This is a genomic window from Paenibacillus sp. 2KB_20, assembly GCF_052115765.1.
Lineage (GTDB): Bacteria > Bacillota > Bacilli > Paenibacillales > Paenibacillaceae > Paenibacillus_AQ.
This window is the reverse complement of the sequence record NZ_JBFRHH010000011.1, coordinates 115344-173014: the sequence shown is the minus strand read 5'-3', so window position 1 is coordinate 173014 and position 57671 is coordinate 115344. Positions and strand designations below refer to the sequence as shown.

Below are 57671 nucleotides of genomic sequence, written 5' to 3'. Positions count from 1 at the left end.
CGGACATCGTACCGATCACAACAGCGACGAGCAGTTGAACATCCAGGTACCCGATGGAGAAGTACCCGGCTCCTCCGGCCAGTGCGATTGGCATAATGACCAGCATGGTCGTGCCGGCGGCAAAACGCATCGACATGCCGAGGATCAGCATAAGCCCTAACTGGATGAAAGGGGTGGAGCCGATTCCGAACAGCCCCGATAAGGCGCCGGTGATGAGTCCGATGAGCAGCGCCTGCAGCCAGTATCGGAAGTCATGGACGACGGATGGCATCGAGTTCCCGGAAGCCTTCGACCGACGTGAGACGTACAGCATCCTGAACCATAAGGCTAGTCCAGAGGCGAACAGCATACCGGATGTCATGAAGCCCAGCTTATCCTCGGGAATAAGCGAGGACCAGCCCGAGCTGACCCATGCCCCTGCCGCACCGGCCAAGCCGACGACGGCCCCCGTCTTCAGTACCATGTTCCCTTCCCGGTAATGGCTGACAGAACCGGAAAGCGACGAGAAGAACATCGCCGCCAGTGCGGTACCCAGCGCGGTATGAATGGGATAACCGAATACGACGGTTAGGATGGAGATAATGAAACCTGAGCCGCCTGCACCTACGAAACCGAGAAGGAGTCCGAGCAGCACCATAACGAGGGCAATATCGACTAACTGCATCAGACCATCCTCCAAACCTGATGGGATACGCCGATCCCAGCCGGAACCGGCAGGTCTTCGCGAACGCAGCAAGTCTTGTCCAAAACCATGGTGGCGTGCCCGCTTCCATAGACGGGCCAAGCCGGCAGCGCATGGATATTCGGATCTCCGCTTTGTATAAATGCAACCCATGCTTCCCGCATGGCGCCGGCCAGTGCATAACTCTCAGCTGTTACAACATATGGATCCTCATTGGTGGGCAATGTGGGCATAGGATTGTGGGGTAACGCCGCATGGATGAGACTGCCTTCATAACCGTGTATCGGGCCAAGTGTGCCGCCGCATTGAAGCCGATACATCCACACCGATGTTCCGGACGATGCCACGGCTTGTGCGAACTGCATCGCTCCAATCGTATATAGGTGCTCGGTTAACGCTTTGTTCCATGCATCAATCGATGACATCGATTGGTTATAACGACCATAAGCATCCCACACGACAGTGGCATTCGCTCCGAAGAATCGTTCGAGTGTCTCGAAGTCCGGTGATTGAAGCACGGGATCATCATGAATGAAGATGGCCGCTTCATCCTCGTTCGTGCCGATCAGCAGCGGCGGCAGACCGATGCTGCCAGTTAGGCTCGCCAGGGGATCTACGGGGATAACATGGCCATCGGATACCGGACCGAACATGTGCAGGCTGCGCGAGGTATCGGAACCGATCACCGACTGCGCTTCGACTATTTTCTCCGCAGGGAGTTCAAGCAGCTGATGCGCCTGGACTGGAGATAATCCCAGCTCTTCTAGCAGCCGAAGACTCGTTACATTAGCGGTTTGACAATCTCGTATCGACTGCGTCGCGCCGCTCTGGGCAATAGCCCGGTGGAAAAGGCCTCGTGTCATCTTCATCACATAAAGTGCGGCCGTGCATTTGGCCCCGGCAGAATTGCCGATGACGGTTACTCGCGACGGGTCGCCGCCGAAAGCAGCAATATTAAGCTGGACCCATTGGAGGGCAGCAGCGATATCCAGCATTCCATTGTTACCGGAGGTTTCATACTTTTTGCCCAGCACTCCTCCCAAATATAAGAAACCTAGCGCACCAAGCCGATAATTGATCGATACGTAGACGATTCCATTCTCTGCCGCATATCGAGATCCGTCGCACTCCGTCCCCATACCCGACACGAATCCGCCTCCATGAATATAGACCATGACAGGCTTTAATTTTTCACTTGCGCCTGATGTCCATACATTTAAGTTTAGGCAATCTTCGGACTGCACAAGCTCCGGCATGCAGCCTTGCGGATTATGCTTCTGCGGTGCGATAGGTCCGAATTGATTGCACTGCCTCACGCCCAGCCAGGAGAGCGGAGGTGCCGGAGGCTTATATCTTCGATTACCGATTGGCGGGGCTGCATAAGGGATGCCCCGGAATACATACGAGTCTTTTAATTTCATGCCTTCAACTTTTCCTGATAATGTCTGTACGATCAAGTTGATCGTCTCCTATCCTTACGATTTGAGACTATTATATCTTGTATATTTTATGAACCCTAATATATATTGATTTATATTAATTATAACTTCTAGGTTATGTATTGTAGAAAGTGGGGATCGGAATGGAACTGTTGCAATTAAAGTATTTTCAGACTGCCGCCCGAATGCAGCACATGACGAAAGCAGCCCATAGCCTACATATCTCTCAGCCGGCACTAAGCAAAATGATCGCGTCGCTTGAAGCTGAGCTTGGAACCAAGCTGTTCAAACGGGAGCGTAAAACGATACGGCTGAACGAGCACGGCAAGCTGTTTCTCCATCAAGTGGATATCGCGCTGCAAGCGCTGGAGGATGGAAAGCTGCAACTGCAGGATGCTAATGGCAGCGCCCCCACCGCCATCACGCTTGATGTTCGCGTCTCCTCGCATTTACTGCCGGATCTATTGGCTGATTTCCGCAAAGAATGGCCGAATGCAGAGTTTCAATTACAGCAGCATGTTTCGTCATTCGAAGGTATGCCGAGCTTCGATTTGTGCCTATCCGATGGCGCAACACCACCAAAGGGAACAGCGTCGGTCTGCTTGCTCGAAGAGGATATCGTGGTTGCCGTTCCCGCCGAGCACCCGCTCGCGGATCGGAACCATGTCAGCTTGCAGGAGCTCAAGGAAGAGAGCTTCATTACCCTGCCTCCGGGTAAATCGTTGCGTGAAACAACCGATGCCTTTTGCCGCCTTGCCGGATTTACCCCCCGTATCCGATTTGAGAGCGACGATCCCGCCACCGTCCGAGGATTAATTCGAGCCGGTCAGGGAGTTGCCTTCCTGCCAGCCGTTACGTGGAGCGGATCAACCGGACCTGATGTCGTCCAACTGCGGCTCGAAGAAAGCTGGTGCAAACGCTCAATCTCCTTGTCTTGGCCCGAGGACCGATACCTCACGCATACTGCGGTACTGTTCCGGGATTTCATCATTCGATACTTCGCAAGACTGGCCGAATCGCACCGGCAGGACATCGCTCGAAGAGGATTCTAGCCTGTTTTTCTTATCCGTGTTGGAATTATTGTGAAATCAAAAGCGAAAGGAGCGTTTTAAGTGGAAACCAAGCAGCCCCCCAGGCTAACCAATGAAGATTACCGATTGCAGCCCCACGCGCCTGTTCAGGTGTTTCACGGCATTCATCCGGGGACAATTCCACTGCATTGGCATGAATTTTACGAGCTGAGTTATGTGGTTTCCGGAAAAGGCGAACACAGGCTCAACGGTTCGTCGTATCCGCTGTCTTCTGGAACCATCTTCTTGCTGACGCCAGCCGATTTTCATGAGCTGGCTTCCTTGGAAGAGGAACCACTTGAAATTTATAATGTCATTTTCACCGAAGCCATGATGGATGATAGCGTCTACCATTGGTTATTCGGCGGGAAACGTCTGCTGCAAGCACAGCTTGAGGAGAAGCAGCTCCCGGGGGTATTCGCCGACTATGAACGGATGAGGGAGGAGAACGGAACCTGGCGGGAAGGCAGCGAGATCGTGATCCGGGCTACGCTTCAGCGGCTGTTGGTGGATCTGTATCGTGGCAGCGCCGCAAATCGCATTCAGCCCACGAACGGGACGAGAGATCGGCAGCTCAACTTAAACCTGCAAAAGGCTCTGATCTACATTCATCATCATTTCCGTGAGGATTTGAGATTGGAGGATGCAGCTGGCCAGGCCCAATACTCGGCTACTTATTTCAGCGAGTGTTTCTCGAAATCCGTGGGGCAATCTTTTCAACGTTATCTGCAAAATGTCAGAATGCAATTCGCCGAATCGCTGCTTCAGGCATCCTCGCTGCCCGTTACCGAAATTTGTTATGTCTCCGGCTTTAATACATTGGGGCATTTTGAAAGGGTATTTCGTCAGCGAAAAGGAATGTCCCCCCGACAGTACCGCAACAAGGCAGAGATAACCGAAGATATGCAGCATTTATCCTAACGAATGCGCAGTATGGCTCTGACCGTCCGGGATATAATGACCACAGTTAACGAAATCCCTACTTGACTGGAGGTTATGATGATGACAACGCAAGCACTTTCGAAGCAAGAAGTTGAGTTTTATAAGGAAAATGGGTACTACTTGTACAAGAAGCCGCTCTTTAGTGCCGAAAAAATGCAGGTTCTGACATCGATCTTTGAAGAGCAGCTGGAGGAGAAGGGCAGCAAATTATCCGACGAGCTGGATACGCCGCATTTCCGTGACGAAAGGCTGCTCGATTTTCTGTTATCCGATGAGGTACTGGATCTGGTTGAACCGATCATTGGTTCGAATATCGGGTTGTGGTCCAGCCACTTTATCTGTAAAGATCCGCATGTCGGACGTGCTACGCCATGGCATGAGGATTCGGCTTACTGGAACGGCAGATTAAGCAGCTTCGATAAAATTATCACCGTATGGTTGGCGATCGACCGCAGTTGGAAGGAAAACGGATGCATGCGGGTCATTCCAGGTACGCACCGCAACGGTTTCTCGGACTATGAGGAAGTGGACCGGGCGAGCAATTTATTCGACACCCAAATTAAGAGCGGTTCCGTCGATGAGTCTCAAGCGGTTTACTTCGAGTTGGAAGCGGGAGAATGCTCGCTTCACGATTCGCGCATCATTCATGGCGCAGCCCCGAATACTAGCCCGTACCGTCGCTGCGGCTACACCATGCGGTATTTCTCGACGGAAGCGCTTGTCTATCCGGATAAGAACCCCGGCTTTAAAGTGTGGCTGGCCCGCGGAAAGAACATAGCCGGAACGAAATTCGTCAACGAATAACCTGAAGGGGAAAAGGAGACTTCGCGAATTGAATATTCAGCTGTATAAAGCCCTATGGGGCATGGAAGGAAGCTACAGGGACCAATTGACGCGGGCTGCACAAGCCGGTTACGCGGGGATTGAAGCCCCGCTGCCTCCTCGGGATCTGGAACGCGAATTCAAAGACCTGCTTGCCGAACTGCAGCTTTACTATATTGCCCAGGTGGTCACTTCCGTTCCCCATCAAGAAACCTTCGCCGAGCAGGTACGCCGGGCTGCCGATTTCGATCCGAAACTGATCGTGTCCCATAGTGCTCGGGATGGCATGAAGATAGAGGACCAGTTGGGTTTTTTCGAAGCCGCGTTGAAGATTGAGCAAGAGGTCGGCATTACCATCGGCCATGAAACCCACCGATCGCGGGCGATGTTCACGCCATGGACAACGCGCCGCTTGCTGGAGGAATTCCCTGAGCTGAGCATTACGGCTGATTTCAGCCATTGGTGTTGTGTGACGGAGACCATGCTGGAGGATTATGCGGAAGACATGGAGGTCGCTATTCGCCGTGCCGTCCATATACACGCGCGCGTAGGTTACGCTCAGGGGCCGCAGGTTCCCCATCCCGGAGCGCCCGAATATAGCCGGGAACTGGCCGCATTTGAAACGTGGTGGAAACGAATTATCCAATACCGGAGCGAGCAAGGGTTCAGCTATACCAGCATGACGCCTGAATTCGGGCCTGCCAATTCCGGTTACATGCATACGCTTCCCTTCACAGGAGCTCCTGTTACTGATCTATGGGAAGTAAACGAGTGGATGGCCAAGAGGATTTCGGAACGGATGACACCATAAAAAAAGAAACTAAAACAAGCCGGACCATGAAGGTTCCGGCTTGTTATTCGTGCGTTTGGAAAGGCGACCTTGTCCAATCCTTCACGTACGGCCGACAGCCATCCAACTTATTAGAATAAAACAATACCGGCAGCGCCGGCCATGAGAAGTATCAACAACGGGTGAAGTTTATACTTCAGCAAGAGAAATAAACAGGCTCCGCAAATCAGCAGCGTAGGAATGAGGCCCTGAATGAGCCCTTCACCCTCATCGTGATACCCAAAATGAATAGCTGCATATATAATGAGTCCTGTCGTTACGGGACGCAGGCCATATAAAGAAGATTGTACATATGGATTGCCCCGCATGCGATAGAAGAGGGCGGACAGCAGCACGATGACGACCAGCGACGGCAGGATGATGCCCGCGGTTGAGACGGCGGCTCCGATATAGCCGGCGGACTGATAGCCAATCAGCGTAGCGGCATTGGTGGCGATCGAACCGGGCGCCATGCCGGCCAGCGCCACGGTCTGCTGGAATTCCGCAGCAGTCAGCAGTCCTTTTTCCGCTACCTCCTTCTGAATGACCGGGATTACCGCATAACCGCCGCCAAAGGACACGAGGCCTACACTTATGAACATCATGAACAAGTCCCAATACATGTTTCAATCGCCCCGATTCGTTTCGCTCAAATGTAATATTCCAGTTCCGGGCAGCTGTTGATCCCTGCCTTCTTCTCTGTATTCGCTTGAAGGCCCAGCCGTTTTTTTATCTGAATGACAGCCATTCCGCATAGTAAGCTTAGCGCAATAAGATAGAGGGGGTGCACTCCTGTAAACAGCATCACGGATACGGTGGCTAGGGCGGATATCGTTGTCGTTGCATCAAAGACGGCATGTTTGGCCATCCGGTAAGCCGCGACAGCGATCAACGCAATAACGGCGCCATGCATCCCCCTTAAGGCAGCTTCAACCTTGGGTTGATCCCGAAAATACACGGCACCTACGCTGATCAGGATCACGATCAAAAACGTGGGGCATGTCACGCCAAGCACGGCCGAAACAGCCCCGGCAATGCCGGCTTGCCGGTGGCCGATCATCGCGGCCGCATTTACGCCGACTCCTCCAGGAGCGGAACCGGCAAGCGAGATAAGCTCACCGATTTCCTCCTCGTTTACCCACTTTTTCTTGCTTACCACTTCGCGCTCAATAATGGGCAGCATCGCATATCCGCCTCCGAAGGTGGAAGGCCCGATGCGAAAGAAGGTCCAAAATAGCCGGGCCAGCAGCGTTAACCGTTCTTTCAGCCTGCTAAAGTATGCGTTTTTCCTTTCCATTAGGCGTGATGAATTCTCGGCATCGGCATCGGCTCCTTGCCAAGCTCGGCCCAGATGTATTTGAGCAGAAGCTCTGCCTTCAGCGGCTCGTACCCCGGTTCGTCCCATAAATTGCGCAGCTCGCCGGGATCCGCTTCAAGGTCAAAAAGCTCGCCGTAGGTTTGATTGTAATAAACGGTGATTTTATAGCGCTGCTCGATGTACGTTTTTTGATGAATTGTCGAAGGCTCGTGCCGGAATTCGCAGATAGCGTGCTGCCGCGCGGCGTCCGCGTTACCGAGCCACACTTCCTTTTGGTCGATGCCCGTCATCGCTGGCGGGATCGGTATATTGCAGAAGGAGAGGAAGGTAGGGGCCAGGTCGACCAGGGACTGCATTGCAGTTGTCCTTTTTCCGGCAGGCACCCACCCTGGATATCGTGCAATGAATGGAAGCTTGATCAAATCCTCGTAATGGAACCCGCCCTTGGCTTGAAGGCCGTGCTGGCCGAAGAAATGTCCATGATCAGTGGTGAAGACAACGATCGTATCCTCGGTCAGTCCCAGTTCATCCAGTTTATCGAGAATGCTGCCGATATATTTATCCATCATGCTGATCATGCCGTAATACACAGCGACCAGCTTCTTCTTGTCGTACTCCGTTAACCTGGATTTCGAACCGTATTCGTAATAGTGATGGGAACGGTAGCCGTGAATGCCGAACCCGGTTTCAGCGAGATGTGAAAAATCCGGATCTTCTTCCTGCGTCAAGCGGAAGTGCGGCGGATTGCGGTCATGCTCACCTGGGGTCAGGGATGGGATCGTGAGTTTATCCGGATCGTACATCGAAGCCCATGGTTCCGGTACCAGGTATTCCGGGTGCGGGTCGAAGAAACTCGCCCACATAAAGAAGGGGTCATCCGCTTTCTTATATTCTTCCAAAAGAGAGTTGGTTCGCTCGGCGATCCAGGTGTTGTAGTGGTATTTTTCCGGGATGGGCCAGGTGTACGTTTGGGAAGGATCCATGGTTCCCGTAGGCGGTAGGAAGTACTCCCGCCAATTGGCGCATCCTTGCTCCTCGAGCCATAAGGCATAATGTTGTCCGACATGTGCCTCATTCGTATGGTTGCGGGCCAGCTCGACGTGATCGAATCCGTAAAATGGCCCGTTAAAATTCCTCCAATACTCCAAATCTTGAAGAATCGGGTAGGCCTCCACGGATGGGTATTCTTCCGTTGATTTCAACGGCTGAAAATGCGCTTTTCCCACCATTGCGGTCCGGTAGCCTGCGTCTTGGAAGCTTTCCCCCACAGTATGGCGGTCTTCCAGCAGCTTCGTCCCCAAGGTCCATGCTCCATGCTGGCTCGGGTACTGCCCCGTAATGATGGAGGCTCGACTCGGCGTGCAGGTGGGATTGGGGCAATACGCCCGATCGAACGTCGTCCCTTGACGCGCAAGGCGATCCAGGTTGGGCGTAGAGATTTCAGGCTGAAAGGCTCCGATTGTATTCCAATGCTGCTGATCGCTTGTGATTAGCAAAATGTTAGGTCTTCTCGACAAGTGTAATCGCCTCCTAGTATGATGATATTGAAAATAACGGGTTATAAAAATAGCGAGGTGTTATATTTTTGTTGTCATTTTGTTATTCTTGATGGAAAAATGAAGGAAGAGGAGGGAGCCATGATGCAGGAATACGAATATGAATATGCGGAATTCATCTATTATACGCCGGGATATTTGGATAAAGAGGAACAGATCTGGCCTGTCCGGGCTGGGCGAAGCATTGCCAAACCCAATTACAGAGTCGGACCGAAGCGAATCGAGTGTTATAGCCTGCATTTTGTACATGAAGGCATGGTACGGCTAGAGTTCGATGACAAGCGAGTGGATCTGCAGAAGAATGATCTGTTCTGCCTGTTCCCGGGCCGGACCTATTATTATCACATGCTTCCCGCGGATACACCGCTTCAGATGAGCTGGTTGGCAGTGGACGGGAACAGGGTCAAGCCATTGTTGGAGCTGGCCGGCTTATTTCCAGAAAGCCCGTTCGGCAAACAGATGATATCCTCTAAGGTCAAAGAATCCTCCGAACGCGTGATTGATGCCCTGGCCGGTGTCGAGCGCTGGAAACCGGCGGTATCGCTGGAGCTGCACGGCTTGATTTATGGACTGCTCGCCGGCATGGTCCCGGATATGGCTTCCGCACAGCCGACGGAGCTAGCGGGATGGATTCACGAGTGTTTGGATTATATGGAGCTGCATGCTACCGAGGGGATTTCCGTACAACAGGTTGCCGAATTCGCGGGGGTGCATCGGTCGTACTTCTCCAATATGTTCACCCATCAGGTAGGAATGCCGCCGTTAAAATACCTTCAGCGCATACGAATGGAAAAGGCAAAACGGTTGTTACAAGAAACGGACGCAACGATTACCGAGATTGCCTTGTCTCTCGGCTATCCGAATTTGTATTCGTTCACCAGGGCTTTCAAGATCTATTATAAGGTGCCTCCCATAACGATGCGCGGAGCTCAATGCTGACCGTACGGACGGCAACACGCTTTTGTAAACGTTTACTATCGATTTCTTCTGATCTGGAAAAAGGAGACACGCGCCATGAAACTCTCTACGATTCAAAGGTGGATATCACCCAGACGAAGTATTCAGGGGAAAATTTTCATTGCGTTCAGTGCGGTTACGCTCGTGTCCATCGTCTCCATTACGGTCATCGTGTATATGAGCATGCGCGAGACGATCATGCAAAATGCGATCACCTCGGTTTCGGACAGCATCAGGCAGGCGGATGAATCACTGAATATGATGCTGGAAGAGATCGACCGGCTGAACACCGTCGTGGTGACCAACAAAAATACGGTGATCGACACCTTACTGAGCCCTCATGAAGAAATTAGCTATGAATGGTTTCAAGAGCAGAAACGGATCGATGAGTTTCTATCCGTGCTGATCGATTACAAGCCTTATATTTCACGGATTGCCGTGGTCGGTTTGAACGGCAAGGTGTTTTTCTCGGGTGGTCCGTGGCTGGACAAGACGGTCTTGGGGACCGGAATGATGGATTACATGCTCCAGAATGGATCGCGTCATGCGTATTTCAAGCAGACCGGGGTGTCGGATGCCATCACGATCGGGCGGGAGATCCGATATAACCGGGAACCGATCGGGGTTGTCATGGTGGATTTGAATTATGATTTCATCCAAAAAACATACGGCGTGAAGCCGACCACCGATAGCATGATCTACGTGCTGGACAAGCAGGGTGGGTTTGTCTATGAGGCCGAATCGGCGCCGTCCTTTGCCCCTTCGTTCGAGAAGATCCTCAGCATCCACGGAGAACTCGCAGGGAATGGGGATGCCATCAAGCAAGCCATTGACGGCAGAGACTACATCGTTGTCAGCCGCCAATCCGGTTATACGGGATGGACTACCCTGGCTTTGATACCGATGGATTCGCTGCTTAGCGAATCGACAAAGCTCCGTAAACTGTTGGCGGAGGTATCGGTTATCGTCTTCATCGTTGTCCTGATCGGTTCGCTGCAGGTATCTTCCCGAATCACCCTTAATATACGGAGGTTGAAGTCATTAATGATGTTTGTGAAGGAAGGGAATCTGACGTTTCCGAGAAAAGAGATAACAAGCGAAGACGAGACCGGGCAGCTGTACCGCGTCTTTATCAGCATGGTGGAGGAATTGAAGCGACTGCTGGAAGGGATCCGGGTCAGCGAGAAGGAGAAGCGGGAGGCTGAGTTAACGGCGCTTCAGGCGCAAATTCATCCCCATTTTTTATACAACTCGCTGAACACGATCAAGTATTTGGCCAAGATGAATGGCGTGCCGAATATCGAAGAGGTGTCCGGATCGCTGATTGAGCTCATGCGCGGCGTTCTGGGCAATTCGAGTGAATTTCTGACGGTGAGGGAGGAGCTGGATTATGTTGAACGCTATATCTCGATCGTGAAGTACAGGTATATGGAGCCGATCCGAATGGTTACCCAGATTGAGGACGACATTTTGCTGGAATGCCGGGTGCTGAAGCTGATGCTGCAGCCCCTTGTGGAGAATGCCATCATTCATGGAATCGGAGCGATGGAGCAGGAAGGGCTCGTGCTGATACGCGTATGCGATGAGGGCAGCGATCTGAGGATTGAAGTGATCGACAATGGCAAGGGCATGACGGAAGGGCAAAGGGCACACCTGCTGGGTGAGACGGGCAAGAAGGGGGAAACCTCCCGTTTTAGCGGTATGGGCGTGCGCAATGTGCATGAGCGGATCGTTCACATGTACGGCGATTCGTACGGTGTCAAGCTGTACAGTGAGCCGGGTTTATATACAAAGGCCGAGATCCGGCTGCCGAAAAAAATGGAGAGTTCGGACAAATCCCGACAAGAGGTGATATAAAGCTATGTTTCAAGTGCTGCTCGTTGATGATGAGCCGCTCGTGCGGCATGATCTGCGAACGTTATTGGACTGGAATGAGCATGGATTCGAATTATGCGGCCAAGCGCATAACGGATTGATGGCCTTGGCCATGATTGAGCAGTCTCCCCCGCATATTGCGATCATTGACGTGAATATGCCCGAAATGAACGGCGTAGAGCTCAACCGGGCGATTAAAGAACGGTTTCCATTCATTCAGACGATTATGCTCAGTAGCTTTGATGATTATGACTACGTGCGGGATTGCCTGAAGAACGGCTCCATCGATTATCTGTTGAAGCATCGGCTGGACGGTGCAGCGCTAGTCACCTTATTAAACAAAGCGGTCCTGGAATTGCGGCAGGAAGATCGGTTGCTGGAAGTACGCATGACTCACGAGGTCAAGACCGAAAGGCCGAGTCCCGTGCTGCTCCGTGATTATATCGTGTATCTCGTTAGCGGGAGGAAGGATGTAACCACGGAGGTGGAAGCTTTTTCACAAAAAAAGCGCCTGTACCCCCACGCCTTAAGCTATGCGGCTGCGGCTGTGCAGATTGTTCCGTTTCTGCTGCTGACGGAGTCATACAGCGACGTGCAAACGAACCGGCTGGTTCAGCAGGTGGTCGATATGATGCAGCAGAGCTTGGGTGATATTCAGGAGCGGACGGCGGCTTACGTGGAGGATGGGCGGTTTATTGTCGTGTTTGCGTTCAAGGAGCGGAGCGAACATGCCATCAAGAATGAGATAGCCGGACGGATGAGGAAGCTTCAGCATGCGCTCGAGCTATTCCTTAATCTAAAATGCGTGGTCTCCGTCGGACATGTATGCACCAGCTTGTCACAACTTGGCTCAAGTTATAGCTCCGCCGAGCGGATGCTCGACGCTTCCACCATGGAGCCGTCCGGAAGCCATGCGGCACCAAGGATGCCGGGCCGGGCGGGGGGACTTGCAGGTGGCAACCATCAGCGCGTATCTTTGACGATCGAGGAACACAAACAGCTGCTGCTTTCGATTGAACGACTGGACATCGAAGGCGTGCACGGTTTAATCGCCTCTGTTTTTGCTTCGATCCGTCATCTTCCGGTCCATTCGCATACGATCCAGATGATCGTCAGTGAGCTCATGCAAACCGGGGATAAGGCGTGGAAGACATGGATGCCATCTGTTGGAGCCGCGAAGGAGAAGCTTCCTTCAAGAAGCGAGCTCGGAAGAATCGGCAGTGTCGGGGAGCTGGTGCAATGGCTGCAATCCTACTATGCGGACTTGCTTGCCCTGCTGAAGCAGCATCGTGCGGCGGGGCCGTATTCCCGCCATGTCACGCAGGCTGTTCATTTTATTCTGGAGAGGTATCCGGGTTATGTCACGCTGGAGCTTGCCGCGGGTGCCATCGGCCTGAACTCTTCTTATTTAAGCCGAATCTTCAAGGAAGAAACGCAGCGAACGTTCTCGGAGTATCTGAATCGGGTTCGGATCGACGCAGGGCGGAAGCTGCTGGAAAGCGGCAAATACTCGATCAAGGAAATCAGCAATCAAGTGGGTTTTACGACCCATAACTATTTTTTCAAAGTATTCAAGGAAATAACGGGGGTGACCCCACAGGAGTATTTGAACCGCTTGGGAAGAGGATAGGACCAAAACCAAGTATTCAGATCGGCAGAAGAGCCGTGCGGGGAGGTCGCCGCTCACAAACCGTAAAATATGTGGAGTAAATGGTCATATTTTTGTAATGGGCCGTCTTGAAGGTTGAATTATAATAATCACACACCAATAGTAAACGCTTACAAATGGCGCTTGGTGAATGAAGGGATATGGGGGTCGCTTATTTATGCGTAAACGCTGGGGAAGAAACGCGGTCATCACAATGATCGCTTCCAGCTTGATGCTGGCTGGATGCAGTTCCGATGGAGGTTCGAAGAAAGAGGCAACACCCGAAGGTACAGAAAATGTGGTTCATGCTACAGGGTTTCCGATTGTAGAGCAGCCCGTGGAGCTTAAGATGTTCACCCGGATTGCACCCGTGAACGGTCCGTTCAAAGAGATGCCGGTATTTCAGGATTACGAGAAATTGAGCAATGTGAAGGTTGAATTCATTGAAGCGCCGACGGATGGCTTCCAGGAGAAGAAAAATTTGTTATTCGCCTCCAACGAGCTGCCTGATGCCTTGTTCCGTTCCGGCCTATCCCCGCTCGAGGCCGTTCGCTACGGATCGGCAGGGCAATTGATTCCGCTGGAAGGCCTAATCGATGAATATGCGCCGAATCTGAAAAAATTGATGGAGCAATATCCCGAAATTCGCTCGGGCATCACGACGCCGGAGGGGCATATCTATGCGATTCCGGGCATTGTAACACTGGGCGCGGCACGGACGGATAAGAAATGGATCAACCAGATGTGGCTGGAGAAGCTGAATCTGGAGGTGCCGGAGACGACGGAAGAATTGTATGAAGTGCTGCTGGCCTTCCGTGACGGGGACCCGAACGGCAACGGTAAACAGGACGAAATCCCGATGACGGCTCGGCTCGGATTGCCGGTTGTGGCCGCAATGAGCGGATCATTCGGACTGGATTCCCAGCTCGGCTATAACGTCAATATCGAGAATGACAAAGTCAGCATCTGGATGGGCAGCGACAAGAATAAAGAGATGCTCATGTACTTAAACAAGCTTTACAAGGAGAAGCTTCTGGATCCTGAGATATTCTCACACACCGAAGCGCAATATTTGGCCAAGCAGGGGTCGGGCAATGCGGGATTCTTCTTCGACCAGACCAACAATAATTTCTTGTCGATCCAGGACCAGTATACCGGAATCGCGCCTCCGGCTGGCCCGAACGGAGATCGGATGCAAAGCCAGGCCTTGCCGATTGCGCGGGATTTTGGAGCCTTTGCCATCACGTCCATTAATAAGTACCCGGAAGTAACGATGCGCTGGATCGACTATTTCTATAGTGACGAAGGATCGACGCTTCTGAGGTTCGGCAGGGAAGGAGAGCATTATGAGCTCAAGGACGGGATTCCGTTCTATACCGAGGATTTCCTGAAGGATATTACCAATCAGGCCAAAATCACGCCTTACGCCGGGGGAGGGGCACCTCATCTCATCAGCGAGCAGGTTTCTTCTTTCATCAATCCGCCGCAGGTACAGGAGGCGCAGCAGAAGCTGGATCCGTTCATGCCGGAGGTTCGTTATGCGGCTCCGATGTTTGATGAGCAAACCGCACAGCAGGTCAACATCCTGCGAAACGATATCGATAAATATTACGAAGAGCAAAGCACGAAATTCATTGTTGGCGCGCTTAGCTTCGACAAGTGGGGAGAATTCCAATCCACGCTCAAGAAGATGAAAGTAGACGAGCTGGAGAAATTGTATCAGGATGCCTATGACAAGATGCAGAAATAATGCTGCTACATCATGGATAAGGAGTGGATGCCCTTGAAGCGTGTCAAAGCCGATACATCAATGGCTCTGCCTCGAAGCGATTCGAGGCGGGGTTCCCGTCTTTTAAGGCAAATGGCCAAGCGATATGACCTGTATCTCATGCTGCTTCTGCCAGTCATCTGGTATCTGGTCTTTCATTATGGTCCGTTGTACGGGCTGCAAATCGCGTTTAAAAATTTTAATCCGGCAAAAGGGATCCTCGGCAGCAGTTGGGAGGGCTTCGGGCATTTCGAACGTTTCTTTGATTCGTATTATTTTTGGCGGCTGCTGTGGAATACGCTTTCCATCAATTTGTTTTCCTTGTTGATCGCCTTCCCGATTCCGATCTTGCTGGCGTTGATCATCAATGAAATACGCAACAAGACTTTCAGCAAATGGCTGCAGAACATTACGTACATTCCGCATTTTATTTCGGTGGTTGTGATTGTTGGCATTCTGAACGTGTTCCTCTCGCCCAATAGCGGTCCGATCAATCTGTTGATTGAGGCCGTCGGCGGTACGCCGATTCGTTTTCTTGAGGAAGCCGGCTGGTTCAAGACCATTTTTATCGGTTCTAACATCTGGCAGAACATGGGGTGGCAGTCCATCATCTATATTGCGGCACTGAGCGGGGTGAACCCGCAGCTCTACGAGGCGGCCAAGATGGACGGGGCGTCAAGGCTGCGGCGCATTTGGCACATCTCTTTGCCGGGAATCGCGCCTGTCGTTATCATTTTGCTTATTTTGGATATCGGCCATTTCATGAACATTGGCTTTGAAAAAATATTGTTGATGCAGAACAACTTGAATCTGGAATCGAGCGACGTCATTTCCACGTTTGTCTACACGACAGGCATTTTAAAGGGAGAATACAGTTACACGGCAGCGATCGGGCTGTTTAATTCGGTCATTAATCTGATCCTGCTGCTGTTCGTAAACCGGATTGCGCGCAAGACGTCAGAGACAAGCTTATGGTAAAAGGGGGAACGCGCCATGTCCAAGCCGTCGACAGTAAAAGAAGCCGCGAATGAGCGGGTATTCGATGTCATTATATACGCGATCGCTGTGATCATTATCGTCATTGTGCTGTACCCGTTGATTTTTATTGTCAGCGCTTCGTTCAGTGATCCGACAAGGGTATTGAACGGCGAAGTTTGGCTGCTGCCGAAAAGCGTCACGCTGGATGCCTATGCGAATATTTTGCAAAACGAAAAGATTTGGATAGGATATCGCAACACGATCTTATATACGATCGTCGGTACAGTGATCAATATTATCATGACGATCTTGGCGGCCTACCCGCTATCGAGGCCTGACCTTCCGGGGCGCAATGCCATCATGGTGTTTATCACGCTGACCATGTTCTTCAGCGGAGGGTTGATTCCAACGTATCTGCTGGTCAAGGATTTGGGAATGGTCGATACGATGTGGGCGCTGATTGTTCCCGGCGCAATCGCCACTTACAATCTGATCGTGATGAGGACCTATTTCCAATCGAGCATACCCTGGGAGCTGCAGGAGGCCGCCCATATCGACGGCTGCTCCAACTGGAGGCTGCTTTTCAGTATCATTCTGCCTCTGTCCAAGCCGATCCTGGCAGTCATGGTTTTGTTTTATGCGGTAGGTCACTGGAATTCATTCTTTAATGCACTCATCTATATTCGCAACGAGAATTTGCACCCGCTTCAGCTGGTGCTGCGCGAAATTTTGCTGATTAGCCAATCTGCTTCCGTGGACGGCAGCGTTGGACTGGAGGATAAAATTTTACTTGCCGAGAGCATCAAATACGCTGTGATTATCGTCTCAAGTTTACCAGTACTGCTGATGTATCCGTTCGTGCAACGGCATTTCGTTAAAGGAGTCATGATTGGATCGATTAAAGGTTGATTTCCGATACCGATCGTACGGGCCAGCCTAAAATTCCTTAGGGAGGTTTTATGTTGAAAACGAACGCAACGATTACCATTGATTGGAGCCGCAAGAGCGAGCATGAGATTAATCCGTATCTGTTCGGTCATTTTGTGGAGGATATCCGGGACCATATGGAGGCGATGCTCGCGTTTCCGCTGAAGGACATGGATTTTGAAAGCGAGGCGGAGACCAAGACGCCAGTATCGGGAAGCTGGCACCCCTATACCAACGGGCGAAACACCGGGTACGCGATGGAAGCCCCGGCACCCCGGCATTCGGGACGCGCCCAGCGCATCCGGATCCTGAGCGATGACGAAGCCTACGCCGGCATCGCGCAGAAAGCGGCATTAAAGGGTCCGATGAAGTATACGGTCCGGCTTGTTGCCCGCGCTTCCATTGAGCTTCAATACGTGAGGGTCGAAGCCGTGGATCGGCGCACGGAAGAGTCGCTTGGTCAGCTTCGCGTGGAGCTGGGCAGCCACAACTGGCTGGAATACGAGGGAGAGCTGTCCATAACGCGCGCTTGCAGCGATGCCGAGATCCGGGTGTATGTTCCGGCCGAGCATCCAAGGTGGATCGATCACGTATCCACCGGCATGCTCTGGATCGATCACGTGTCCCTGCTGCCGATCGATAGCATCGCCATGGTGAAGCGTGAAGTGATCGAGATGACGAGAGGACTGAATGCGGGCATGATGAGGCTCGCGGGCAATTACATCAGCGCATACCATTGGGAGCACGGCATCGGCCCGGTTCTGGAGCGACCGGTCATGTACAACGAGGCTTGGGGAGGATGGACCAGCAAATATTTCGGCACCGACGAATTCATCCGCTTTTGCCGCGAGCTGCAGGTGGAGCCTTTGATATGCGTGAACGATGGATCGGGTACCCCTGAAGAAGCTGCGCAGTGGATCGAATACTGCAATGGGAGCGTTGATACGCCGATGGGAGCTCTGCGAGCCCGAAACGGTTTCCCTGAGCCGTATAACGTCAAGTATTGGGAAATCGGTAACGAAGTATGGGGCCAATGGCAGGTCGGCACTTGTACGGCAGACCGGTTTGGCGAGCGGACGATCTCGTTTGCCAAGGCCATGAAGGAGGCGGACGCTTCCATTGTGCTGCTGGCCTGCGGTCATTACGACCAGGAATGGAACCGAACCGTGTTGGACCTGGCAGGCGAGTATATGGATTATTTGACGCTGCATTTGTATCACGGCTACGGACCTTTCGGCATGAACCGCGAAACGCCGGCGGAGGAACGCTATAAGGCGATTGCCTCTTATCCCGAGTGGACCCGGCACCATATCCGTCAGACGACGGAGTTGATCCGATCCCAGTCGAAGCACAGCCACGTGAAGCTGGCGATCACCGAATATAACACGATGTACTATCCGAATACGGTGCGAAAAGGGCTGCCGAACGAACATACGCTGGGAGCCGCAGTGGCCAATGCCGCCAACCTGAACGAAATGATTCGCTGCAGCGACATGGTGCATATCGGCAGCTTCTCCGATCTTGTTAATGGCTGGCTCGGAGGATGCATACGGGTCGGGGACTACTATGCGGATCAGTATTGCGGCAAGGAGCCCGGATGGAGCGGGCTTCCGCTCACGATATACGGGACGCCGACCTATGAAGTGTTAAAGCTTTACGCGAATCGGGACGTCCGGCGTATTCTCCCCGTCCAAGCGGAATGCGGAACTTTCTCCGTGGCATCAAGCAAGAAGACGCCTGTGGAGCTTGACGCGCTTTTGGACCTGGACATTGTGGCCGGGACGAATGACGACGGCAGCAAAGTAACCGTATTTATCGTTAACCGAAGTCTGGAGGAGGTAAGGGCCGTACTTGATTTGCAGGCCTTCGAGGCTTCCGGGGAAACGATTCTGTATGAAATCACCGGCAATTCTTACGATGATATTAACTCCGTATTCCAGCCGGATCATATTGTGTGCAAGGAAAGCAGGGTGCCGGTAGAAGCATGGCGCCAAGGTTACAATTTGCGGCCTTCATCCGTTTACGCGCTTGAATTCAAAGCGAGTGTATAGTGGCGGAAGGTACAGAGGAATGATGTAAGCTCCATAACAAATCGTTGCACCAAAAAAGTCGGACTGCGCTGGCAGTTTCCGGCTTTTTGTGGTGCAGGTGGATGGTTTAGGCTCCGCCTGGATCATGATAGATGACCCTGCAAAGGAAAACGGAATTATAAAGGATTCATCGTTTAACTTATTTTGGGGAAGTGTAAATACAGACTAAACACAAGGATGGGGTGATTGAGATGTCAAACGAAACCGTAGTGAACCAGGAAGCGGTCGAGACCGTGAAGGATATTATCAAGGATATCGAAACGGCGATGTTCTCCACGATATCGGAGGGAGGGATCAATTCCAGACCGATGCAAACGCAGGATATCGAATTCGACGGCGATTTGTGGTTCTTAACGAAGAGGGATACCAGCAAATATCAAGAAATTATGGCTAATCCCAACGTCAATGTCGCTTATGTCGGCAACTCCTATGTATCGATTCGGGGAACGGCCGAAGTCGTGGATGACCTTGAGCGGAAAAAGGCGCTTTGGAATGCGGCATATGAGAAGTTTCTGCAAACGTCCTACGACGATCCCAACATTATTCTGATCAAGGTGGATACAGATACTGCGGAGTATTGGGAAACCGGAAACAAAACGAAAACGGTCAAAGCCTCCTTCAAGAAAATGGTGGGCCAAGAGCCGAAGGGTGACTCGGATATAAACAAAACCGTAGATCTCCATGGATAACGAAATACGTAACAACATGATGGAAAAACCGCAGGATCCAGCCACGATCCTGCGGTTTTTTCCTGTAAGTTGAACCAGCCTGCACGGATCCCTCTAGACGAATGCCATTATGGTTATGAATGGATGAACAATAGATGAAGCGTACATTTTAATACATAACAGGGCATATTTAGTACCACGAAGGAATATACCTCATCAAACAAGTGAGAATTATGTGAATTCGTGCTGAAACCCGCACTCAAACCATAATGTGCAACTGGATGGTTTGAGCGCTGCCATGATATAATTTTTTCATAAATATGAAAAATAGATTCCAGGAGAGGAGGTAGTACATTGGGAAGGCGTTATTGCAAATGGATCAAACTGCGGAATTAGGCTGTAATATTCTCATCTGCGAACTACCTCTTTTTCATGGAAATATCGTATATAGACATGACCTGTTCTGATGCACAACATATGGCCTTTAATTCAATCTGGAGGTGAATCCCTCTGAAGAGGGAAATCATTGGACATTATTACCATCACTAATTTAATCATACTTGCCATACTGATTGCGTTGACCGCTTTTTTCGTAGCGTCCGAGTTTGCTATCGTTAAAATCCGCATGTCGCGGATCGATCAATTGATAACGGAAGGAAACAAAAAGGCGGTTGTTGCCAAAAAGGTAGCCGGGGATCTCGATTACTATCTCTCGGCCTGCCAGCTCGGCATTACGGTTACAGCGCTGGGGCTCGGGGCCATCGGCAAGCCGGCCGTTGAACGTTTCATGTACCCGGTATTCGATTGGTTTGACGTATCGGCTTCAACGGCCTCGATTGCCTCTTACGCCATTGCGTTTATTCTCGTGACATTTTTGCATGTCGTGGTGGGGGAGATGGCGCCCAAGACCTTGGCTATTCAATTCTCGGAAAAGACGACACTGCTCCTTGCAGCCCCGCTGTATTGGTTCGGAAAGCTGATGTATCCGTTCATTTGGGCGTTAAATGGAGCCTCGCGCGTGCTGCTTCGTTTGTTCGGCGTGAAACCTACGCCCCATGAGCAGGCCTACTCGGAAGAGGAACTGCGCATCGTCATGGCGCAGAGTTTTCAGGGTGGCGAGATCAATGAGACCAAGCTGGCTTACATGGAAAACGTGTTTTCGTTTGATGAGCGGGTGGCTAAAGACATTATGGTACCGAGAACGGATCTGATCACACTTGATAAAGGCATGAAACACCCGGACATCGTCCGCATTCTGGATGAGCACAACTATACGCGGTACCCTGTCATCGAGGACGGCAGCAAGGATCGGGTGGTTGGCGTCGTCAACGTCAAAAGGATGCTGCCCCACATCGTGGCCGGACGAGACCGCAAGCTGGAAGAATTCGTTCGGGATCTCCCGGTCGTCCTTGAATTTACGCCGATCCAGGATGCCATGCTGAAGATGCAGCAGGAGCAGATGCATATGGCTTTGGTGATTGATGAATACGGCGGTACGGCGGGGATTCTGACTCTGGAGGATATCTTGGAAGAGATCGTAGGGGAAATTCGCGACGAATTCGATGAAGATGAAGTAGCGGATATCCGCAAGATCGGTGAACGGGAATACCTGATAAACGGACGGGTTCTCTTGGAGGAGCTTGAGAAGCGCTTCGGCTTGGTATTCGAGGATAACGAGGAGATGGATACGATCGGCGGCTGGATACAGTATCAGAAAGGCACGACGGCTCAAGACGGCGATGAGATCCAGCATGGCGAGCATGTATGGGCCGTAGCCGAAACGGATAATTTCCAGATCAAACACGTCATTCTCAGACACGGGTGATCAAGGGCATAGCGTGATCCTGTGTACATTCAGACCATATCTTTTTTGGAGGTGAATCCCTCGCAAGAGGGAAATCATTGGACGGAATAATCGTGTTAAATTTATTTTTGGTAGCTGTGTTTATAGGACTGACTGCATTTTTCGTGGGTGCCGAATTCGCCATCTTGAAGGTGCGGCTGTCCCGAATCGATCAATTGATCGCAGAGGGGAATAAACGGGCGGTCACGGCCAGGAAGGTAGCCCATGAGCTGGATTACTACTTGTCCGCTTGCCAGCTTGGAATCACCATTACGGCCCTCGTGCTCGGCGCGCTGGGCGAACCGACCGTCGAAAGAATGCTGCATCCGCTGTTTGATCGATTCGACGTGCCGGCGGCGGTGGCAACGGTACTCTCTTATGCCATTGCGCTTGGGATCATTACGTTCCTGCACGTCGTCATCGGGGAGCTGGCACCTAAAACATTAGCGATCCAATTTGCCGAGAAAATGACGTTACTGCTGGCATCTCCCTTGTATTGGTTCGGGAAGATCATGTATCCGTTTATCTATGCACTGAATGGAGCTTCGCGTCTTCTGCTTCGATTATTCGGCGTAAAGCCGGCAGGGCATGAAACGGTCCATTCCGAAGAGGAATTGAAGTGGATCGTGGATCAGAGTTACGAGAGCGGCGAAATTAACCAAACCGAAATGGGTTATTTGACCAATATATTTGCTTTTGAGGAGCGCACCTTGCGGGAAATCATGGTCCCAAGAGATCGCATCGTAACATTAGAACGAGGGTGGCCCCTTGCCAATATCCTTGAAGTTCTCGGCGAGTACGACTATACCCGTTACCCGGTGACGGAAGCGGGACGCGCAGAGGATTTCATCGGGTTTATCAATACGAAGGAGATGCTGACGGGCATAGCGGCCGGAAGAAACTGCAGCGTGAATGACTTTATTCATAACATGCCGCGTTTTCCGGAATCGTCTTCGATCAAGGACGTCCTGATCAAGATGCAGCAAATCCGCGTTCATATGGCCGTCGTCGCGAACGAATCCGGCGCGGCAATTGGGCTGGTGACGATGGAGGATATCCTGGAGGAAATCGTGGGCGACATTCGGGACGAATCGAATCGTCACGAGCTGCAGGGTGCACAGGCCTAAGCGATGGCGAATTAGCATCGGGCACGATCTAAGAATATGAAAATGCCATTTGCACCGTTCGGTGGTGAGAGGGCATGATCTTGAATCATGGAAAGAGCAGCTTCTAATCTTAGAAGCTGCTCTTTGTATTTGTTTTATAGAGGGGTTTTAGCGTGCTGCTCCCATCGTAAAGCTGAAGCTATACGTTCGGTTGGAGGGCAGCGTGAACGCTTCATGGATTGGCGCTCCCCAGCTGTCGTCGCCGCCTACGCCCATTTGCTTGTAGTTGATGCGCAGGACGGTTTTATCGCTTGGCGGGAGCTTGTACACATGGTCGCTCCCCTCCAGTTCATCCGGCGTCCACGGCAGGGCGCACACCTCCATAAAGGAGGAGCTTTCGAATCGTAGACCTTCCCCGCTGCTTCCTTCGGTAAGGCTCGCGAAGCGGACATCCGTTTTGTTCCCGCATTCTTGAGGTCTCAGATAAGGAACGAACTGATCGGCTGCTTTTCCCGTGTATCGACCGATTTTGGCCCCCGTCTTCCGGTCCCAATAATTATCATGAGGTCCCCGGCCGTACCAGCTGAGCATATCGAGACCTTCATCCAGCAAGAACAGCATGCCAATTTCCGGAATGTCAGGCAAGCCGCTGCCTGGGACAAAGGTTTCTTGCACGCGGATGGTTCCATCCGGGAAGATTCGATACTCCAAGGTCAGTCTGGATATAGGAGCGGTCTCGATCTGATAGTGACTGGAGACCACGACGGCAGGACCTTCCGTGTGCCAGCGCAGAGCCAGCAGCTTCCGCTGATCATGGGCCGTTTTCCATACGCCGCAGCGTTCGGGGAGCCGGTTGCCCAGATCGTTATCGGTTACGGCCCGCCAGAAATTCGGTCTGGCCGGTGCGAGCAGGTATTCCTTGCCGGATCGCGCGTAAGATGCCAGATCACCGGTGCCAAGGTGGAAGCGTAACGAAACGGCAGGACCCATGATGAGAAGCTCTTCATCCGACTCGGTAACTTCTAGGATCTCCGCGTTTGAAAGAGAGTCTGTTTCCGATTGGCTCGCTATATAAGGCGTTAGCGCGAACTGCTCCCAAGCCTCTTCATGTCCTGCGGGTGCCCACTTGGCGCTCTCCTTCCGAACCAGGGAGACGGTGAGAATCGTTTCTTTTCCATCGTTCTTTATAGGAGAATAAGGAACCTTGATTTCGGTATGGTCACCGGGCTGGAGTGAGAGCTGGAGCGTGCCGGATTGGCTTTCTTCTCCGTTCAGTTGGATCTCCCATTTTACAAGATACTGATCGAGATTAGTGAACAAGAAACGGTTGCTGACCCGAATCCGGCCTGCGGCAGGGTCCAAACATTCGAACTTGACGTTCTGGTAGCATTTTTTCACTTCGTCTAGCTTGGGGGTTTTGCTGCGGTCGGCGAAGATCAGGCCGTTTCCGCTGAAATTGCCGTCATGCGGCGTTTCGTTAAAGTCCCCACCATACGCTAAATATTCGATACCATCGGCCGTTTGGGTGCGGATCGCTTGATCGATCCAGTCCCATATAAAAGCTCCCTGTAAAATGTCATACTTCTCAAACAGCTCCCAATACAGGTGAAGCCCGCCGCAGGAATTGCCCATCGCGTGACTGTATTCGCAAATGATATAAGGCTTGCTCGGGTTGCTGATTGCATACTTCTCCACTTCCTGAGGTTTTGCATACATGGTGGACTCCATATCGCTAGCCGCCTCGGACGCCCTGTAATGAAAGATCCCTTCATAGTGAACGAGCCGCGACGGATCGGCCTCCTTCAGGAAATCGTGCATCGCAATGAAGTTGTCGCCTCCGAAGGATTCGTTGCCAAGCGACCAGATGATGACGGAGGGGTGATTCTTGTCTCGTTGAAACATCGAATTGCAGCGGTCCAAAACGTTGTCCCGCCACTCGAGCTTGCTGCCGGGGACCGTTTCTTTCAGTTCCTGCTGCCCATACTCCCACGTTCCGTGCGTCTCTAGATTCGTCTCATCGATCACATATAATCCATATTCATCGCAGAGGTCATACCATACAGATTGATTCGGGTAATGGGAAGTCCGTACCGCATTGATGTTATGCGTCTTCATCAGCTCAATATCGGTGATCATGTCTTCGCGGCTAAGCGCCCGTCCGGTATCCGGGGAGAATTCATGCCGGTTCACGCCTTTGAACAGAATGCGCTGACCATTAATCCGCATCAATCCGTCCTTCAGCTCGAAGCGGCGGAAGCCGGTGCGGCAGCTTACGGCCCCAAGGCAAACTCCGTCCGTGTCCTTTAATGCCAGAACGACGGTATACAGATAAGGCGATTCCGCGCTCCATTTTTTAGGTTCGGGTACGTTCATGCTAAGGGTGAAGGTGCTCTCCTCCATAATGTAATCCGCTATGGTGAACGTTTGTTTCCGAACCAGCTGACGGTCCTGGTCGTATAGAAGCGCCTCAAGCTGAAGCTTGTCCTTATCAATGGTTTCATGAAAGTAATTCGTAACGGCTGCATCGATCTCCAGCTCGGCATCTCGGTATTCGTCATCCAGAACCGGCCGGACGAAGAAATCGGAGATATGGACGGCAGGGACGGTATAGAGGTAGACCTCGCGGAAGATCCCGCTAAGCCTCCAGAAATCCTGATCCTCGAGCCAACTCGCATCACACCAGCGATACACTTCAACAGCCAATTTATTCTCGCCTTCAATCAGATAGGGGGTAATGTCGAACTCGGCCGGCGTAAATGTATCTTCGCTGTATCCGACCATCTCGCCGTTCACCCATATATAGAAAGCGGATTCAACACCTTGGAAGCTAATATAAACGGGCTGCTCCTTCCATGTGTCCGGTACCGTGAATTCACGGATGTAGGAGCCCACGGGATTGTATCGTGTTGGCGCGAAGGGGGCTTTCAATTCAGGCTCCGATTCGGACCAGGGGTATCTAACATTCGTATATTGAGGATAGTCATAGCCTTGAAGCTGCCAATGGGAAGGGACGGGCATATCGGCCCAGCTGCTGGAATCATAATCGGTCTCGTAGAAATGTTGGATGCGCTTGTCAGGGGTTTCGGCAAATGCAAACTTCCACATCCCGTTCAATGACTGATACCAGGGAGACATGGAGTGGGCATGGCTCAGCGCCTCAGACTCCGACGGGAACGTCATCATGTAAGCATGGGCTTTGTGGCGGTTTAGCTGAAAAATATTCGGATTATTGTTCCATTCGGGATAACCGTTTGCAGGTGACTGGTAAATGAATTTGGTACGCAATGTGCTCAGCTCCTCCTAAATTATGGTTTCCTTCTACTGCCAGTATAGAGGTTAACTCGGTCCAAGAGTATAAGGAAGTTGCATTTTTCTCTTAAAAACGACAGCCGGATTACACACCAGAGCGGTCAGCAGAGGTGAACAGAGCCTTTTTGCAGGAGTCAGGCTGTATCTTGATGTGCGTGATCGCCTCTAGGCTGTTTACATTTGAGAAGGTTCATGAAACAATGGTTAGTAAATGATCATTCACTAACTGTAGGGAGGCAATCACGCATGGTAAGACCTCGCGAATTTCAAGATGAGGCTATCTTCTACGGTGTCTACCAGGCACTGTCCAAAAAAGGATACGGTCAAGCAGCATTAACCGACATCACGCATGAAGTGAATATTTCGCCGGCAGCCTTAATGAAGCGATTCGGTTCGAAGAAGAATTTGTTCCTGGCCTATAGCGATTATGTTATTGAACTAACCAGGCATGCCTTCCAGGAGGCCAGCCTATCCGATCAATCCAGACTTGATGCACTAAAGGCCGTGTTTAAGCATGCGGTTTTACATATGAAAGATCCTGTTGAATTGGCTAACCATACTTCCTTCTATCTGGAAGGGACGAATGATCCGGATTTGTTGGAGAAGACCCGGTACCGACTGCAGCTGATCGATGAGTTTACCCGGCAGATGCTCAGCCAGGCGATTACGAACAAAGAAATCGCTGAATGCGACGTGGTTATGGTTAGCAGGGTACTGCAAGCCTCCATCAGCGGGGCTATGATGATCTGGATTAAAGAATCAAACCGAACGTTGGATGAACTGTTTGATGAGTGCTTTCAGGTGATATTTGCTCCGTTATGGAATGTCGGTACGCAATCATTTCAAATATAGCAAGGAGGATGGTTATATGCCGATTTTCAAAGGAAGGGAAGTCGATCTGTACTATGAAGTAAAGGGAGAAGGAAAACCGCTTGTTTTTACGCATGGGGCCTCATGGAATCATGAACAATGGCAGCCGCAAGTCGATTATTTCTCTCGTCAGTACCAAACCGTGGTGTGGGATGTTCGGGGGCATGGTTCGTCTTCCTTGCCGGACGGCAAGGTGGACTCGGAGGATTTTAGCAGGGATTTGGCGGATCTGCTAAGTCATCTGGGCATCGAGAAAGCGATCCTTTGCGGGTTATCCCTGGGTGGGCATATTTCGCTGCAGACTGCCGTTCGCTATCCTGGCAAGGTTGCAGCCCTGGTACTGATCGGCACTCCGTTCACGAATGCGTTCAATTGGTATGAGCGAATGTTCGTGCCGCTAAATCGCTGGTCAAGTTACTTGATGCCGATGTCCTTATCGGGAAAAATGCAAGGGAAAATGCTATCCAAGTACAATAAGAGCAATCAAGCTTATATAGAGAAAGCCTTTCGTTCCATCCCGCATTCCAACTGGGTTCTGATATGGGATGCGGTGACCCAGATGGAGAGCACGCAGGATCTGCATAAGATCCATTGTCCAACCTTGCTTCTTCAAGGAGAGAGCGACACGATGATCCGAAGGCAGCAGGAATACATGCAGGAGAGAATTGCGAATTCGCGATTAAGAATCATCCGGAACGCTCACCATGCAACGAATTTGGATAACCCGGATGAAGTCAATGAAGCCATCTCTTCATTTCTGACAGAGAACGCGATGTAGACTATCCTATTTGCGTCTTGGATCCGCGTAGTTTCTGCAGCGCGGATTTTTTTGCGAGAAAAACTTCATCTAAACGCGGTCTGTCTTCTATGATTCGGAATTCATACACTGGATATATCCGAACTAAAGGGGGGGGCGGCGATCGGTGAGCCCCCTCATTGACACCCCAAAATAGGGTTGCTACAATTTTATGTATATATCTATCGGAATACAAGGGTTAGCAAGGAGGGGACGAACTTGAATCGATCCGGTTCCACAGATCCATTCATACGTAATGAACGCGAAGCCATGATCGCAGCTCGGGCCGATAGGCTTGGAGCGAAATTCGCGGAAAGAGCTCCACGGCACGACTTGGAGGGATCGTTTCCGTTCGAGAATTTTGATGACTTGAAGGAGTCGGGCTATCTGAAGCTGACCGTCCCGGCATCCTTTGGAGGAGAAGAAGCCTCCGTATACGAGATGGTGCTTGCCCAGGAACGACTCGCCAGAGGTGACGGCTCTACGGCGCTGGCGGTCGGTTGGCATATCGGGCAAATACTCCAGCTGCGCCTATCCGAGGCTTGGCCGGAGCCTTTATTTGAGAGACTGTGCAAAGACGTTGTAGCTGAAGGCGTGGTTATTAATGAGCTGGCGAGTGAACCTGCGACAGGGAGTCCCAGCCGGGGCGGAAGGCCGGAGACCACGGCGCGGCGGGTGTTGGGCGGCTGGCGCATTAACGGACGCAAAACCTTCAGCACGTTAAGCCCGATCTTGAAGCAATTTGTGGTTACGGCAGGTATCGAGCATAGCGAGAAGGTCGGTGCGTTCCTCGTGCGCAGCGGGCCCGGGGTTAAGGTCGAGGAAACCTGGAATACGATGGGCATGCGGGCAACGGGAAGCCATGACATGATTCTGGAGGACGTGTTCGTGCCGGAGACGGAAGTGATTCGGGGACTCGATTATGAGAAACCTGAGTTTCCCGTATCGACGGAAGGCATTCTGCTTCACATCCCGGCATGTTATATGGGGATTGCTTATGCCGCACGCAATTTTGCCATCGATTTTGCCCGTCATCATAAACCGAATTCCTTGACGGTCCCCATTGCCGAATTGCCGAATATCCAAAGACATATCGCCCAAATCGAAGTGGATCTGCTTACGGCCCGCAGTTATTTGTATCAAACTGCCGACCGCTGGGACAAGGAAGTGGAGAACCGCGCTGCGCTCAAGCCTGAGCTGGGTCTTGCCAAATATGTCGTGACCAATGCAGCGGTCCGGATTGTCGATCACGCCATGCGGATCGTTGGAGGATTGAGTCTCTCCCGGCAGCTCCCGTTGGAACGAATGTACAGGGATGTCCGGGCGGGTCTTCATAATCCGCCGATGGACGATGTCGTGCTGACGAATCTCGCCCGTCGAGCCATTTCGGAAGTGGAGGAGTAGGGGAACTAAAGCTCGATATGATGGGATGAGGCCATTTCGAGAATAGTTGCTTATTGAATCGTGAAGGAATAACAGACAGGAACCGCTGAAGAGGCTGCCTCCGGCGGTTTTTTTTCGTTGTCTTTTTGATTGGGAATAGCTATAAACCGCGTCCGCGATCCTGGTGAACACGGTATGTTGTGTCTAGCATTCAGCAAACCTTCAGCTTAGCCTAAGCCTGGCATAACGTTCCCCTAAGTTTACTTTCAGATTCCCTCTCTATACTTCAAATTGTAAGACAAACCATAACCCTAAAAGGAGAGATGAAGATGAATCCGATAAGTAAAAAAGTGTTAGTAAGCAGCATGGCAGCAGCGATTGTGCTGGGGGGAGCCGGGTACCTTCAGAACAAGGTTTTTGCAGCGGCGAGCACGGATGCTTCCACCTCGGTATCCGAGGATGGACAGACGGGGACAGACTCATCGGCTGCGGATGCAGTGAAGAACCGAACTGGAAAGTGGATGGATCGTAAAGGTGGACCTCGCTGTGGAAACATCGTCAAAGAGTCGGCCGAGGTCCTTGGGCTCACGGAGGCAGAGATCCGGACGGCGCTTGAAGCGGGCAGCACGTTTGCTGAAATTGCCGAAGGCAAAGGAATGACCCAATCCGTGTTCGTGCAGAGGCTGACCGAGCTGGAAACCTCCAAGATCGATGAGCGCCTGAGTGAAGGCAGTATAACGGAAACTGAAGCAGCCGAATGGAAAGAGGGGCTGAGTGCCCGCCTTACGCAAATGGTAGAGAGCAGCGAAGCCGGTTTTGGAAAAGGTCATGGCAAAGGCGGCCGAGGTTTCGGCCAATTCGGTAATCCGGAGGAAATCGCAGCTTTACTCGGATTGTCGGAGGACGAACTGAAGGCGGAAATGAAGGAAGGGCAATCGCTAGCCGAGATAGCCGCCTCGAAGGGGATTGCAGAGGATCAATTGGTTCAGAAGCTGAAGGATCAAATGACCGAGCCCTTGAAGCAGTGGATTAATGAGAAGCATACAGATGTCGATAAATCCGCAGCGGCTGCAGCGGATACGGAAGAGGAAGCGAACTAACATACTGAATGGGATCGTTTGGGAGACTGGATGATATTCTGTTAAGAATACATTCAGTTTCTTTTTTATTTTGTATGCTGAGGATGGCGGGTATCATTTTTTTCGCGAAAAGTGTTGACCTTAACGTTACGTAAAGGTGTACATTGATGTTGTCAGGAGGTGAAACCATGGAATACACGGTGCAGAAGCTTGGAAAGTTGGCAGGAATAAGTACCCGGACGCTCCGTTATTACGATGAGATTGGCATTCTGAAGCCGGCCAGAATCAACTCGTCAGGATATCGGATTTATGGGCAGGAGGAGGTCGATCAATTGCAGCAGATCTTGTTTTACCGGGAGCTCGGACTTCCATTGGACGGGATCAAAGAGATTATGACCTCACCATCCTTCAACCGGGCCCAGGCGCTCCAGGAACACCATGCGCAGCTCCTAGACAAAAGAAGGCAATTGGATTTGCTGATTACCAATGTGGAGAACACGATCGCCTCCGCCGAAGGGAGAAAGACCATGAGTGACCAAGAGAAATTCGAAGGATTCAAGCAGAAGCTGATTGATGATAATGAGAAGAAATACGGTAAGGAAATTCGCGAGAAGTATGGCGAAGAGACTGTGAATAGATCCAATGCCAAGCTGAAAAACATGACGCAAGCGCAGCATGAGGAAGTAACGCGTCTGGCTGATGAGCTGTACGAGACGCTGGCTGAAGCGTTTAAGCAAGGCGACCCTGCCAGTGAGCTGGCCCAGAAGGCGGCCGATCTTCACAAGCGTTGGCTCACCTATTATTGGAACGATTACAGCAAAGAGGCCCACGCGGGCCTTGCTCAGATGTACGTTGATGATGAGCGCTTTACCGCCCATTACGATGAGAAGCAGCCCGGAACAGCAGTGTTCCTACGGGATGCGATTCTGATCTACACAGGTATGAATCCCTCGTAACAGGGATGAATAGAGGATTATTCATATTTTTTGTAAACGCCCTTCCACTGCGGTTAATCCGCCTCGGAAGGGCTTTTTCATTTGGAATTTCTTGAGCATTTCATGCTAAGTTGTCTTTAGAGCAGAGGAAACTGATGTACGACCTCGTATTTCAGATAGATTTTATTGCGCATTTCACAGAGACTTATTATTTCTCAAGGTTGAGAGAGATAATAAGCATATTCCAATGGTCTACTATAAATTTTGCGTTTTATACTTTTAAGGTCTTTGTATATATTTTTTTGGGGTTTTCCGTTAAGTTCAATAATCCATAACTCTCTTTGCTCGTCTAACACAAAATCGACACTCAATTCTCCCAATGAACCCATATGAATGTCTGCTTCATGTGCGGCCGTTACACTTACCTCATACAGAGATCGGAGGATTTTATTCATTTTCTCCGGCGAAAATAATCGCGGAAGAATTTCTGAAACTTCATAAATGCTTTCACACATACTCGTGTTAAAGTAATGTTCATAAGCCACTCTACATGTAATGATGGAAACCGTCCATTCTCCAAGAATATCTTTTTGAACAAGGACCCGGATATCAAAATACTGATGATCAAATTGACTCATATGGATCCCTTGCTGAACCATGTATTTCGTTAGTCCGAGAAGTTTATCCAATTTTTCCTGAATGCTTTCGTTTTTTCTGCAAATATATCTTGGAGCCAAGCTGTGCAAAGAGATGTGAATATCTCCATTATCCGTTAGTTCAACCCGATACACAGACTTCCCCTTAGATCCGTATAAAGGCTTAATGTATAGTAGTTTATATTTCTCTAATAGTTCTGATACATTCACTTCATTATATAAAAATGTGTCCGGCACATAAGCTTTAAGATCTGACTGTTGTAATAGGTTATAGAGATCCCATTTATTAAAAAAATTGATATTGTTGAAACATTTGTTTCTACCAATCGCCTTCTCTAGTCGTTGAATGGTTATTAATTTTTTGTTAAAACACCGGTTATAGACCACATGAGGAAATGGGAACGAAATTTGTTTCCATATGCCCTTTTTCAGGCTAAGTCCAATAATACGTTGTTCATCCCAAAGAATATCTGCCGGTGTAAAGGCGTAAAGTTTCAGGTTTAGATTGTGATAACGTTCATAAAGCTCCAAAATTCTTTTTCTGCTGTTCCTTTTAGCTACCAGAATACCTATTAAAGGGCCATTCTCCAATCTCATCACTCCCATGACTTCGATATCTCGTATTATCTAATGCCAGCAGAGACATAATGCTATGGGACAAGAGCATAGGTGAACAGAAAATCAGCGATTGTAGTGCTCTATTTGCCTGTTTTTCAGTTGATAGGTATTTGCCGTGTTTACCTTTTTAAGCTTTTAATATGATAAATTACTTTTGATAACAGGGAGATGAGACCATGGGAAGGTGTAATTGTCCACCAGGACCTCCGGGACCTCCAGGACCTCCAGGACCTCCGGGACCTCCAGGACCCCAAGGACCGCAATTGCTTCAAGAACTTGGAGGAGCAATTGCAGCAGCTGGACCCGCAGGACTTGCAGGAGCACTTGGACCAGCTGGATTAGAAGGACTTGTAGGAGCAATTGGCGAAGCTGGACCTGAGGGACTTGCAGGGGCACTTGGACCCGCAGGACTTGCAGGAATCGCAGGAGCAATTGGACCCGCAGGACTTGCAGGGATTGCAGGAGCAATTGGACCCGCAGGACTTGAAGGGATTGCAGGAGCAATTGGACCCGAAGGACTTGCAGGGATTGCAGGAGCAATTGGACCCGCAGGACTTGCAGGGATTGCAGGAGCAATTGGACCCGAAGGACTTGCAGGGATTGCAGGAGCAATTGGACCCGCAGGACTTGCAGGAATTGCAGGAGCAATTGGACCCGAAGGACTTGCAGGGCCAGCAGGACCAGCAGGACCAGCAGGACCAGCAGGACCAGCAGGACCAGCAGGGCCAGCAGGACCAGCAGGACCAGCAGGGCCAGCAGGACCAGCAGGGCCAGCGGGGCCTGCAGGGGCAACGGGTGCAGCAGGGCCAGCAGGACCTGCGGGGGCAACGGGTGCAACAGGTGCAACAGGTGCAGCAGGAGGTGGAGGATTAATTCCATTTTCAACGGGTATCATCCTCGTTGGAGCTGAAGTAGTATCGGCTGCTCCAATTTTAATGGGTTTTGGTAGTAGCACGGTTGAAGTTATTAACGCTTCTGGAGAATCAACTATGCCACCCGAAGCAGGTGGTTTTGCTTTCCCAATTCCCTTTGCAGGTACCGTTCAAGATTTACAAATAAGTGTAGATTTATTGGTTGCTTCTGAGGTTTCTATAAATACTCTCGGTCTTCAATATGATTTTACAGTATTCCGCGCACCGTCAGTTCCTAATAATGGGATTGATCATAGTTCTTCACCTTACGTGACAACTTCGCTGACTAGTTCAGTTAGATTCGGAGCTCCGAATACGGTCATTACACCTGGTAACCCAACCGGTTTCCGTACCGCAACGAATAGAAATGTTGGGGGATCATTGGTGGTCGCTGAGGGTGATCGTATTGGTATTCGTGTAAGGACGCTTGCTGAGACTGATCCCTCGGCAGCTGATATTACCCAACTCTCATTCAGCGCCAGTCTATCTTATACTCCTTTTTAATAAGAGCCTCCTGTATTGTACTCCTCTATTTGTTACAGGGGAGGTAAATGATTCAGGAAGTGAACCGCCACTGCCTTTGTATAATATTTACATCATACAAAGGCAGTAGTCCCCTATGTTACACAATCCATCCTCTGATGCGCATGATATATAATGAATGTGGAATCGTTACGGTTGCAACGTGTTGCAGCTGCTGTAACGATTTTTTTGATTTTATCGTAACATTTGCGGGATCGCCCGTTGTCTAAGTGAGTACCAATGTGGAGAACACGATCGCCTCCGCGGAAGGGAGAAAAATCATCAGTGACCAAAGCAGCCTTCTCATACCGACAAGACCCTTTCCCTGCGCTAAACCCGCGGAGGAGAGGGTCTTTTTTTATAGGGATCCCTTGAAGGATCTTGAGCTGTTCACCCTGCCTAGCTCTTCCACAATTAACCTCTTGTCTCCAAGGGGGGAGTAATGGTTAGATGTAACATGGGCTATTTTTCACAAACCTACACCATGGGTGATGACATATATATAGTGAGGGTAGAGAATGGATCAAATTGTACAGCAGGTAGTTACTATCTTTAACGATTTTCTATGGTCTAAACTGCTTATCGTATTGCTGATAGCGTTTGGCCTGTATTTTACGGTGGGCACCAAGTTCCTGCAGTTTCGCCTGATCGGCGAGATGTTCCGGGTCATCCGCGAACCCAAGAGCAAAACGAAGGGCAGCATTTCCCCGTTTCAGGCGTTTGCCATCAGCATGGCGGCCCGCGTCGGGACCGGGAACATTACCGGCGTTGCCTTGGCTATCTCGCTTGGGGGGCCGGGGGCCGTATTTTGGATGTGGATCATCGCGATCATCGGATCGGCCTCCAGCTTTATTGAGAGCACATTGGCGCAGATTTATAAGGTAAAGGATGGAGCGGGCGGATTCCGCGGAGGTCCCGCCTATTACATGCAGCAAGGATTAAAAAAGCGGTGGATGGGCGTGCTGTTTGCGATCCTGATCACTTTGTCCTTCGGCCTTGTGTTTAATGCGGTTCAATCCAACACGATTACGATTGCTTTCCAGAATTCCTTCGGCATGGATCGTTTAACCCTCGGGATTATCATGGCGGTTGTTTTTGCGGCCATCATCTTTGGCGGGGTGAAGCGAATTGCTAAAATGTCGGAGCTGATCGTCGTGATTCTGGCTGTGCTGTATGTCGGTGCCGCGCTGTTTATCGTATTGGCGAATATCACCAAGCTGCCGGAGGTGTTTGCGCTAATCGTCAAAAGCGCGTTCGGTTATGAGCAGGTCGTTGGCGGATCGATCGGTGCCGCGCTCATGAACGGGATCAAAAGAGGCCTGTTCTCCAACGAAGCCGGCATGGGGAGCGCACCGAACGCTGCGGCGACCGCAACGACAAGCCATCCGGCGAAGCAAGGACTGGTTCAGGCGCTGGGCGTCCTGATCGATACGCTGGTCATATGTACAAGCACGGCATTCATTATTCTGTTTACCGGCGCATACCAGCAGACCGGACTTGATGGAATCGCCCTGACGCAGGCTGCGCTGGCCATGGAGATGGGTGCGTGGGCATCCGACTTTCTGGCGATCATGATTTTCCTGTTTGCGTTCAGTACCTTGATCGGTAACTATTACTACGGGGAAACCAACATCGAATTTTTGAAATCGAATCGGGTTTGGGTATGGATCTATCGGGTTTCCGTGCTGGCCATGGTCATCTTCGGCTCCGTGACCAGCGTGAAGCTGGTGTGGGATTTGGCCGACCTCTTCATGGGATTGATGGTGATCGTGAATCTCATCGCCATCGCGCTGCTTTCCCGAACGGCCTTTGCAGCGCTTCAAGATTACTTGAAGCAGAAGCGGGCTGGCGTGAACCCTGTCTTCACCAAGGACAGCATCAAAGGGCTGCAGGATGTGGAATGCTGGGATGGACACAACACCCCATCCACTGAAGCGAAATAATATAGAATTTTGTGTGATATGGAATCGTTACAGTAGCTGCGTGTTTTTAGCTGCTGTAGCGATTTCTATTTTACCGTAACATTTGCGCGATTAAACCGTTGTCTAAATCATTTTCTTTCTAGTTGGCATACTTTCTTCTCACTGGATGCCGGGATAACGGATCATGAGCAGCAACTGATCGCCGACGTTGAATGGATGACTAACAATATCAAATATAACGGTGTGGATGATGACAAACACCGGCTGGCCTACTTGAAGAAAAATGGAGTTCAAGTTTACGGAGCGACCGTTACGGGACCTGTGCGGGAGCTGGAGAAGCTAAAGGAGGAGCAGGAATTTTGGGAATTCCGTTTGGGCCGCATCGAGGTATGGAATTGGAGTTAAGGCAGCTTGCGCTGCCAACCTTTACATATCATACAAGAAGAGTTGGTGGGTCGCGCTTCCATTTTACCAAGAAACGGTCTCCTTTCGTATTTCTAGCGGAAAGGACGAAACGATTCGTACACGGAGCGTCTCCTAACAGAAAAAGGGGGCTCCCGTCAGATCTAAGATCTTTATGGACACCCCCATTTTGTTAAGAATAAGCAACATTAGATCATTGCTAAGCAATCTTCATAAACTACGTTAAATATTTATCCCGTAGAATATTCAGGTGATGAAGCTCATGCCCAGCTATGACATAGGCGGCTGCCCGGGCGGAGAGCGGGTAATTGTTGAATGTACCTTGACGCAGCAGAGCTTCCTCCGTCAAGCTTCCAACCAGTGTAATGGTAGACTGCCTGACGGCAGCATAATCCTTAAGGGCTTCCCGTAACGGGAGACGGCTGAAAGGAGAATTCTGGACAAAAATCTCCCGGTCGTATCCCGAAAATTCACGGGCATCCCCACGCGCGATGTAGAGAATGCGGTAGTTCCATAAGCGCTCTACATCGGCGATGTGTCCGACCACCTGTTTTAGACTCCATTTCCCTTCCGCATAACGAACATTCGCTTGTTCTTCCGTCAGATCGCTGAGCGATCTCAACGTTTCATCATGCTGCCGCTGCAATACCTCAGCAATATGGCCTTCGGGGACAAGAGAGACGTATTTTTCGGCGAGGAGCAAATATTCATTAGAATCAGGCCTTGTATTCATAACAAGTTCCTCCAGATCAATTAATAAGAGCTTACATATAAAATTATGCAGACAGGTCAAAATCAATGAATGGATCAAGTTGCTTGTGCCCAGATTAGATGGACGATGCCGTTCCAATAGCGCTCCGTCTTCATGATATTCAGTTCCGAGGCATTCGCGATCTGGATCATGTCCCTATTATAATGACAGCCGGATATCCGCCGTGCTGCGGGGTTGATCAGATGTTGCATGGCGCCAAGGAGCCGGTTCGTGCTCATGCCATGCTCCAATAAATAAATGCGGCCGCCGGGTTTGGCCCAGCGGTTGATTTTATTCAAGGCTTTGACCGGATCCTCATAGCCGCATAGCGACAGGGTGGATACAACGCAATCATAGGAACGTTCCGGCAGCTCCAGCGTCTCGATATCCCGTTCCAGGAAACTGGCCCGAATGCCAAGCTCGGAGGCCATCCGCCGCGCACGGCTTAGCATCTCGGGACTGAAATCGACAGCCGTTACGTTCACCTTATCGCGATGATAAAATGGGAAATTCGCGCCGGCGCCAACAGCTACCTCAAGCACGTCACCCTCTACATCCTGAAGCAGCTGCTGTCTCCATTCACCGAGCCTCCGTTGCCTGGTGTTCCTTTCATATATCGCTGCCTGTTTATTGAACTTCCGAATGAGGGATTTCTTATTCACGCGGAATTCTCCGGGCAACGCCGGTTTTGACAGCTGCTTTCACGACAAGCTCCCGAATGGCTTTCACGACGTTCTGGTTGAACACGCTTGGAATAATATACGACGGGTTGCGTTCTTCGTCCGATACGGCGGATGCAATGGCTTCGGCTGCAGCCAGCTTCATCTCCTCATTAATCGTGGTCGCCCTGCAGTCCAAGGCCGCACGGAAAATACCCGGGAAACAGAGGACGTTATTAATCTGGTTCGGATAATCCGAACGTCCGGTTGCAATGACGCCTACAATATCCTCGACCTCTTCCGGTTTAATCTCGGGCGTAGGGTTTGCCATTGCGAATACGATCGGTTGATCGGCCATGGCTTGTACGTCCTCACGGCGGAGCAGGCCGCCGGCAGAGAGGCCGATGAACACGTCGGCACCTTGGATCACTTCACGCAAGGAACCTTCGACTTTATTCGGGTTCGTATGCTCTGCGTACCATTGCCACATACTATTGCTATATGCATGTCCGCCAACCAGTGCACCCTCGCGGTCTACGCCAATGATGTCCTTGACACCGGCTGACAGGAGGATTTTGCTGCATGCTACGCCCGCAGCACCGATTCCACATACCACGACCCTAATGTTATCGATCGATTTCCCGACAATTTTTAACGAATTGATCAGTGCCGCATACAGAACCACCGCCGTGCCGTGCTGGTCATCGTGAAACACGGGAATGTCAAGCTCATCCCGCAGTCGTTGTTCAATCTCGAAGCAGCGCGGTGAGGAGATATCCTCCAGGTTTATGCCGCCAAAAGCCGGAGCCATTGCTTTGATGCAGGCAATAATCTCTTCGGTATCCTGGGTATCCAGGCAGATCGGAAAGGAGTCTACTCCTGCAAACTGTTTGAAGAGCATCGACTTTCCTTCCATGACCGGCATGGCCGCATAAGGACCGATGTTGCCCAAACCGAGTACGGCGCTTCCGTCCGAGATGACGGCCACCGTATTTCTTTTAATTGTAAGCGTAAAGGCTTTTTTCGGGTCTTCTTGGATGGCTGAACATACGCGGGCAACATCTGGCGTATAGACGCGCGACAGGTCATCACGGTTTTGGATTGGGATTTTGGGCTGGGTTTCGATCTTGCCGCCGAGATGCAGCAGGAAGGTACGGTCCGAAACGTTGACGAGCCGGACGCCCTTTAGATTTTTCACTGAATTAGTAATTTTACCGATATCCACGCTGTCCGTAACCGTAATAGTAATATCGCGTACGGTAATGTGGCCGCTCGCCTGAATGACGTCGATGGCGACCATGTCTCCCCCCGCCTCAAATATGGCGGATGCAACTTGACCGAATTTGATTTCTTGTGTATTCATTTCTAGTCTGAGGATAATGCTTTTTCCTCCGAGTCCGTTGTTTTCCATTGCTACCTCCAAATGTTTGATCGATTTCGTCCTTCTGAGTGTATGTAGCTGTGCAAAATGTTAACGTTATCATAGTTCGCTGAGCAGTGGTCAATTTCCTGTTTCATTGGAAAGAAACCGTGATATATATAAGAAGAATTTATTGGAAATGCGAATGCCAGGGAAGTATAATCGAAAGCATCTTATTGTGAAGGAGAGAGCTGCCATGAATGCCAGAATCGAGGAGCTTGAAAAGCGGTTGACGACCCAGCATCATAAGGACCTGTTCCTTCAGATGAAACATACGTTGAAAGCCGTTGATGATTTGGCCGAACAGCACCGGGTCTACCAGGCCGTTCAGGCACTCAGCGGTACACGCATTGTGGGGACGGAGGAACATGTTTATTTCGACACCTTGAATCAGGTCAAGGAACAAATTGTGCATACCTTGGAGCTTACGATTGAGGATTTGGAGCACAAAGGGGATAAACATTATACGAAGCATTTTAAGGACGGCGTGGAATAGGAGTCGTTCTGCCGAACAGAACGGATAAAAAGTTTGGATGAAAGCAAGAATCCACAGGGATTCTTGCTTTTTTATATTTTGTTTTTTTGATTGTTTTCAGCAAATTCAGTGAATTTTCATAACATTTTGCGTTACATATTTATCCAATTTCGTTGAAATGTGTAACAAATCGTTGATTAGTATTATGGGATAAGGCTTCCAGATGCTTTAAAATAATTATAGTACTGGTAAAGCTTGGACGATGATTGTGGAAGATTTCCAAGTTCAGTCAAGTCAGATAGCAACACTTGTCTCAATGGAAGGGAGGTGGCCTGAGCAGCCCAGAGGTTTTGTAAACGCTTTAATTATTAATTTATATTAAAGGAGGAAGAATTGTATGACTTTAAGTTTGCCGAACAAAGCTTGGCTCAAGCATCTAATCATTGCCGGTTCCACGATGTTAGTGATGACCTTATTCATGGTTTTATTTGCAGATAAAGCTTTTGCCCACGGGTATGTCGATTCTCCAGGCAGCCGCGCCATTCTGTGTAAGCAGGGGCAAAATACCGATTGCGGCGCAATCGTGTATGAGCCTCAAAGCTTGGAAGCTCCTAAAGGCTGGCCGAATGCAGGTCCTGCCGATGGCAAAATCGCCAGTGCAGGCGGCGCGTTCCCTAAACTTGACGAGCAATCCGCAACTCGCTGGAGCAAAGTAAGCATTTCCCCGGGAACCACAACGTTCCAATGGCATTTGACAGCCAACCATGTGACGGCAAGCTGGAAATACTACATTACGAAAGACGGCTGGGATCAAAATGCTCCGCTGAGCAGAGCATCGTTTGATCTGACGCCTTTCTGCTCCATTGACTACGGCGGTGTAAAACCTCCGACAAACTATGCGTCCACTTGTAACGTTCCTGCTAAATCCGGTTACCATGTCATTCTGGCGGTATGGGAAGTAGCTGACACACCTAACGCTTTCTATAACGTCATCGACGTGGACTTTGGCGGTGGCGGCGGAACTCCGGATCCAGGCGTACCAGCACCGACAGGACTTACTTCCCCATCCCAAACCAACAGCAGTGTTTCCTTGGCATGGGCAGCTTCCACCGGTGCTTCCAGTTACGAAATTTACCGTAACGGATCTCTTGTGGGTACATCCACAACAACCTCCTATACCAATACGGGGTTAGCCGAAGGAACGTCCTATACGTATACTGTGGTAGCCGTAAGCAGTACGGGCAGCAAATCATCAGCATCCGCCCCGCTTACCGTGTCAACATCCGGAAGCTCAGCGACCTATCCGGCATGGAATGCAACAGCCGTTTACTTAGGTGGCAGCAAAGTCAGCTACAACGGCGTGAACTATGAGGCGAAATGGTGGACTCAAGGCGAAACTCCTGGATCTGCCGATGTTTGGAAAGTCATCCCTTAATCGAATAGTGTGAGAGGATCCGGCGTCATATGACTGCCGGATCTTTTTTTAAGCCACCGAGGAAGGAATGGGAGAGTGGGGTTCATTAATATGTGTAGAGGAAATAGCTCCCGTCGGCTACGCATTGACCCTGGTGACTCTTGGAAGTACCTATCGAAATGTTGTGGGTTCACTGACTGTCGATGTTCTTCATTCGATGATTTCATGGCCTTCGTCAACTTTAACGGACCCTAGTTCCGTTATTTAAGATCATAACCCGATTTTTCACAATGTACCGGACTCCAGATCCGCTATTATGAGAATTACGGGAGCAAATACCGATTAAAACAGCAAATAAGGTTTGCTGGGTCCGCTAAAATTACTAAAAGGGCTGTTTTCTATGAAATAAGGTATTCTGAGTCCGTAAGGAAGTCCTCACACCAAAGAACAAGTTGAGTTTTGAACATATTGAATGATATGACGATCGTATTTTTGGACGTACAGTGAATCTCTGCTTATTGCCCTTTTGGTCTAAGCGGGGGGAATCGAAGTCCGCTCCCCAACTAGTCTTAATGGTAGTAGAAGAGTTATCCTTGAGAGTTAAAGGCAGCATGAGCTTGTTGTCACTTGGATGTTAAACATAGCAGTGGAATAGAAATAAATAAGCTGCCAGCAAGCCGCAGCGTGATCAGGGCACCCCCAGGGGTGCCCTTTGTGTTTTCTGTAAGAAGGATGTTTAGGTATGCCAAGGTACGCAATGGTACGTAAGGTATGCAAAGGTATGCAATAGTATGCCAAGGTATACAAAGAGCGCAAGCCTCAAACCCTGTACACGGTAATGCCTCGTTCCTGAAACGGCTTGATATCCGAGTCGGAAGCCTCAGTGCCGGTGACGAGGGTATGTATGGCGCTGTTGGGAGCGACTGTGTGCAGAGACAGCTTGCCAATCTTGCTGTGGTCGGTGACCACGACAATTTCGCCGGCGGCTTGAATCATATTCTGTTTGGCCGGGACGAGCAGCGCCTCCGGGTGCATGAGGCCATGCTGAGGATGTAAGGCAGGGGTACCAATGAACGCTTTCTCGACATGCAGGGATTTCAGTACATGGTCGGTAAACATGCCGTTTAGCATATAGCTCGAGGGGTACAGCTCCCCGCCGGTCAGAATGACTTTGATACCCGGAGCATCGCGGAGCTCAACAGCAACGTTCATATCGTTCGTAATGACCGTAATGTCCGAGCGGTGCACAAGATGCGTCGCAATATGAAGGGTGGTTGTTCCCGAATCAATGATGATATTCTCCCCGTCTTCCACAAGCGAAGCCGCAAGCTGACCGATGCGTATTTTCTCGTCCCGGTGAAAGTTGGTTCGCTCATTAAAGGATGGCTCGTTATGCGTCCATTGCTCCATGATGACCCCGCCATGTGTGCGCTTCAAAGCGCCTTCCTGTTCAATCTCCGCCAAATCACGGCGAATGGTGGCCGTGTGAACACCGAATTCCGATGCCAGCGCAGCAACCGTTGCTGTTCGGTATTGCCTTACGTAATCAATGATCCTTTTCTTTCGTTCATGTGCCAGCAATCGATAATTTCTCCCTTCCTGAATGGACAATGTGCAGTTTAGGTGCGTTTGTACATACAATGCGCATTTTTGCTCTTTTATGCTTAAGGATTCCATGTCTTATTAGTGTACTCGCATTATGTTAATTCCATGTTAAATCCCTTGATACGAAACGAATTTACAAAATCCGTACGAAGGTCTAACACTCTCCTAATATTGCACATCTACAATCGAATTAAATAAAAATGAACAAAAGTGATCATTACATGTGCATTTGATGCGTACTTATTATCAGGTGCATGTAAGGGATTTCATTTTTATGGATTCATTGATTTTTGCTTGTCATGACAACATCATTACACTTTCGTGAGGGGGATCGCTCTTGGCATCCATTGAATTTGTGAAAGTAAGCAAGTCGTTTGATCGTCAAACTGTTATCCAGGACCTGGATCTTACCATCGAAGACGGAAAATTCACCGTGCTGGTCGGTCCGTCAGGATGTGGAAAAACAACGCTCTTAAGGATGATTGCAGGCATTGACCCTCAAACCTCCGGTTCCGTTCTTATCAATGGCAAGGATGTTACGCGAATTGCACCGGGGAAGCGCGGCGTGGCCATGGTGTTTCAGAATTACGCAATCTACCCAACGATGTCGGTTCGCGAGAATATCGAGTTTGGTCTCGTGAACAACAAGGTTCCCAAAGCAGAACGCACACGTCTGGTGGAGACCATAGGGGCAACCGTGGGACTGAACGATTACTTGGATCGTAAGCCTTCTACCTTGTCTGGCGGACAACGGCAGCGAGTGGCTTTGGCCCGGGCGATGGTTAAGGATCCGTCCGTATTCCTGATGGATGAGCCGCTGTCCAATCTGGATGCCAAGCTGAGGGTTCAGATGCGGATCGAGCTGATTGAACTGCACAAGAAGCTGGGAACGACCTTTGTCTATGTGACCCATGACCAAATCGAGGCGATGTCGATGGCAGATACCATCGTGCTTATGAACAAAGGCGTCATTCAGCAGGAAGCGCCGCCTGAGGTAGTGTACCGCGAGCCTAGCAATCTGTTTGCGGCCCAGTTTATCGGGGTTCCCCCCATGAACATTGCGCCCCTGGGCGACGACCGCATTACATTTGGATTCCGTCCGGAGAGCGTTATGATCGGCACAGAACCGGAGCCGTTTCATTATACGACCAAGGGTGAGATCATCACGCGCGAAATGCTGGGCTCCGAGACAATTTATCAGGTAAGGACGATGGAGGGCCAGGCCTTCATGGTGAAGTGTCAGGATGACAAATTTCATGTCGATCAGGAGGTATATCTCGGCGTGGCGGCGGATAAATTGTTTTTCTTCGGGGCGGATGAGAAGCGGGTCGAAGAGCAGGACATCCGCTATAGGGGGTTTATGGAGCGGCTGAGAGGACTGGCTCATGGATAAGAAGCGGATTTGGGAAGGGATCAGGCCCTATGTGCTAATCGCGCCGGCCATGGCGGGTATCATGCTGTTTGTGATGTATCCGGTAGGTTATCTGATTTACTTAAGCCTGTTCAAATACAACCTGATGAACAAGGACAAGAGCAAGTTTGTCGGACTGGACAATTTCACCCAGATTCTGGGTCGCGGGGATTTCTACAAAGCGTTATGGAACACTTCCATCTATACAGTCGGCGTTGTGATTCTAACCATGCTGCTGTCCCTGTTGATTGCGGTGTGGCTGAACAAGAAGGGCCGTTTCAATTCGGTCGTTCAGGCTGGGATTTTCACACCGCACGTCGTTTCCATTGTATCGATCTCGCTGGTCTGGCTGTGGCTGATGGAGCCGAATCAAGGACTTCTCAATTATCTGTTCAAGCTGGTGGGGCTCCCGCCGTCCGCATGGCTGCAAAGCTCCAAGACCGCATTGATATCCGTCATTATCGTATCGGTCTGGCAGGCCATCGGTTATTACACCCTGATTATCGTGGCGGCCCTGCAGAGCATATCGCCAAGCATTTATGAAGCGGCGGCGCTGGATAATGCCAGTAGGTTCAAGGTGTTTTACAAAATCACATTGCCGATGATTTCGCCGCAGCTGTTTTTTATCCTGATCATCATGACGATCGGTTCCTTCAAAGTATTTGATACCGTTCAGGTGATGACAGGCGGAGGACCGAATAATGCAACGACCACGCTTGTGTATTACATATACGGCTTCCGAACGACCAACATCGGTTATTCGGCTGCGACAGGCGTCGTACTCATGGCCATTATCGGATTGCTTACGTTCATCTATTTCCGGCTGCTGTCCAAGAAGGTCCATTATCAATAAGGCTTTGGCCATGCAGAAAGGAGGCACAGTTTGAAGACCTTTGATTTAAAAATCGTATGGACGGCGCTGGGCTATTTACTGAAGGCCGCAGTGCTCATGATTTTCATCTTTCCGTTTCTGTGGATGATCTCCACATCACTCCAGACATTCCGGGAAACGATGACGTTTCCACCGACGTGGTTTCCGGCCTCGCCGCAATGGGGCAACTTCGCGGAGGCGATGAATGCAGGTCCTTTTCTTACCTATTTCAGGAACTCGGTTGTCGTTACCGGATCCATCATCGTTCTGCAGTTTCTGATCATGATCCCGGCTGCCTATGCATTTGCGAAGTATAAGTTTCCGGGAAAAACGCTGCTGTTCGGCATGATCCTTCTGGCATTCATGATCCCGGGTCAGGTTACGTTCATACCGGTCTATCTGATGATGGCAGATTGGGGATTAGTCAAAACCCTGCTGCCGCAGATCATCCCGTTCATCTCGAATGCCTTCGGCATCTTCCTGCTGAGGCAGTACTTCATGCAGATTCCGGAGGAAATCATTGAAGCGGCCCGTCTTGATAATGCGAGCGAATTCAAAATCATTCGGAAAATCATGGTTCCCATGTCGAAGCCGGCACTTGCGACCATCGCGCTGTTCAGCTTTGTCAGTCACTGGAATGACTATTTCTGGCCGCTCGTCATGACCGATTCAGCTGCCGTCCGGCCGCTGACGCTGGGGATCGCCATGCTAAGGGAGACTGAGGGCATCAGCAACTGGCATATCATCATGGCCGGCAATGTGATGCTGGTGGTGCCCATCCTGCTTGTGTATGTATTCTGCTCGAAGCACATCGTGAAGGCTTTTGTTTATTCAGGCATTAAATAATTACTGGAATAACAGGGTTCGGCAATTCATAATCGAATGATTAATGGAGGAATGAGTCAATATGAAATCCAAATGGTATACACTGCTATCCGTCATTATGCTATTCAGTTTGCTTGCCGCGTGTGGTGGTGGGGGAACTTCCGGTGATACGGGCAAAGCGCCGGGAAGCGGGGGAGCCGAAGCCCCGTCCGGAGACAAAGGGAAAACTACAGTTCAGTTCTGGCACTCGTTGGGAGGCAAGAACGGGGAATACATGGATGCACTCATTCAGCGCTTTAATGCATCCCATGAGGATATCGAAGTGGTAGGCACCTTTCAGGGGAGTTATGACGAGACGGTAACCAAGCTGCAGCAGGCGATAGCCTCCGATACCGGTCCGGATGTCAGCATGCTGGAGCGAGCCTATGTTCAGATGTTCGCAGATTCGGAAGTGCTTGAGGATCTGACGCCTTATCTTGAAGGCTCTGGCATCAGCGCCGATGACTTTACGCCGGGGCTGATGGGACACTCCGTCTTCAATGATCAATTGGTATCGCTGCCGCTGAACCGTTCCACCCCGATTCTGCATGTGAACAAAACATTGCTGGATGAGCAGGGGCTGCAAATTCCGACCACATGGGAGGAGCTGAAGGAGATCGCAAATGCGCTTGTAGTCAAGGAAGGCAGCGAGTATAAGCGATACGGCGTTACGATGCCCTATGACACTTGGTATCCGATTGCCATGATCTCGCAGGCGGGCGGCACTTTCTTCAATGATGACAATACGTCGATCGGTTTCGGGGATAACGGTGTCGGCGCCAAGATGTTCGCTTACCTTAAAGACCTGCAGAGCACAGGCGCCTTGTATTATCCGCCTGCTCAGGATTCCGGCAACATTGTGAACAGCATGTTTGTGGAAGGCAAGGTCGGAATGATGTATCAATCTACGGGATCGATTGGCGGGTTGTCCAGCGCGGTGGATTTCGATTACGTCACAGCGTTCCTGCCTAAGGACGAAGTGTATGCGAATCCGACCGGAGGCGCGAATGTGACGATGCTGTCCTCTTCCAAGAACAAGGAAGCGGCATGGGAATTCATCCGGTGGATGGAGATGGAAGAGGAAGGCGGTCTTGAATTTATTTTGCAATCTGGCTACCTGCCATTCACGAAGAAGATGGTGGAGTCGGAGCAGATCCAAGAGCTGTGGGCCAAAGAACCGAACCGCAAAGTCGCTTATGATCAGCTGGAATTTGCCGTCGATACCAATAAGGACGTGGCATGGCCGGAGATTATGCATGAGTTCTTCTCGGCGATGGAAGCGATCATGTACGACAGCAAGGATATTCCGGCTACGCTGGATACCTTCAAGAAAGAGACGGAACGGATTTTGGCCCAATAACAACTGGTAAAGGAGTGGCAGGACATATGATCGAACGACTACGGGAACCATCCTGTACGATGGTGGCTGCACACCGCGGGTATAAATCAGCTTATCCGGAAAATACGCTACTGGCCTTTCGCAAGGCGCTGGAGTTAGGCGTAGATATGCTGGAGTTTGATCTCCGGCTGACGCGTGATAAGGCAGTGGTGGTTATCCATGACGCAACCGTTCAGCGTACGACGAGTGGTGTTGGCGAGGTGAGGGATCATACGCTTGCGGAACTGAAATCGTTGGATGCGGGCGGCTGGCTCGCTCGGGAGTTTGAAGGATTGAAGATCCCGACGCTTGCGGAGCTATGCGAGCTGCTCCGGGAATATCCCGAAGTTCTGTGCAACGTGGAGATTAAGCCAAGCCCCGATGCTATAGAGGCCGCGGACCTGGCGGTTGATGTGCTGAACCAATACGGGTACCTGCCGCGCTGTGTATTCACCTGTTTCGATGCAGAAGTTCTGACGCATATTCATGATACGCATGGTCTGAAGACACAGGGCTTCCCGGGTGAGAAAATGTCCCGATTTGTCTTCGAGGAGGATGGAACCTACTCCAAGATGTGGGCAATCGGCGTAGAGATGTCGCTGCTTACGCCAGAGCTCGTTGCCCGGTTCCAGGAACAGGGGCTGCTGGTCTGGAGCTATTGCCCGGACGATGAGGAGGGTGTCCGCTATTCGCTGGAATGCGGGGTTACCGGTATGACCTGCAATAACCCCCTTCCGGCGCTGGCGATGATCGGAAAGAAGGGCACGCGGATATGACCTCCATTTTATCGAATATCCGAAGTTTGGCGGCGCATTTACCTGCTAGGCAGCTTTCGAATCTGGACGAAGTGGAGTCGATTCAGATTCAGTCTGGAGCTCTACGCGAGGTCGCGGGTTACCTTGAGACAAAACAGTGGACCTCGGTGGTGATGGTCGTAGACGGCAATACTTATGACAGAGCGGGCCAGCCGCTTGCGAACCTGCTTACGAAATCCTCGATTGAGGTCCAAGTTACCAAGCTTCTTCCTGACCGGAAGGGAGATGTTATCGCGGATGAGGTTTCCCTGATTCAGGTCATACTGGATATCCAGCAAAGCAGGGCGAAGGCGGTGCTTGCGGTAGGTGGGGGAACGATTCACGATATTAGCCGGTACGCTGCTTATACCGCGGGTATCCCATTCATCTCGGTACCCACGGCCGCTTCGGTGGATGGATTTAATTCCAAGGGAGCGCCCATCATTATACGGGGTGAGAAGAAGACGATTCCAGCTATTGGACCGAGCGCGATTTTTGCGGATGTCGATATTCTCATGTCGGCTCCCCCGCAGCTTACCGCGGCCGGGTTCGGGGATATGCTGGGCAAGTACACGTCCCTGTTCGATTGGAAATTCGGCAGCCTGGTGGCTGATGAACCCTATTTGCAAATTTCGGCGGATATTACGCGATCCGCGCTCAACCAATGCGTGAACGGGGTCGAGCAGATTGGGAAGCGAACCGAGGAGGGTGTACGCATCTTAATGGGTGCGCTCGTTGAATCGGGTTTAGCCATGCTGCTGTTCGGTCAATCCCATCCGGCTTCAGGCTCGGAGCATCATCTGTCCCACTATTGGGAGATGGAGTCTATCCGGCTAGGGGAGAAGCAGCTGCTGCACGGAGCCAAGGTGGGTGCCGCTTGCGTGGAAATCTCGAAGCTGTATCACCGTCTTGGGGAACAGGGGCTTGAGATGTACAGAAGCGCCTCCGTAGGTGCGAATGACACTGCACTTCGGATCACGCAGCATTGGAACGAAATCCGGTCGCAAATAATGCAAATCCCGGAACCGGTAGAGCTGGCCGATCTGATGCGCTCGGTTGGCGGACCAGCCGGGGTATCGGAGCTTCCGATCAAGAGCGAATTGCTGAAGCGGAGCCTGAGTGAAGCCCACAAGGTTCGAAACAGTCGGTACACGCTGCTCCATGCCTATAATGAACAGGGATCCCTATTCGTAAACTAAGAGACCATATGCAATGAAATAAAGCTGTTCCCTAAATGCAGATTATTCTGCTTAATAGGGAACAGCCTTATTTGCTTTTATCCAGCTGAGATTTTATTCGGACTGGTCTTCCGAAGATGGCCAGCCGCCCCAAAGACTGACGGTGTTGCCGTCAGGATCGGTAAAGCTGAAGCTGTAGCCGCCGTCCGGTATGTATCTTATATCGCTGACGGTTACCTTTTTATCCTGAAGATGCCGGTATACCTCATGAATTTCGTTTACCTGCAATTGGATTATGGATTGCAGATTCCCTTGCGTATCCGTAAATTCCAGGCGAGGTACGTCTTCCGTCTGCACCAAGCCGAATCCGACGTCGCCAATGCACAGCCAGGCCGCAGGATCGCCCGGGGTAAACGGGAAGGTCAGCGTGACGCCGAGCACCTCCTGGTACCATTTGAGCGATCGTTCTACATTTTTTACGGGCCATTGAATGACGGCTATCCGGTGCGGGATTGTTGCCATTGGTCATACACTCCTTTCAGATGATTTTATCCAGATTGGATATCGCTTGATTGCGATTTCACTTATTTAACGGAAGAAGAGGGTGCAAAAGAAACGGGACTTAAAAAAATATTTGTCGTAAAGGTAAGCAAATGTCCGTCCGGATCACGGAAGGTGAAGGACAGCGTCTCACCTGAACGCTGAACATCGCGAGCATGATGGACCTTGATCAGCGATTCTTGCACGATATCCTCAGCGTTCCACTTGGAGCCGAATGCAAGCTGCATGCAATAGCTCCTAAGGTCGGGTAATAGCTGGGTTATGCTTTCGTTGAATGGAGATGTCACAAGCGGTTCATTCCTCCTCCGGGTGCTGATACATTCCATATAAACTCAAGAAATTCCTGCAATATGTTGGAAGGGACTAGAGATATGTGAAAAAAAATATGTTTTTTAAGCCTTTTGAACTAGATGAATTCCTAAACATTTCGCTTTCCCACGTTAATGTCGAATTATGTAAAATGTCTCATTAACCTCTCAAAAAACGAACATACCCTACCGATAACTAATAAAGTGGAGTCTTATTTCACCATTTTATACCATAATTTTTCGACGTAATTTGTTCATTTTTGTTTGTAGAGAGAAAGTCCTTACAGAAAAAAGAGCACTTGCAAAAAATTTGGGCGAATGATCGGATAGGACCCAAGCACTATTTTGGGGGAGGGTTTACAGCATGCTTAAGAGTCTCAAGCAAAAAATGATTACAATGATTTGTTTGCTCTTGCTCGTCAGTCTTGGATCCGTCTTTGCCGTAACTTACAGTCGGTCGTCTGACCTGCTGCAGGAGAGCTTAGACAAGGAAGCACAGCTTAGCGCGGAGAAGCTGGCGCTTCAGATCGACCAATTTCTGGACGTGGAAATTGCCAAGGTTGAAAGCGTGGGCAAATTCGTTACAGGGAATAAAGAGCAAGATTTGCAATTGATACAAGCGGCGCAGGAAGTGAACCCGGAATTTGAAACTTTTTTCTTCTCGTATGATTTGACAGGGAAGAATGTCATTAACTTTCTGGGCGAAGTGACCGACGTATCCGATCGCGTTCACTATCAGGAGGCCGGGAAGGGCGAAGGCAAGCTGGTTGTATCGGAGCCCGTGCTTTCCAAGCGTACGGGCAACAACATCGTAACGATGATCATTCCGCTGATGAAGGGCGGGAAACAGTACGGCTACATGGGCTCTACCCTTCCGATCAACGAGGTGCAGAAAAAGGTATCCTCCCAAACCTTCGGAGATACCGGATACGCTTTTCTTCTAAGCAAAGCGGGGACGTTCATGTGGCATCCATCAGAGGAATTCGTCCTTCAAAAGAAGGTCGAAGATGTGGAAAGCGCGGAATTATCGCAAGCTTTTGACAAGGTGCGTCAAGGAGAGATGGGACAATTCGAATATATTCTGGATAATGTCGAATACACGGCAGCCTTCGCTTCATCCAATTTGAATTGGGGAATATTCGTAACGGCACCGACCAAGGAGCTGAATGCTCCGATCACGGAGATGTCGGTCACGTTAGTCATTATATCGGTAGCGGCTCTATTCGTTTCTGCCGGTGCTGCGGTCTGGTTTACGGCACAGATTGTTCGGCCGATCCGCAGACTTAATACGGCTGTTAAAGAAGTTGCAGCAGGCGATTTAACCAAAACCATCCAGGTTGAGGGTAAGGATGAGGTTGCGGTCCTATCCAACGATTTTAACCAGACGGTTTCACATCTGAAGCATCTGGTCGTCGGGGTGAACGATTCTTCCCGCCAAGTTATGTCGGTTACGGAAATCGTTTCGAGCGGGGTAGAGACGGCTATGGACAGCGTGGATCGTATCGGCTCTTCCATTCGTCAAATTGCAAGCGGCGCGAATGCTCACGCCTCAAGCTCCAACGAAATCGCAGTATCCATGAGTGACATGGCCAGCGGGATCGTCAAAATTGCCGAAACGTCCTCCATGGTGTCCGAAGCTGCACAGGAAGCGGCAAGTCAAGCAGAGACCGGATCGGTTGTCGTTGAACAAGCCGTGAAGCAGATCGGCAACATCGGGGCGGGCACAACCAAGGTCGGAACGGCGATTGAGCGCTTGAATGAGCGTTCTTCCGAAATCGAGCAGATTCTGAGCTTCATCACGGAAGTGACCTCCCGGATTCGCTTGCTGTCCTTGAATGCTTCCATCGAAGCAGCCAGAGCTGGCGAGCATGGACGCGGATTTGCAGTCGTAGCTGAGGAAGTTAAGAAACTGGCCGGACAGTCCGAGGTATCGACCGATCAGATCGCGAAGCTGATTACAGAAATACGCGAGGACACGATTAACGCCGTACAGGTCATGGACGTCAGCCGGAAGGATGTACAGGATGGAATTGCGCTGATTAAAGAGGTGCGCGAGAAATTCGATAACATTCTGAGTGCGACACGCAACGTGGCTGATCACATTCTGGAGGTATCGGCTGCTTCCGAGGAAATGTCGGCGGGATCCGAACAGGTCAGCGCTTCGGTGGAAGAGCTGAAATCCATCGCCGAACTGACTTCAAGCGACGCACAGAATGTGACCGCCGCTGTGGAAGATCAAATCTTAACCATCCAGGAAATTTCGAACTCCGTTAGACAGCTGGAAACGGTGGCCCAGGAGCTTAGCAAAGAGCTTGGCAAATTCAGTCTGTAGCATTCCCTAAATCTTATCGACCGCACGTATGTGTACTGAGAGGGGGGATGCCTGGAAGGAATGAGGATCGAGCAGTACGTGTAAGGAAGGAAGTAAGAGACAGTAAGCAGCAAGGGAAAGGCTAAGGTCTTTCAGAGTGGGAAGGAAGACAATGCCACTCAATCAAAGGCATTAAGATGTACAACTAGAAGAAAACTGGAGGAAACAAAATCATGGCAAAGAATTGGAAAAAGGTATTACTAGCAGGGGTAGTCAGCTTATCTTTAGTAGCAACGGGTTTTGCTGCAAACGAGGTGCTCACATCACCGGAGGTATCCGCAAAGTCGGCTTCGACCAATGCACCAGGGCAACTAAAGAAACAAGCGGCTTCCCAGCTTGATGAAATTATCGAAAGAGGCTACATCCGGGTTGGTATGACAGGGGATTACAAACCGTTTACATATTTGAATCCTGTTACAAAAGAGTATGAAGGTTATGATGTCGACGCTATGGAAGAGCTCGGTAAAGATCTTGGCGTGGAAGTTCGCTACGTGAACACCACTTGGTCCAGCATGATGAAGGACCTTCAGGCTGATAAATTTGACATCGCCGTGGGCGGTGTTACCCGCAACACGGCAAGACAAAAAACGGCTTATGTGTCCCAAGGGTACATTTCCTTCGGTAAAGCACCGTTGATCCGTGCTGAAGACAAGGACAAATACCTGACGGTTGAAGACATTAACAAACCTTCGGTTCGCATTGGCGTGAATCCGGGCGGAACGAACGAGGTGTTCGTACGCGAGCATCTGACGAAAGCTAATGTAACTGTCGTTCCAAATAACCTGGATATTCCGCATTTGGTAGCGGACGGTACGTATGACGTGATGATTACCGATACGATCGAAGCGATTACGTATGCAAAAGCAGATTCCAGACTGTATGCTGCATTGACGGATAAGCCTTTCACGAACAGCGAAAAAGGCTACATGATTCCTCGCGGTGACTTTGAATATGCAAGCTACCTGGAAATGTGGATTGATGAAATGAAGCTGCAAGGCAAGTTTGCAGACATTCATAAAAAATGGTTGGAGTAGGTTGAATCGGGCTATGAAATGATAACCGATCCTCGCCAGCAGATCAGGATGAAGACCCTGATCTGCTGGTTTTTTTTATGTTTATGGAATTGCCGCTCATCATCTTGTGAAATATAGAGTGCCCGTTCCGATCCAAGTTTCTTCGATGGAGCCTAAACTGGACGCTGTAGCATAGAAGTACGCCAGAGGTTAGCCGCGTATGTGCGGCCAGCTAATAACAAAAGCTGTATTCCGGCATGATATCCATGATGTCATGCCTGGAGATACAGCTTTTTTGCTGCCATAGGAGTTCCCTTCAGCGAAGGGGCCCTTGCTTATGGCTCGTCCATTTTATAATTGCAGCATTTCCCGCTTCTCCGCATCCGGGTCCTCGATGATCCTGCTGTCGTTGTTGAATATCATCGTTGAACGTGATGCCAGATCATAAGCAGGCCACGGCAGTGCCTCCGTATCCGGTGAGCCATTGCGGGCAAACGCAATCCAAGCATCCTGCATTCGGTCGGACAGGGCTTGCGTGGCGGCATCGACTTGCACACCGATGTTCTGAAACAGCCCCAGTGTGTTGAATACAAACGGTATTTCCAGGGCGTGCATCGCTTTGCCGAGAACCGGATGATTCGGCAGCGTCCAATCGAATCGGTACATCCATACCGGCGTGTGCTTGCTCTGAGCGGAAGCGAACTGCAGGGCCGAGCGCCAGAAATACAGGTCGGTCATAATCTGGGCATGTCCGTCGATGCTGTACGGATATTCTTTGGTGATAGGCGCAGCATCCTGGATGCCGGTCATCATTTCAACGGTGCGGACAAGATCGTCCTCCTTCACAAGCGGCATGTCCGGCCGGAAGAACAAGGCGCCTTCATCGAGATTCGTTCCGATCAGGATTGGTACGTCCTTCGCCCAGCCCGATTGAATAGCCTGCAGCGGATCATGAGGCAGCGTGTGGGGCTCCAGCACTGGTTGGAAGATCATGCTGACGCCAGGACCGATTCGTTTCTTCAGCCGTTCCCCGGCTTCGAATATTTGCTCACCTGTGAGGGATTCAAGTTGATGGGCCTTATCAGGCGTTATGTCCAGCTCTTTAAGCAAACCAGCCGTTATCATCTGTGCCTGCTCCGGAGCCATCACCTGGGCAGCGCCGCTTTCCATGATGGCTCGCTGAAACAACCCTTTGGCTGCCGGCATTGCAAGTAAAGCTGCAATGCTCATGCTGCCGGCCGACTCTCCGAATACCGTAACCCGTTTGGGGTCGCCGCCGAAGGCCTCGATATGATCCCGTACCCATTGCAGGGCCGCAATCTGGTCCAATAAACCGATATTAGAGGCAAAGGATTCGCCGTATGGGGAGAGATGGAGAAAGCCTAGCGGACCCAGACGGTAATTGATGGTTACCACAATCACGTCGCCTCTGAGTACGAAAGAGGTACCGTTATAGCTTGGCAAACTGCCGGAGCCCGTGATGAAAGTGCCCCCGTGAATCCATACCATGACGGGCAGCGGCTCCGCTGGCGTATTCAGGGGTGCCCACACATTGAGGTAGAGACAATCCTCGGACACCGTTTTGCTCACTCCTCCGCCAAGCATGCTTGAAGTGGATTCTATTGGCTGAAGGCACATGGGGCTGAAGGCGGTGGTATCTTTTATCCCGTCCCATGAATCGGGGGGAACAGGAGCACGGAATCGAAGCGGGCCTACCGGGGGCTTCGCATAAGGGATCCCCTTCCATACACGTACTCCGTTTTCCGAACTGCCTTGAATATGCCCGTCTTTCGTTTGAACGACAAGTTCTGACATGTTCTCTCTACACCCTTTCTCTCTGTGGATATTTATTGAATGTCGAAATTCTTCGAATCTGCAGTGCGCTACTATGTACCGTGACCTGCTACCTGTGCGCATGGAGCGTGGTCCGGGGCGTGCTTGGATGACTGTCGACCCTATTCGAATGTTATTCCTTAATCGCTTAGGCGTGATATAGCAGATTTTTACTACTCTCTATATACACTTTACCAAGTTAGCGGCATAAGTTCAAAAAAGCACGAATCATGCGAAATAGAGGCAGGAATGTTGCGCTATATGAAGAATGTAACAGGGTGGGTAGTATTCGCGGACAACGGATACGGCATCACTTTTTGGTCCAAGTCATTATAGGTATACTGGAGGGATAAGCATGAACATTGCGATTTTGGGCTGCGGAACGATGGGGACAGCCTATGCGCATAATTTGGCGAAAATGCCGGGAGTAACAGTGACGGGTGTGGTCGATATTAACGCCGGGCGGGCTGAGCGGGCTGCAGCTTTGACCGGGGCGAAGGCATACACGGATGTAGAGTCGCTGTTTGAACAAACAGATTTGGAAACGGTTGCGGTGTGTCTGCCCACCTATCTCCATAAACCGTTTGTATTGAAACTAGCTGAAAAAGGGCTGCACGTCATCTGCGAAAAACCGGCTGCATTGACCTTGGAGGATGCACAAGAGATGAAGGCGGCTTGCGAGAAAAACGGAGTCCGGTTGTTTATCGGACATGTCGTCCGATTCTTCCCGAACTATCATGATGCCTATCGGCAGGCCCACTCCGGGAACATCGGAACACCGAAGATGGCTCACTTCAAGCGGTACGGTTCGTATCCGCAGGGTATGGATGGATGGTATAACGACCCGGGTAAGAGCGGCGGTGTTATTATGGATCTCATGATTCACGATATCGATTTTGCCTGCTGGCTATTCGGGGAAGTGGAGTCGGTATATGCTTCCATCGTTAAGCGGGATGAGCCTGAGATGGAGTATGCTCAGCTTACGCTTCATTTTAAAAATAGTGCAATCGCCAGTTTAACCGGCTATTGGGGATATCCCGGACCGTTTACGACGCAGTTCGAGATTTCGGGTGACCAGGGAATCATAAGATTTGATAGCAATCAGGTGCAGTCTTTGGACATTAAATTGGTCAATGCGGAGGCAGGGGAGGGAGCAGCTGTACAGGTTCCTTCAAGCCCAAGTCTGCATGACCCTTATTATAACGAGGTGCAGCATTTTATCGAGTGCATCCGAAACGGCAGCGAGCCGCTCGTAAGTATTAAGGACGCTTGCTATGCCGTTGAAATCGCTCAGGCAGCGGAGGAATCGGCTCAGACTGGACAGCCCGTGATGATCGGAGGGACGGTTTCATGAAGAAAGTTAAAGTAGGCTTTATCAGCTTTGCCCATATGCATGCAGCGAGCTATCTCTTAGGCATGCTGAAGCGGGATGATGTCGAGGTGGTCGGAGTCGCGGATGAAAACGCGGAGCGCGTGCGTCCTTACTCTGTGGACCGGGGAATCCCGTATTATGCAGACTATAATGAATTGCTGGCACAGGAACTGGATGCAGTCGTCATCTGTTCGGAAAATGCGCGTCATGCGGAATTTACCAAGCTTGCCGCTGCGGCGGGCAAGCATGTGCTGTGCGAGAAGCCGTTAGGTTTGTCCGAGTCCGAGATGCTGGAGATGATTCAAGTGTGCAAGGATCATGGCGTTCAGCTCATGACGGCTTTTCCTTGCCGTTATATTACGTCCGTTCGTCAGGCGAAGGAAGCGATTGACGCAGGGCAGATCGGCGAAATTTTGGCCATGAAGGGAACCAACCGGGGAAGCATGCCTGGCGGCTGGTTTATCGAACGGGAGAAATCGGGCGGCGGAGCTGTATTGGACCATACCGTCCATGTGATGGACCTGATGCACTGGTTTACCGGCAGCAAGGCAGAGGAAGTATACGCCCATGCGGAAACGCTTTTCAATGACACGGAGATTGACGATGCCGGTATGGTGCACGTCAAGTTCGCGAATGGCGTTGTTGCCGTACTGGACCCAAGCTGGTCCCGTAATCGCACCTTCCCGACCTGGGGGGATGTAACGCTTGAGATCATCGGCACCAAGGGTGTGCTGAACATTGATTCTTTTGCCCAGAAGAACGATGTCTACAGCGATGTAACTGGGAAAGCTGCGTGGAGCTTCTGGGGCGATGATATGGACGAAGGTCTCGTCAACAGCTTTATCGACAGCATTCGCGACGGCAAGCCGGTCGAAATAACAGGGGAAGACGGCTACAATTCTGCCCGTGTTGCCATTGCAGCGTATGAATCCGCAAGCACCAAGCGTACCGTTCAGCTGAAGCCGCTGGGATAATGCGGTTTTTGCGGCATTAGCCGTACAGCAGGATTACGCGCTCGGTCATGTGCTTGCCTTCGAGGACACGTATCCTCAAGACATGAGGTCATGTCGAAACATCCGACACTCATCCGGCAATATTTTATGCTCACTCACAAAGAGCATGTAATGCGGGAGTGCAACGGGATTCATCGGGGTGACTCAGGTTATCTGGGTACTCGAGATCGATGATTTGCGGGATAACCGGCTAGAGCTCTTCTTCGATCGTTGCGAGAAGGTATCGCCGCTAACGATGGATGAAGTAAAAAGCGCGGTTATACCTTCTTCATGGCAGGGAGCCTTTCCTGTGATCCATAACGAGAATCGTATCATTGTTTAAGCCTCTTCGATCTTTGTAATCGAAGGGGCTTTTTGATGTTGGCAAAAAAGATCAAAAACGTCCCTCTCCCATTTGGTATCCTTTATAACAAAGGAGGGCCTAACCTTGAGTACCCA

General features: G+C 50.6%; 52 protein-coding genes (2 of these 52 cut by a window edge). 38 read left to right on the top strand and 14 right to left on the bottom strand.

Annotated elements, in window-relative coordinates:
• Together AB4124_RS26050 and AB4124_RS26045 are read right to left on the bottom strand one after the other, a co-directional pair.
• Positions 1–664: the 5' portion of a sulfite exporter TauE/SafE family protein gene (locus AB4124_RS26050; RefSeq protein WP_076325979.1), read on the bottom strand. The gene continues 104 nt to the left of window position 1, outside the view; 664 of the gene's 768 nt are visible here — the first part of the coding sequence; its start codon is at positions 662–664; its stop codon lies off the left edge, out of view.
• Positions 664–2139: a carboxylesterase/lipase family protein gene (locus AB4124_RS26045; RefSeq protein ID WP_441974638.1), complete on the bottom strand. Its 1476-nt coding sequence runs from the start codon at positions 2137–2139 to the stop codon at positions 664–666. The genes AB4124_RS26050 and AB4124_RS26045 overlap by 1 nt, the downstream gene beginning before the upstream one ends.
• Before the next feature lie 125 nt (positions 2140–2264).
• Here AB4124_RS26045 and AB4124_RS26040 point away from each other — a divergent pair, with 125 nt between their 5' ends.
• From AB4124_RS26040 to AB4124_RS26025, 4 genes are all read left to right on the top strand, one after another.
• Positions 2265–3173 (top strand): LysR family transcriptional regulator, encoded by a 909-nt coding sequence (locus tag AB4124_RS26040; protein ID WP_441974637.1) that lies wholly within the window; start codon positions 2265–2267, stop codon positions 3171–3173.
• Positions 3174–3233: 60 nt separating this feature from the next.
• Positions 3234–4112: an AraC family transcriptional regulator gene (locus tag AB4124_RS26035; RefSeq protein WP_441974636.1), complete on the top strand. Its 879-nt coding sequence runs from the start codon at positions 3234–3236 to the stop codon at positions 4110–4112.
• Positions 4113–4190: 78 nt separating this feature from the next.
• Positions 4191–4937 carry a phytanoyl-CoA dioxygenase family protein gene (locus AB4124_RS26030; protein WP_441974650.1) on the top strand — a complete coding sequence of 249 codons (747 nt, stop codon included), beginning with the start codon at positions 4191–4193 and terminating at the stop codon, positions 4935–4937.
• Between the two features lie 28 nt (positions 4938–4965).
• Entirely contained in the window at positions 4966–5766 is an 801-nt protein-coding gene (locus AB4124_RS26025; protein WP_441974635.1) for a sugar phosphate isomerase/epimerase family protein, read from the top strand.
• Positions 5767–5876: 110 nt separating this feature from the next.
• On the opposite strand, the gene AB4124_RS26020 is transcribed toward AB4124_RS26025, so the two are convergent.
• Genes AB4124_RS26020 through AB4124_RS26010 form a run of 3 tightly spaced genes read right to left on the bottom strand, consistent with a single transcriptional unit; the run spans position 5877 to position 8619 of the window.
• A complete protein-coding gene (locus tag AB4124_RS26020; RefSeq protein WP_441974634.1) occupies positions 5877–6407 on the bottom strand; it encodes a chromate transporter in 531 nt (176 codons plus the stop codon).
• A gap of 26 nt (positions 6408–6433) precedes the next feature.
• Positions 6434–7081 (bottom strand): chromate transporter, encoded by a 648-nt coding sequence (locus tag AB4124_RS26015; RefSeq protein WP_441974633.1) that lies wholly within the window; start codon positions 7079–7081, stop codon positions 6434–6436.
• Positions 7081–8619: a sulfatase family protein gene (locus AB4124_RS26010; protein ID WP_441974632.1), complete on the bottom strand. Its 1539-nt coding sequence runs from the start codon at positions 8617–8619 to the stop codon at positions 7081–7083. Before AB4124_RS26010 ends, AB4124_RS26015 begins: the two co-directional genes overlap by 1 nt.
• 123 nt (positions 8620–8742) lie before the next feature.
• Between AB4124_RS26010 and AB4124_RS26005 the strand changes: the two genes are divergently transcribed.
• From AB4124_RS26005 to AB4124_RS25960, 10 genes are all read left to right on the top strand, one after another.
• Positions 8743–9597, top strand: coding sequence for an AraC family transcriptional regulator (locus AB4124_RS26005; protein ID WP_441974649.1), 855 nt, complete (start codon positions 8743–8745; stop codon positions 9595–9597).
• Positions 9598–9672: 75 nt separating this feature from the next.
• Complete coding sequence (locus tag AB4124_RS26000) at positions 9673–11472, top strand: sensor histidine kinase (RefSeq protein ID WP_430110983.1); 1800 nt, start codon at positions 9673–9675, stop codon at positions 11470–11472.
• A gap of 4 nt (positions 11473–11476) precedes the next feature.
• Complete coding sequence (locus AB4124_RS25995) at positions 11477–13120, top strand: response regulator transcription factor (protein WP_441974631.1); 1644 nt, start codon at positions 11477–11479, stop codon at positions 13118–13120.
• A 196-nt stretch (positions 13121–13316) separates the two neighbouring features.
• Positions 13317–14888 carry an extracellular solute-binding protein gene (locus AB4124_RS25990; protein ID WP_441974630.1) on the top strand — a complete coding sequence of 524 codons (1572 nt, stop codon included), beginning with the start codon at positions 13317–13319 and terminating at the stop codon, positions 14886–14888.
• A gap of 27 nt (positions 14889–14915) precedes the next feature.
• Positions 14916–15884, top strand: coding sequence for an ABC transporter permease (locus tag AB4124_RS25985; RefSeq protein ID WP_371860458.1), 969 nt, complete (start codon positions 14916–14918; stop codon positions 15882–15884).
• A 15-nt stretch (positions 15885–15899) separates the two neighbouring features.
• Positions 15900–16793 carry a carbohydrate ABC transporter permease gene (locus AB4124_RS25980; RefSeq protein ID WP_441974629.1) on the top strand — a complete coding sequence of 298 codons (894 nt, stop codon included), beginning with the start codon at positions 15900–15902 and terminating at the stop codon, positions 16791–16793.
• A 53-nt stretch (positions 16794–16846) separates the two neighbouring features.
• Positions 16847–18862, top strand: coding sequence for an alpha-L-arabinofuranosidase C-terminal domain-containing protein (locus tag AB4124_RS25975; protein ID WP_441974648.1), 2016 nt, complete (start codon positions 16847–16849; stop codon positions 18860–18862).
• A gap of 230 nt (positions 18863–19092) precedes the next feature.
• Complete coding sequence (locus AB4124_RS25970) at positions 19093–19590, top strand: pyridoxamine 5'-phosphate oxidase family protein (protein ID WP_441974628.1); 498 nt, start codon at positions 19093–19095, stop codon at positions 19588–19590.
• Positions 19591–20095: 505 nt separating this feature from the next.
• Positions 20096–21394 (top strand): hemolysin family protein, encoded by a 1299-nt coding sequence (locus AB4124_RS25965; protein ID WP_441974627.1) that lies wholly within the window; start codon positions 20096–20098, stop codon positions 21392–21394.
• 77 nt (positions 21395–21471) lie between these two features.
• The gene (locus AB4124_RS25960) at positions 21472–22539 is read left to right on the top strand and encodes a hemolysin family protein (RefSeq protein WP_441974626.1); all 1068 of its coding nucleotides are present in this window, start codon (positions 21472–21474) and stop codon (positions 22537–22539) included.
• A gap of 147 nt (positions 22540–22686) precedes the next feature.
• Here the strand turns inward: AB4124_RS25960 and AB4124_RS25955 are convergent, their stop codons facing one another.
• Positions 22687–25803, bottom strand: a complete 3117-nt coding sequence (locus AB4124_RS25955) for a glycoside hydrolase family 2 TIM barrel-domain containing protein (protein ID WP_441974625.1) — start codon at positions 25801–25803, stop codon at positions 22687–22689.
• Between the two features lie 270 nt (positions 25804–26073).
• On the opposite strand from AB4124_RS25955, the gene AB4124_RS25950 reads away from it, so the two are divergent.
• The 5 genes from AB4124_RS25950 to AB4124_RS25930 all read left to right on the top strand — a co-directional run bounded on the left by AB4124_RS25950 (position 26074) and on the right by AB4124_RS25930 (position 30911).
• A complete protein-coding gene (locus tag AB4124_RS25950; RefSeq protein WP_441974624.1) occupies positions 26074–26679 on the top strand; it encodes a TetR/AcrR family transcriptional regulator in 606 nt (201 codons plus the stop codon).
• A 16-nt stretch (positions 26680–26695) separates the two neighbouring features.
• Positions 26696–27475 (top strand): alpha/beta fold hydrolase, encoded by a 780-nt coding sequence (locus AB4124_RS25945; RefSeq protein WP_441974623.1) that lies wholly within the window; start codon positions 26696–26698, stop codon positions 27473–27475.
• Positions 27476–27712: 237 nt separating this feature from the next.
• Positions 27713–28897, top strand: a complete 1185-nt coding sequence (locus AB4124_RS25940) for an acyl-CoA dehydrogenase family protein (RefSeq protein ID WP_441974622.1) — start codon at positions 27713–27715, stop codon at positions 28895–28897.
• Positions 28898–29205: 308 nt separating this feature from the next.
• Entirely contained in the window at positions 29206–29976 is a 771-nt protein-coding gene (locus AB4124_RS25935; RefSeq protein WP_441974621.1) for a hypothetical protein, read from the top strand.
• Between the two features lie 167 nt (positions 29977–30143).
• Complete coding sequence (locus AB4124_RS25930) at positions 30144–30911, top strand: MerR family transcriptional regulator (RefSeq protein ID WP_441974620.1); 768 nt, start codon at positions 30144–30146, stop codon at positions 30909–30911.
• 194 nt (positions 30912–31105) lie between these two features.
• Here AB4124_RS25930 and AB4124_RS25925 read toward each other — a convergent pair whose 3' ends face one another.
• The gene (locus tag AB4124_RS25925) at positions 31106–32152 is read right to left on the bottom strand and encodes a YheC/YheD family endospore coat-associated protein (protein WP_441974619.1); all 1047 of its coding nucleotides are present in this window, start codon (positions 32150–32152) and stop codon (positions 31106–31108) included.
• 180 nt (positions 32153–32332) lie between these two features.
• Between AB4124_RS25925 and AB4124_RS25920 the strand changes: the two genes are divergently transcribed.
• The 5 genes from AB4124_RS25920 (at position 32333) to AB4124_RS25900 (ending at position 35924) form a co-directional block, all read left to right on the top strand.
• Positions 32333–32506, top strand: a complete 174-nt coding sequence (locus AB4124_RS25920) for a hypothetical protein (RefSeq protein WP_441974618.1) — start codon at positions 32333–32335, stop codon at positions 32504–32506.
• 18 nt (positions 32507–32524) lie between these two features.
• Positions 32525–33037, top strand: coding sequence for a hypothetical protein (locus tag AB4124_RS25915; protein WP_441974617.1), 513 nt, complete (start codon positions 32525–32527; stop codon positions 33035–33037).
• 116 nt (positions 33038–33153) lie between these two features.
• A complete protein-coding gene (locus AB4124_RS25910; RefSeq protein ID WP_053490059.1) occupies positions 33154–33579 on the top strand; it encodes a hypothetical protein in 426 nt (141 codons plus the stop codon).
• Between the two features lie 536 nt (positions 33580–34115).
• The gene (locus AB4124_RS25905) at positions 34116–35540 is read left to right on the top strand and encodes an alanine/glycine:cation symporter family protein (RefSeq protein WP_441974616.1); all 1425 of its coding nucleotides are present in this window, start codon (positions 34116–34118) and stop codon (positions 35538–35540) included.
• Positions 35541–35735: 195 nt separating this feature from the next.
• A complete protein-coding gene (locus tag AB4124_RS25900) occupies positions 35736–35924 on the top strand; it encodes an anti sigma factor C-terminal domain-containing protein (RefSeq protein ID WP_256720819.1) in 189 nt (62 codons plus the stop codon).
• 235 nt (positions 35925–36159) lie between these two features.
• Here the strand turns inward: AB4124_RS25900 and AB4124_RS25895 are convergent, their stop codons facing one another.
• The 3 genes from AB4124_RS25895 to AB4124_RS25885 all read right to left on the bottom strand — a co-directional run bounded on the left by AB4124_RS25895 (position 36160) and on the right by AB4124_RS25885 (position 38763).
• A complete protein-coding gene (locus tag AB4124_RS25895) occupies positions 36160–36675 on the bottom strand; it encodes a DinB family protein (RefSeq protein WP_441974615.1) in 516 nt (171 codons plus the stop codon).
• Positions 36676–36749: 74 nt separating this feature from the next.
• Positions 36750–37355: a class I SAM-dependent methyltransferase gene (locus AB4124_RS25890; RefSeq protein WP_076325954.1), complete on the bottom strand. Its 606-nt coding sequence runs from the start codon at positions 37353–37355 to the stop codon at positions 36750–36752.
• Positions 37348–38763, bottom strand: coding sequence for an NAD-dependent malic enzyme (locus tag AB4124_RS25885; RefSeq protein WP_379414442.1), 1416 nt, complete (start codon positions 38761–38763; stop codon positions 37348–37350). Before AB4124_RS25885 ends, AB4124_RS25890 begins: the two co-directional genes overlap by 8 nt.
• 205 nt (positions 38764–38968) lie before the next feature.
• On the opposite strand from AB4124_RS25885, the gene AB4124_RS25880 reads away from it, so the two are divergent.
• Positions 38969–39268, top strand: coding sequence for a hypothetical protein (locus tag AB4124_RS25880; RefSeq protein ID WP_076325952.1), 300 nt, complete (start codon positions 38969–38971; stop codon positions 39266–39268).
• Positions 39269–39644: 376 nt separating this feature from the next.
• Positions 39645–40682, top strand: a complete 1038-nt coding sequence (locus AB4124_RS25875) for a lytic polysaccharide monooxygenase (RefSeq protein ID WP_430180974.1) — start codon at positions 39645–39647, stop codon at positions 40680–40682.
• Between the two features lie 798 nt (positions 40683–41480).
• Here AB4124_RS25875 and AB4124_RS25870 read toward each other — a convergent pair.
• Complete coding sequence (locus tag AB4124_RS25870) at positions 41481–42242, bottom strand: DeoR/GlpR family DNA-binding transcription regulator (RefSeq protein ID WP_071221931.1); 762 nt, start codon at positions 42240–42242, stop codon at positions 41481–41483.
• Positions 42243–42603: 361 nt separating this feature from the next.
• Between AB4124_RS25870 and AB4124_RS25865 the strand changes: the two genes are divergently transcribed.
• From AB4124_RS25865 to AB4124_RS25840, 6 genes are all read left to right on the top strand, one after another.
• Entirely contained in the window at positions 42604–43659 is a 1056-nt protein-coding gene (locus AB4124_RS25865; protein WP_441974614.1) for an ABC transporter ATP-binding protein, read from the top strand.
• Positions 43652–44530, top strand: a complete 879-nt coding sequence (locus tag AB4124_RS25860) for a carbohydrate ABC transporter permease (RefSeq protein ID WP_213647855.1) — start codon at positions 43652–43654, stop codon at positions 44528–44530. The genes AB4124_RS25865 and AB4124_RS25860 overlap by 8 nt, the downstream gene beginning before the upstream one ends.
• Positions 44531–44560: 30 nt before the next feature.
• Positions 44561–45394 (top strand): carbohydrate ABC transporter permease, encoded by an 834-nt coding sequence (locus AB4124_RS25855; RefSeq protein WP_076325948.1) that lies wholly within the window; start codon positions 44561–44563, stop codon positions 45392–45394.
• Between the two features lie 61 nt (positions 45395–45455).
• Complete coding sequence (locus AB4124_RS25850; protein WP_441974613.1) at positions 45456–46772, top strand: ABC transporter substrate-binding protein; 1317 nt, start codon at positions 45456–45458, stop codon at positions 46770–46772.
• Positions 46773–46798: 26 nt separating this feature from the next.
• Complete coding sequence (locus tag AB4124_RS25845; RefSeq protein ID WP_441974612.1) at positions 46799–47566, top strand: glycerophosphodiester phosphodiesterase family protein; 768 nt, start codon at positions 46799–46801, stop codon at positions 47564–47566.
• On the top strand, positions 47563–48783 hold the full coding sequence (locus tag AB4124_RS25840) for a sn-glycerol-1-phosphate dehydrogenase (protein ID WP_441974611.1): 1221 nt from the start codon (positions 47563–47565) through the stop codon (positions 48781–48783). The genes AB4124_RS25845 and AB4124_RS25840 overlap by 4 nt, the downstream gene beginning before the upstream one ends.
• A 93-nt stretch (positions 48784–48876) precedes the next feature.
• Here the strand turns inward: AB4124_RS25840 and AB4124_RS25835 are convergent, their stop codons facing one another.
• Complete coding sequence (locus AB4124_RS25835; RefSeq protein ID WP_441974610.1) at positions 48877–49284, bottom strand: VOC family protein; 408 nt, start codon at positions 49282–49284, stop codon at positions 48877–48879.
• A 62-nt stretch (positions 49285–49346) separates the two neighbouring features.
• Positions 49347–49649: a sigma factor gene (locus AB4124_RS25830; protein ID WP_441974609.1), complete on the bottom strand. Its 303-nt coding sequence runs from the start codon at positions 49647–49649 to the stop codon at positions 49347–49349.
• A 346-nt stretch (positions 49650–49995) separates the two neighbouring features.
• Between AB4124_RS25830 and AB4124_RS25825 the strand changes: the two genes are divergently transcribed.
• A complete protein-coding gene (locus AB4124_RS25825; RefSeq protein ID WP_441974608.1) occupies positions 49996–51963 on the top strand; it encodes a methyl-accepting chemotaxis protein in 1968 nt (655 codons plus the stop codon).
• A 212-nt stretch (positions 51964–52175) separates the two neighbouring features.
• The gene (locus AB4124_RS25820; RefSeq protein WP_441974607.1) at positions 52176–53036 is read left to right on the top strand and encodes a transporter substrate-binding domain-containing protein; all 861 of its coding nucleotides are present in this window, start codon (positions 52176–52178) and stop codon (positions 53034–53036) included.
• Positions 53037–53366: 330 nt separating this feature from the next.
• On the opposite strand, the gene AB4124_RS25815 is transcribed toward AB4124_RS25820, so the two are convergent.
• Complete coding sequence (locus AB4124_RS25815; RefSeq protein ID WP_441974606.1) at positions 53367–54830, bottom strand: carboxylesterase/lipase family protein; 1464 nt, start codon at positions 54828–54830, stop codon at positions 53367–53369.
• Between the two features lie 373 nt (positions 54831–55203).
• Between AB4124_RS25815 and AB4124_RS25810 the strand changes: the two genes are divergently transcribed.
• The 4 genes from AB4124_RS25810 to AB4124_RS25795 form a co-directional block, all read left to right on the top strand.
• On the top strand, positions 55204–56202 hold the full coding sequence (locus AB4124_RS25810; RefSeq protein ID WP_430111046.1) for a Gfo/Idh/MocA family protein: 999 nt from the start codon (positions 55204–55206) through the stop codon (positions 56200–56202).
• The gene (locus AB4124_RS25805; protein WP_076325942.1) at positions 56199–57194 is read left to right on the top strand and encodes a Gfo/Idh/MocA family protein; all 996 of its coding nucleotides are present in this window, start codon (positions 56199–56201) and stop codon (positions 57192–57194) included. Before AB4124_RS25810 ends, AB4124_RS25805 begins: the two co-directional genes overlap by 4 nt.
• Positions 57195–57372: 178 nt before the next feature.
• A complete protein-coding gene (locus AB4124_RS25800) occupies positions 57373–57555 on the top strand; it encodes a hypothetical protein (RefSeq protein WP_441974605.1) in 183 nt (60 codons plus the stop codon).
• A gap of 105 nt (positions 57556–57660) precedes the next feature.
• Positions 57661–57671, top strand: the 5' portion of a protein-coding gene (locus AB4124_RS25795) for a helix-turn-helix domain-containing protein (RefSeq protein WP_076325941.1). Its footprint extends 889 nt past the window's final position; 11 of the gene's 900 nt are visible here — the first part of the coding sequence; its start codon is at positions 57661–57663; the stop codon falls past the right edge of the window.

What these genes read in the sequence shown, in the direction of transcription:
- AB4124_RS26040 (WP_441974637.1), top strand. Translation starts at nt 2,265, where the DNA reads ATGGAACTGTTGCAATTAAAGTATTTTCAGACTGCCGCCCGAATGCAG.
- AB4124_RS26030 (WP_441974650.1), top strand. Translation starts at nt 4,191, where the DNA reads ATGATGACAACGCAAGCACTTTCGAAGCAAGAAGTTGAGTTTTATAAG.
- AB4124_RS26020 (WP_441974634.1), bottom strand. Translation starts at nt 6,407, where the DNA reads ATGTATTGGGACTTGTTCATGATGTTCATAAGTGTAGGCCTCGTGTCC.
- AB4124_RS26015 (WP_441974633.1), bottom strand. Translation starts at nt 7,081, where the DNA reads ATGGAAAGGAAAAACGCATACTTTAGCAGGCTGAAAGAACGGTTAACG.
- AB4124_RS26005 (WP_441974649.1), top strand. Translation starts at nt 8,743, where the DNA reads ATGCAGGAATACGAATATGAATATGCGGAATTCATCTATTATACGCCG.
- AB4124_RS26000 (WP_430110983.1), top strand. Translation starts at nt 9,673, where the DNA reads ATGAAACTCTCTACGATTCAAAGGTGGATATCACCCAGACGAAGTATT.
- AB4124_RS25995 (WP_441974631.1), top strand. Translation starts at nt 11,477, where the DNA reads ATGTTTCAAGTGCTGCTCGTTGATGATGAGCCGCTCGTGCGGCATGAT.
- AB4124_RS25990 (WP_441974630.1), top strand. Translation starts at nt 13,317, where the DNA reads ATGCGTAAACGCTGGGGAAGAAACGCGGTCATCACAATGATCGCTTCC.
- AB4124_RS25985 (WP_371860458.1), top strand. Translation starts at nt 14,916, where the DNA reads ATGCCCTTGAAGCGTGTCAAAGCCGATACATCAATGGCTCTGCCTCGA.
- AB4124_RS25980 (WP_441974629.1), top strand. Translation starts at nt 15,900, where the DNA reads ATGTCCAAGCCGTCGACAGTAAAAGAAGCCGCGAATGAGCGGGTATTC.
- AB4124_RS25970 (WP_441974628.1), top strand. Translation starts at nt 19,093, where the DNA reads ATGTCAAACGAAACCGTAGTGAACCAGGAAGCGGTCGAGACCGTGAAG.
- AB4124_RS25950 (WP_441974624.1), top strand. Translation starts at nt 26,074, where the DNA reads ATGGTAAGACCTCGCGAATTTCAAGATGAGGCTATCTTCTACGGTGTC.
- AB4124_RS25945 (WP_441974623.1), top strand. Translation starts at nt 26,696, where the DNA reads ATGCCGATTTTCAAAGGAAGGGAAGTCGATCTGTACTATGAAGTAAAG.
- AB4124_RS25935 (WP_441974621.1), top strand. Translation starts at nt 29,206, where the DNA reads ATGAATCCGATAAGTAAAAAAGTGTTAGTAAGCAGCATGGCAGCAGCG.
- AB4124_RS25930 (WP_441974620.1), top strand. Translation starts at nt 30,144, where the DNA reads ATGGAATACACGGTGCAGAAGCTTGGAAAGTTGGCAGGAATAAGTACC.
- AB4124_RS25925 (WP_441974619.1), bottom strand. Translation starts at nt 32,152, where the DNA reads ATGGGAGTGATGAGATTGGAGAATGGCCCTTTAATAGGTATTCTGGTA.
- AB4124_RS25920 (WP_441974618.1), top strand. Translation starts at nt 32,333, where the DNA reads ATGAGACCATGGGAAGGTGTAATTGTCCACCAGGACCTCCGGGACCTC.
- AB4124_RS25910 (WP_053490059.1), top strand. Translation starts at nt 33,154, where the DNA reads ATGCCACCCGAAGCAGGTGGTTTTGCTTTCCCAATTCCCTTTGCAGGT.
- AB4124_RS25905 (WP_441974616.1), top strand. Translation starts at nt 34,116, where the DNA reads ATGGATCAAATTGTACAGCAGGTAGTTACTATCTTTAACGATTTTCTA.
- AB4124_RS25900 (WP_256720819.1), top strand. Translation starts at nt 35,736, where the DNA reads ATGACTAACAATATCAAATATAACGGTGTGGATGATGACAAACACCGG.
- AB4124_RS25895 (WP_441974615.1), bottom strand. Translation starts at nt 36,675, where the DNA reads ATGAATACAAGGCCTGATTCTAATGAATATTTGCTCCTCGCCGAAAAA.
- AB4124_RS25885 (WP_379414442.1), bottom strand. Translation starts at nt 38,763, where the DNA reads ATGGAAAACAACGGACTCGGAGGAAAAAGCATTATCCTCAGACTAGAA.
- AB4124_RS25880 (WP_076325952.1), top strand. Translation starts at nt 38,969, where the DNA reads ATGAATGCCAGAATCGAGGAGCTTGAAAAGCGGTTGACGACCCAGCAT.
- AB4124_RS25875 (WP_430180974.1), top strand. Translation starts at nt 39,645, where the DNA reads ATGACTTTAAGTTTGCCGAACAAAGCTTGGCTCAAGCATCTAATCATT.
- AB4124_RS25860 (WP_213647855.1), top strand. Translation starts at nt 43,652, where the DNA reads ATGGATAAGAAGCGGATTTGGGAAGGGATCAGGCCCTATGTGCTAATC.
- AB4124_RS25850 (WP_441974613.1), top strand. Translation starts at nt 45,456, where the DNA reads ATGAAATCCAAATGGTATACACTGCTATCCGTCATTATGCTATTCAGT.
- AB4124_RS25845 (WP_441974612.1), top strand. Translation starts at nt 46,799, where the DNA reads ATGATCGAACGACTACGGGAACCATCCTGTACGATGGTGGCTGCACAC.
- AB4124_RS25840 (WP_441974611.1), top strand. Translation starts at nt 47,563, where the DNA reads ATGACCTCCATTTTATCGAATATCCGAAGTTTGGCGGCGCATTTACCT.
- AB4124_RS25835 (WP_441974610.1), bottom strand. Translation starts at nt 49,284, where the DNA reads ATGGCAACAATCCCGCACCGGATAGCCGTCATTCAATGGCCCGTAAAA.
- AB4124_RS25830 (WP_441974609.1), bottom strand. Translation starts at nt 49,649, where the DNA reads ATGGAATGTATCAGCACCCGGAGGAGGAATGAACCGCTTGTGACATCT.
- AB4124_RS25825 (WP_441974608.1), top strand. Translation starts at nt 49,996, where the DNA reads ATGCTTAAGAGTCTCAAGCAAAAAATGATTACAATGATTTGTTTGCTC.
- AB4124_RS25820 (WP_441974607.1), top strand. Translation starts at nt 52,176, where the DNA reads ATGGCAAAGAATTGGAAAAAGGTATTACTAGCAGGGGTAGTCAGCTTA.
- AB4124_RS25815 (WP_441974606.1), bottom strand. Translation starts at nt 54,830, where the DNA reads ATGTCAGAACTTGTCGTTCAAACGAAAGACGGGCATATTCAAGGCAGT.
- AB4124_RS25810 (WP_430111046.1), top strand. Translation starts at nt 55,204, where the DNA reads ATGAACATTGCGATTTTGGGCTGCGGAACGATGGGGACAGCCTATGCG.
- AB4124_RS25805 (WP_076325942.1), top strand. Translation starts at nt 56,199, where the DNA reads ATGAAGAAAGTTAAAGTAGGCTTTATCAGCTTTGCCCATATGCATGCA.